This window comes from Xanthomonas sp. fls2-241-TYG-148 (assembly GCF_030208815.1).
GTDB lineage: Bacteria > Pseudomonadota > Gammaproteobacteria > Xanthomonadales > Xanthomonadaceae > Xanthomonas > Xanthomonas campestris.
This window is the reverse complement of the sequence record NZ_JARVTE010000010.1, coordinates 1-56,095: the sequence shown is the minus strand read 5'-3', so window position 1 is coordinate 56,095 and position 56,095 is coordinate 1. Positions and strand designations below refer to the sequence as shown.

The following is a 56,095-nucleotide window of genomic DNA, read 5'->3' as shown; positions in this document are numbered from 1 at the left end:
CACTGGTAGCCATCATGTTTGACGAAGGCCGCCTGCATCGGATGCAGCTTGTCGGGCGTACCGAGCCCTTCGATGGTGGTGACCTTGGCGCCCTGATGCATCACGGCCAGCGACAGGCAGGAATTCATGCGCTGCCCGTCGACGATGACGGTGCAGGCACCGCATTGGCCGTGGTCGCAGCCCTTCTTGGTGCCGGTCAGATGCAGATGCTCGCGCAGCGCATCCAGCAAGGTGGTGCGGTTGTCCAGCGTCAGCGTCACCGGCTTGCCGTTGACTTCAAAGGCCACCTCGCTGGATGCGTTGGCGGGTTCGGCGGCCTGGCGCTGCGACAGCGCGTTGGCGGCGCCTGCAGCCATGGACTGACTGGCAGCGACGCTGGCGGCAGACGCCGTGCCAGCGATCAACACCTCGCGTCGGGTCATCTTGATATCTCTCATGGCTGGCATCTCCAACAATGCTGGCTTATACAGTTCTTAAATAATGTGCAGCGCTGCCGGTCACAAGCGCGTGAGCGCGGCTGTGTGCGATGGCGGCAATGCAGTGGGTTGTCCCGATTCTAAGGCGCGGTTCTGCCGGCATTAGCTGCTGTAGCCGCATGCGTCTATGAAACACACTCATCACTGCCGCGCCCGAATTAGACGACCCCTTCACTCAGTGATGCGCCGAGCGTGCCGCATCGCCACCTCTGTCGAGATCGCTGACACCCTCTGCCGCCACGCCATACATCAGCAGTGCATTGGCATTGACGCGCCGCAGGCAGGTGTTGGACCCTGCCCGCGCGCGCCGCGCCAGGCTCAGAATTCCAGCACGATCTTGCCCAGGTGACCACCGGCGTGTTGCAACGCAAACGCCTCGGCGATGTCCTCCAGCGCAAACGAGCGATCGATCACCGGCCGCAACGGCAAGCCGTCCAGTGCCCGCACCAACTCCTGCTGATGCCGGCGGCTACCCACCACCAAGCCTTGCAGCCGTTGCTGGCGTCCCATCATCTCGGCGGTGGGCACCGGGCCCGCGGCGCCGGTGAGCACACCGATCAAGGCGATGTGCCCACCCACGCGCGCTGCCTTGATGGACTGCGCCAGCGTGCCCGGGCCGCCGACTTCCACCACGTGGTCCACACCGCGCCCGTTGGTGATCTCCAGCACCTGCGCTGCCCATTCGCTGTGCTGGCGATAGTTGATGCAGTGGTCGGCACCGAGCGTGCGCGCCGTCTCCAGCTTCTGGTCCGACGACGAGGTGACGATCACCGTGGCGCCCATCGCCTTGGCGAATTGCAGCGCAAAGATCGACACGCCGCCGGTGCCGAGCACCAGCACGGTGTCGCCGGCCTTGATCTGGCCATTGACCACCAGGGCGCGCCACGCCGTGACGCCGGCGGTGGTCAAGGTGGCAGCTTCGGCATGGCTATAGCCGCGCGGCGCATGCGTGAAAGCCTGCGCAGCCGCGACCACGGCCGAGCGTGCATAGCCGTCTACCCCGTCGCCAGGCGTGGTGGCAAAGCCGGCATGCAACGGCTCACCGTCCAGCCACTGCGGGAAGAACGTAGACACCACGTGGTCGCCCACGGCGAAATCACTGACCGCCTCGCCCACCGCCTCTACCACGCCAGCACCGTCGGACATCGGGATGCGGCCATCGGCGGTCGGCATCTGTCCGCTGACAATGCCCAGGTCATGAAAATTCAGCGAACTGGCATGCAGCCGCACGCGGATCTGGCCTGCTGCGGGCTGGCCGGGATCGGGCAACGCGACGGAGGTGAGTGACGCCAGGCCTGCTGGTTGCTGCAAACGAATGCCACGCATCGTGGTCTCCTCATACTGATGGGCCGCCCGGGATACCACGCGCACCGTTACGCGCATGCGGTCGCGTCTGCTGTGTGCACTTGCCACGCCGTGAACAATTGCAGCGGACCTGCGTGACGCAATACATCGCCAACGTCAGCAGGCAAGCGGGCTCCACCGCGACATCAGGCGCCGCGGCCGCGATGGGCCGAGCGGTCAGTCACAGATCCGGATTGCACGCGCGGCCTGCCTCGCCGGCATCGGGCGCCACCACGTACGCTGGCATGGCGGTTGCATCGGCTCTGCGTCCTGGACAAGGAAACACAGTGGTGTCGACAAGCAAGCAGTGGCGGCAACGTGCACAGCGCATCGCGCTGCATTTCGTGTTGACCGCATCGTGGATACTTCTGCTCGGTTCCGAATACTGGTCGATCCATGAGGAGCGCGTCAGCGCCTTGCAAGCCGCGCAGACGCAGTCATTGAACCTGGCCGATTCTCTGGCGCAGCACGCCAGCGACACCATGACCATCGCCGATGCGGTGTTGTCGGGGCTGGTTGCACGCCTGCAACAGGACCGCGGCTCGCCAAACGAACATGCGGCGATGCATGCGTTTCTGGTCAGTGAGGCCCGCCGCTCGGAGCGCCTGCATGGCATTTTTATCTACGCCGCCGATGGCCACTGGGTGAACTCGTCGCTGGGCAGCCTGCCGCGCACACACAACAATGCCGACCGCGCGTATTTCAAGTACCACCGCGACCATCGCGACGCTCTGGTGTTCGTCGGGCCGCCGGTGGAGAGCCGCTCGGACGGGCGCTGGGTGATCACATTGAGCCGCCGCCTCTCGACGCCGAGCGGCGAGTTCGATGGCGTGGCGCTGGTGACGCTGCGGCTGAAGTATTTCCAGGACTACTACAGCCGCTTCCAGGTTGGGGATCACGGCACCATCGGCCTGTTCAACGACGATGGCGTGGTGATCGTGCGGCGGCCGGAGCGCGACGACCAGACCGCCAGCTCGATCGCGGGCACGTCGCTGTACGTGACCATGCGCAACGAGCGCCGCGGCACGCTCACCTACCGCTCGCCGCTGGATGGGGTGCAACGCATCTCCAGTTTTGTGCCGGCCCGGCCCTACCCACTCACGGTGCTCACTGGCGTGGCAGTGGACGATGCGCTGGCCAATTGGCGCGCATCCGCACGCCAACGCATCATCATTGCCGTGCTCGGCTTCGTACTGCTGCTGGCGGTGGGCATCTGGCTGGACCTGCAGCTGCGCCGCATGCATCGCAATGAAGCGCGGCTCAGCTCGGAGGTCTGGGTGGACGCCTTGACCGGCATCGCCAACCGGCGCGCCTTCGACCACCGCCTGTCTGAGGCCTTGCAGGATGCCGTACACACGCAGGCGCCGCTGTCGGTGCTAATGATCGATGTCGACCACTTCAAGCTCTACAACGACACCTACGGGCACGTCAACGGCGATGCCTGCCTGCGCCTGATCGCGGGCGCGATTGCCGGCTGTGCCCGGCGCAGCGACGACATCGCCGCGCGCTACGGCGGCGAGGAATTCGGCATGATCCTGCCGCACACCGACGTCGCCGGCGCGCTGCGCCTGGCCGATGCCATTCGCACGGCGGTGGCGGAACTGGGGTTGATGCATCTGACCAGCCCGACCAGTGCACATGTGACCGTCAGCGTTGGCGCTGCCACCTTTGAACCGGGCGAAACACCGCTGACACCCGATGCGATCGTGCGCGACGCCGATGGAGCGTTGTATCGGGCCAAACAGGGCGGCCGGGACCGGACGTCTGCCTGAGCTGCCACGTTGTTTGGGGTGGTCGTCGTTTGCGCGCGGGTGGCGTGATGTTGGCCAGGGCTGTTTGAAAATCGCCAGAGAGATCGCTATGACTGCCCTTCGCTGTCAGCGTTGGCAAATCGCGGCGACTACGGCTGGAAGTCGATCACCGCAAGCGTGCCCTGCGCCGCAGAGGATTCCAGATGCAGGCGCCAACCGAAGCGTTCGCAGATGCGCCGGGTGAGGAACAGCCCCAGTCCCGCGCCACCGCCTTGCTTGACCGATTGCTTCAATGACGCGGTATAGCGTTGCGCCGCCAGCGCGGTATCAAAGCCGTCGCCGGAGTCGCGGATGCTCAACCGGTGCGCGTGCAGGCTCACCTCGATCTGCCCAACATAGGTGTGATCGGCCGCGTTGCGCAGCAGGTTGCCCACCGCAATGCGCACCATCGATTCCGGTGCGTGCAGCGTGAGTGGCTCCAGCGCGGTAACCACCACCTCCACCGGTTTTTCCGAAAGCAGATACAGGTGGTCCTGCACCAGTTCGGGCAGTAGCGCGTGCAGGATGGTCACCTGCTGCCGCTCGGCCGGGGTGGATTCGCGCGAGAGGTAGAGCAGCGCTTCCATGATGCGGGTGAGGTTGTCCACTGCCTCGTCGATTCGGTGCAACGGTCCCTGCGCCCGCTCCGGCAGCTGCTGCTTGTGCAGCACATCGGCTGCGCCGGAAATCACTGCCAAGGGCGTGCGGAACTCGTGACTGGCCTGATCCAGCAGACTGCGTTCGCGTTCGATCGCGCGCTCCACGCGTTCCAGATGCGCGTTGGCCTCGCGCGCGATGGTGTTGAGTTCGCTCTTGCCGTAGTCGGTGGGCAGCCGCTGCGCCGGCTGCAACGGATCCAGCCGGCGCATGCGCCTGGCGAGATCCTGCACCGGCCGCGCAAAGCCCAGGAACAGCCACCAGATCACCAGCCCGATCATCGCCAGGTTGCAGATAAAGAACAGCACGCTGAGCTGCACACTGCCATTTTGCTTGTCCTCCAGCGCGGTGATGTCGATGCTCATGATCAGCCGCCCTTGCGGTAGCGCGGTGACCAGCGCCGAATAGCTGCGATCGAGTCGCGTGCCATCGGCGTCGTTGGCGAACGGCCCCCAGTGCGGCCGAATGATGGACAGGAATTTTGCCGCGGTAGAGGGGTCGCCCTGCGTGTCCAGCTGGCCTTCGCCGTAGTAACCGGGTGCCAGCTCGGCGAAGAAGGGCGGCATGCTCGCCGGCAACGGCGCACCGTCGCGCAGCAGCCAGCCTTTCACCGGTCCAGTGCTGGGCAAGGCCTGCTGCAGGCGCTCGGGCGGCACGCGCGTGACGTTCTGCGTACTTGCGGTGAGCAGCTGCCGCCAGATCGGATCTTCGATCAGTTCCTGGCTCAAAAAGCCCTGCACCGACAACCCCAACGCCAGCACCGCGCACGACATCAGCAGGCTGGCGCTGATCAACCACTGCAGGCTGCGCAGGCGGCCGTCTCGACTCATTCGGCTGGCCCGCCCAGCCGATAACCGATGCCGGTGACGGTCTGCAGCAGCTTGTGCTCGCCGTCGTGATCCAACGCGCGCCGCAGCACATGCATATGCGAGCGCAACAGGTCGCCTTCGGGCACCGCATCGCCCCAGATCAGTTGCTCCAACCGGTCACGCCGCACCACACGCGGTGATTCCCGCATCAGCAGTTCCAGCACCGTGCGCAAGGTACCGGACAGCACTACCGCGCGGGTGCCGCGCGACACCGCCAGGCGGTCCAGGTCGTAGCGCAGGTCATGCACCTGCAGCACGTTGCCCGCAGCCGCGCTGGCGCGGGCACGGCTCACCATCACGCGCAGGCGGATTTCAAGTTCCGGCAACGCCACCGGCTTGACCAGGTAGTCGTCGGCACCGTTCTCGAAACCCAGCAGCTTGCCTTCCAGCTGGTCCTTGGCGGTGAGCATGATGATCGGCGTGCGGCAGGCGTGTTCTTCGCGCAACCTGCGCAGCACGCTCATGCCGTCCATGCGCGGCAACATCCAGTCCAGGATGATCGCGTCGTAGCGGTTGCTGATCGCCAGGTTCAAGCCCGACTGCCCGTCCGGCGCCGCATCCGGGCGGTGGCCGCAGGCTTCCAGGTAATCGAAGATATTGGCTGCCAGGGCGCGGTTGTCCTCGATGATGAGGACCTGCAGAACCTGCGCCTGGGCGACCGGATGCGTCATCGACATGGCAATTCTCGGGAATGGAAACATCATACGCAGCGCGCGGTCCATGGCCTGGGCCGATGCCCGCAGGCCGCACCACCAGCGCACCGCCCAATGGTGCCTGCGCTCAGCCATGCAGCAGCCATCGCAGCACACCAACCCCGGCAGCAAGCAGTGCAAGCATGGCGCCCAGCAGACTCAGATTGATCGTCCACTTGAGCAACGCATACAGCGGGCGGTGCTGCGCGCGCAGGCGCCTTCCGTAGGCCATTAGCGGTGCGACAGCCGCATACAACGCGCTCACCGGGCCGCGCCGGTCGCGCGCATCGTTGGGCGTTCGCGCCGCACGTGCCAGCTGCGTATAGACCAGGTTGAACCACCGCCCCGGCCAGCGCATTGGCCGCTCCACATCGCACATCAGGATCAGCCGCGGCGCATCGGTATCGTTACGCACGAAGTGCAGATAGGTCTCGTCGAACACGAACGCATCCCCGTCCTGCCAGGCACGGTTGCGTCCGTCCACGTTGATGAAGCACTGCGCCGCGTTGGGCGTGGCCAGGCCCAGGTGATAGCGCAGCGAGCAGCCCAACGGGTCCGCATGCGGCGTGAGCACCGAACGCGGCGGCAACAGGGCAAACATCGCCGCACGGATCTCCGGGTAGCCGGCCAACAGGTCCAGCGTGCGCGGGCAGCTGGCACGTGCGGAGGCATGCGGCGCGCCATACCAGCGCAGGTAGTAGCGACTCCACCCGTATTTGTAGAAGGTGCGGAAGCCCACATAGAACGCGGCCGGTGAGCCGTCGCGCCGCACCTCGTCGAAGCTGCCATCTCCCAGCAGGGCCATCGCTTCGTCGCGGATGCACTCCCAGTGCTGCGCCAAGGCCGGAAGCTTGCGATATAGCTCCAGCGGCACGAACGGCCCGCGCGCCGCCGTGCGGGTGAAGGCATACAGGATGACGTTCGGCAGCGCGAACACCGGCCAACTCTTGCGCAGGTACTGGCGCAGGCTGGCGTAGCGCGCCTGGCCGCGGAAGCGGTAGACGTAGGTCATCGCCGCAATCCAGCTGGCGATCACACACAGCAGCGTGGCGGCGATCATGTGCGGACCGTCCTGGCCGCGCGGCGGGCGGCGCCGGGCATCACTTGAGTGCGGCCCATCAGAAGCCCCGCGAGAACCCGATCAACACCGAGCCGACTCCGTCGCTATCCGGCGCGAGCAGCGGGCTGTCACTCAGCGCATCGGGCAACACGCTGTACTGCAGCCGGGTCAGGAACTGCCAGCGTTTGCCGATCGGCCGCATATAGGTCAGCCCCACTGTCGGCACGGTCGCCGCGCCCGGCTTGTAGTCCACGACGCCGCGCGCGACCTCGGCATCGAGCGTGCCGTAGTAATAGTTGGCCATGTCCTTGGACAGGTGACTGACACTGATGCTTGGTGTGAGTTGGCCACGGCCGACAGCGAAGGCGTAGCCGTAACGGGCGGTCAGTTCATAGCCTTCGCTGGTGCCGGTGACATCGGCCTTGGCAGTGAGTTCCAGTTCGCCGGCGGCACCACGCCACGCACCGACCAGGCCCATGTCCAGGCTGTCGTCGCGGTCGTCCAGCAGGGCACGGTCGATGCCATTGCGGGCCAGTTCGGCCACGCCCAGATCGTCCGCAGCCACGCCGTCCAGGCGCAGCGCCACGATAGCGTCCAGGCCGAAGCTCTCGCCCTGCACCAGATGCGCGCCGCCGGTGATGCCGCGTAAGAAGAAGCGCTCACCTTCGAACAGGATCAGCGGGATCGGATTGGTGCGCGTTCCCTCGCCGGCAAACGGGCTGTCCGACGCTACCACGCCCACGCCGATGCCCCAGCGATACGGGCCTTGCTCGGACAACGATGGGTCGGTCTGCGGGGTGGTCTGGGCGACGGCAATGGCGGGCAGTGCGAACAGCGCAGCGAACGCAAGGCGGGAGCAAGTCATGGGCGGGCGTCTCGAGGGGAAGGAGTGCCGCGCTGTCGTGGCCAACCGGATGGGCGCCTATCGCAGCGGTGCGGCGGCAGCGTGCCGCAGCGATGTCGGCCAAATGTCGTCGTGGCAGACAACGCCGCCGCTGCGCGCACACGACATGTCACCGACATCGGCCTGCCACGGTCAGTGCCGCCCCCTGGACGCCAGATGCCACCCGATGCCAGCGAACCTCGCGCCACCGCCCTGCCCCGACACCGCCATCCTTCAGCTGGCCGGCCTGCTCGTACCCGCGCACGAAGCCAGCCGCTGGTTCCATCACGACCCCATCGACGAACTCGGCGGCTGGACCGCCGCGCAGCTGAGCCGGATGCAGCGACAGCCGCAGGTCATCGCGTTCCTGCAGTCGGTGTTATGCGGCGAGCGCGGCTGAGGGACGCTGCGATCACTGCACTGCATCGGCGCTGCACTGCACTGCACTGAATTGCATCGGCAAGTATTGACGACGCAATGGCGAAGGCTCGCGCAGAAGTCACTCTGCCGCGTGCTCGCCACGCCGTTCCGCCAACGAAAAGGCCCGCGCAAGCGGGCCTTTCGAGTGTGCAAGCAACGATCGCCGGGATCAGAACGGGATATCGTCGTCCGCAAAATCATCCATCGGCGGCGCCGACTGCTGCTGGGCCGGCTGCTGACGACGCGGAGCATAGTCCTGGCCGCCGCCACCACCGTAACCACCTTGCCCGCCACCACCGCCGCCCTGCTGCTGACGCGGGGCCTGCGCGCGCTGCGGGCGATCGCCGCCCATGCCGCCACCGCCGCCGCCTTCACCACGGCCGCCCAACATCTGCATCTCGTTGGCGACGATGTCGGTGCTGTACTTTTCCACGCCGTCCTGACCGGTGTACTTGTCGTAGCGCAGTTCGCCTTCGACATACACCTGCGAGCCCTTGCGCAGGTACTCACCGGCGATCTCGCCCAATTTTCCAAAAAACACCACGCGATGCCACTCGGTGCGCTCCTGGTTATTGCCTTCGCGGTCCTTGCGCATGCTGGTGGTGGCCAGGCTCACGCGGGTGATCGCCATGCCGGCCTGGGTGTACTTGGTGTCGGGATCGTTGCCGAGGTTGCCGACGAGGATGACTTTGTTGATGCCGCGGGCCATAGGTGCTTCCGAGATGGTGCGCCGGCGCCGTGGGGCGCGAGGCGATGAATGTCTGTTCTGGGGGCCAATGTTACCGCACCTGCCTGCCACCGCACCTGACGCATTCCCTTGCCGGCAGGCCGGACAACCGCGCGTGGCGGGGTCGGGATCCTGCGCACCCGCAGCCGCGAAATGCCCGCCACAGCTGGTTCCGGGGCCACCGCGCAAGGGCTGGAACAGGCGCGGCGGGACGGATCTGGCCCGGGCACCTATAATCGGCCGACATCTCGATTTGCCTGCGCATGACCATCGCCCAAGACCTCCCCACCGTACTGGGCCTGCCCCAGATCCAGTCCCTCGCCGCGCCCGACATGGCGGCGGTCGATGCCTTGATCCGCCGCCGTCTGGCGTCGGACGTCGTGCTGATCAACCAGATTGCCGATCACATCATCTCCGCCGGCGGCAAACGCCTGCGCCCGATGCTGGTGATGCTGGCCGGCCACGCCGCGGGCGGCTCCGGCCCCGAACACCACCAGCTTGCGGCGATCATCGAGTTCATCCACACCTCCACGCTGCTGCACGACGACGTGGTGGACGAATCCGACCTGCGCCGCGGCCGCAGCACCGCCAATGCCCTGTGGGGCAACGCGCCCAGCGTGCTGGTAGGCGATTTCCTGTATTCGCGCAGCTTCCAGCTGATGGTCGAACTGGACCGCATGGAAGTGATGCAGATTCTGGCCGACACCACCAACCGCATCGCCGAAGGCGAAGTGCTGCAGCTCTTGCATGTACACAACCCCGACACCGATGAAGCCGCGTACCTGCGCGTGATCGAGCGCAAGACCGCGGTGCTGTTTGCCGCAGGCACGCGCCTGGGCGCACTGGCCTCGGGCGCGAATGCCGACGTGCAGCAGCGCCTGTACGACTACGGCATGCAGCTGGGCTTTGCGTTCCAGATCGCCGACGACGTGCTCGACTACGCCGCCGATGCCACCGACCTGGGCAAGAACCTGGGCGACGACCTGGCCGAGGGCAAGGCCACCCTGCCGCTGATCCACGCCATTGCGCATTCCGATGCCGCCACCCAGCAGCGCCTGCGGCAGATCGTCGAACAAGGCGATGCCGAGGCGATGCCGGAGGTCTTGTCGGCCATCCGCGCGACCGGCGGGCTCGATTACAGCCGCCAGCGCGCTGCCGAATACGCCGCCGCCGCCGAACAGGCCCTGGACGGCTTGCCGCCGAGCCCGGCAGTGGCCGCATTACGCGGCCTGGCGCGTTATGCGGTGGAACGGACGCACTGATCGCAGCACGCGGCGCTGGGCGAGTGTCCGGCGCCGCCACCGAGCAAGTGCCCTGCAAAGCGCTTGTGGTTGTCAGTCCGGCACCGCCCTGCAGGGCCGTCCTGCAGGCCACAACAGCTGACAACGATCAGCCAAACGACACGCGCCACTGTCTTTCGACAGTGACGCGCTGAAACACGGCCGCTGCAGCCGGCCACGTGGAAACGCTGGCGCGCAGGACATGCCGCACGCCAGCGCGCGCCTCACTTACCGAAACGTTCGTCGAAGAAGCCGTGCAGCATGCCGAACGCACGCTTGGCCGCACGCGCGTTGTACAGGCAGCCCGGCGGGCTGTTGGCATCGGCTTCGGCGAAGCAATGCACCGCTCCGCTGAAGTTCACAAACTGCCAGTCCGCGCCAGCGCCGTTCATTTCGGTTTCGAACGCGGCGATGTCGGCCTGGGTCACGCTCTTGTCATCGGCGCCGTTGAGCACCAGCACCGGCGTCTTCGCGGAGTTGGCGGCCGCCGGCGCGGGTGTGGAAATACCGCCATGCAGGCTGACCACGCCGGCCAGCTGCGCGCCCGCGCGCACCAGTTCCAGCACCGTGGTGCCGCCGAAACAGAAACCCACCGCACCGATGCGTGCTGCATCCAGCGGTGCGCTGCCGGCCTGCGCCTTGAGCACATCCACCGCCTTGAGGGCACGCGCCTGCAGCGTGGGCCGGTCATCGCGCAGCGTCTTGGCCTGCGCCCCTGCTTCGGTGTCGTTCTTGGGCCGGATGCCCTTGCCGTAGACGTCCGCCACCAGCACCACGTAGTCGTCGCCGGCCAGCTGCTTGGCCTTGGTCACCGCCGAGTCGTTGACCCCGCGCCAGTTGGGCACCATCACCAGGCCCGGGCGCTTGGCAGGGCCGGCATCGTCGTACACCAGCACGCCGCTGAAGCTGTCCTTGCCGATGGTCCATTCCAGCGGCTTGGCCTGCATCGCCGCCATGGCCGGACCGGCCATCAACGCCAGCAGGCCGGCCAGACCGGCGCGTTTCCATTTCGATTGCGTCTGCATGCACATGCTCCCGGGGATGTGCAGCGAGTCTAGGCGTTTGCGTGGTGCCTGGATGGTGACGGCGCGCGGCGCGTGGCCGGCCGCCATCCATTACGACAAAACAGAGCACAGGCTTGCAACCCGCTGCGCGTAACGCAATCGACAGCTTGGAACTACTGCACACCCAGGCCGGGAATCGCACTGATCGCCGCAGGATCGAACCCCGCAAGCTGCGCAAAGTGGCGGCCACGCGCCACGTAATCGCTGTACACGCCAAAGCTGGGCGCGCCGGGCGACAGCAGCACCACCCCACCCTGTGCACCGAGTGCGCTGCGTGCCAGCTGCATCGCATGCGCCAGGTCATCGGCGGCATGCAGGCCAAAGCCAGCGCTCTGCGCCAGTGGTGCCAGCAACGCATGGATGCGCGGGCCGTTGGCGCCCATGGTGACGATTTCCAACGGCGCCTGCTGCGCCATGTGCGCGGCGAAGTCCTGCCAGTCCAGCCCACGGTCGTGCCCACCCACCAGCAACGCCACGCGCTGCTGTGCGAAGCAGGCCAAGGCTGCCAGCGAGGCATGCGGTGTGGTGCTGATGGAATCGTTGACGTATGCGATGCCGTCCACACTGCCGAGCCACTGCAGCCGGTTGGGCAACGGACGAAAGGTCAGTGCCGCCGTCGCCAATGCCGCCGCATCCAGGCCCAGGGCCTCCACTGCCGCCAGCACGGCGCACAGGTTGCGCCGGTTGTGTTCCCCCGGCAGCGGCACGTTGGCGGTATCGAAAATCGCCTGCTGGCCGCGATAAACCACATCGCCACGCAGGTGCCAGCCGTCGGGATGATTGAACCAGCGCACCTCGCTCTCAGGCAGCTGCAGCTGCGCCAGATGCGGGTCTGCGGCATTGAGCAGCGCGATGCGCGGGCGGCCGCCAGTCACCAGCGCCAGCTTGTCGCGCACATACGCCGCTTCGCTGCCGTGCCAGTCCAGATGCTCGGGAAACAGGTTCAGCACCAGCGCCAACTCCGGACGTGCGCCACTGCGCCCCACCTCACCGGTCTGGTAGCTGGACAGCTCGATCGCCCAGTACGCAGGCGGCGGCTGTGGGGAGAGCACTTCCAGCAACGGCTGGCCGATATTGCCGACCAGCGCGGCGCGATGGCCGCCGGCGCGCAACAGATGCGCCAGCAGCGCGGTGGTGGTGCTCTTGCCCTTGGTGCCGGTCACGCAGATCGCGCCCGGCACGTAGCCGTCCGGCTGCGCGTGTTCGGCAAACCACAGCGCGGTACCGCCGATGAAGCGCGTGCCCTGCGCGGCGGCGGCGCGTGCTTCTTCACGGTACGGGCTGATGCCCGGTGACTTGATCACGACCTCGAACGCGGCCAGCGCCTGTGCGCTCGCTTCGGTCTGCACCTGCAACGCGGGGTCTGCCAATGCGGCAACGTCGCGTGCCTCTTCGGCATTACAAAAGACCGTCAGCGGCTGCGTAGGCAGCTGTTGGCGCAGCGCGCGATAGGCGGCGCGCCCTTCGCGCGCCCATCCCCACAACGCAACCGCCTTGCCCTCAAGCTGCGAAATTCGCACGCACGCGCTCCCACAGCGCCGAAGGAACGCGGTGCTCGCCATCGATGGCCATCAAGGGCTCCAACTGCAGTGCGTCCTGCTCCAGCTGCGGTTGGATCTCGCGGATAAACCGCTTCACCAGTGCGTCTTCCTTCCATTCCGCACGGGTGGCCAGCACCGCCATCGCGGCACGCGACTCTCGCCCCTCGCCCACGCATTCGAACGGCTTGTGGTCCTGGAATTCGAGCAACGCATCGTAGCCGCCGGCCTGGGCGGCATCGTCGAGCAGGTTGCGCCCGAAGATCTTGACCAGGCGCGTCTTCGGCATGAACGGTGCCAACGCGAGAAACACGAAATGGCATTTGGGGCACACCCCGCACCAGCGATGCACCGGCCGCTCGCCCATGATGTGGAAATTGCGGTTGCAGCTGGAAAAATGCGCGTCGTAATGATCGGTCTTGGCGAACTGGCGTGCCACCGCGAGCTCGGAGAGCGGCCGCAGCAGCGAGTAATAACGCAGGTCGGCGGCAACATGCTGCTGCACGTACTCACCAAAGGCTTTCTCGAACGCCCAACCCTTGGACCACTGGTGATTGACCTCGCCGGTGCCAGGAATCTGGCTGCCGTAGCTGGCCGAACGCTCGTTGGAAAACACCACCTGGTCCACGCCGGTGAGCAGCGCCGACAACACCAGGATGGCCGAATTCACCGCCGTCACCGGGATGTGCCCGTTCCAGGCACCCTGACGATTGAGCTCGAACAACTCCGGCGCCAGCACGCGGCCGATGTTGAGCACCGGTAGCCCGGTCCGCTCGGCGCAGGCGCGGATCAATTGCGAACCGCCGATCCAGCTGACGGTCTGATCCACCCCGGCCTGCCGCAGCGCTTCAATACTGACCAGCGAATCCTTGCCGCCGCCGATGGCCACCAGCGCATGCTCGCGCAGCCCTGCGGCCGGTGCCTGCTCAGCCGCCGGCGCCGTCACCGGGAAGTGGATCTTGCCGTGCAGGTTCAAGCCATTGCGGTAGGCGAATTCGCCCAGGCCGTGCAGATAAACGCTTTCCACCAGTGCGGCGGTCTTCGCATCGATGGCGTAGTCGTCGATCTGGATAGTCGGCGGCACCGCCGCCTTGTAGTAGCTGACACCGGCGATCAGGTGCAGCAGGCGCAAGGCCTGTTGCACGGCCGCCGCACGCGTGGCGTCCAGCACGAACGGGGCACCGGGCACCGCCACGGTCTCCACCAGTTCCGGCCCCTGGTCGAAGGCATACACCAGCGTCGCCACGCCGGTCTGCGCATCCAGCGCGCAGCGGACAAAGCGGAACGTGGACACCTGATGTTTGTCGAAAGCGCTCATACACACCCTGCAGGCACACGTGCGCGACGCAGATAACGCCGGCACAGGAAATATTCGATGATGGAAAACGGCACAGCGGCCCACAGCAGTGGCAGGCAACCAATGAGGAACACCAGCAGCAGTGCCTCCGAGCCAATGACTTCTGCGCTGCCAGTGACCGCCAACGCGACCACCAGATACAACAACAACAGCGGCGGATAGCTGAGTGCGTTCAATACCAGCGTGCGCAACGCCATGCCGCCGGCATGCTGCGCCGGCGCGCGATGCTGGCGCCAACGCTGCCAGCGCGCCGCACCCCATGCACCCACACCGGCAGCGACCAGCGCGGGCAGCGCCCACTTCAGGCTATCGGTCCACGGCATCGCCTGGCCGGCCATGTCGATGGCGGTGGACACCACCATCGACACACCACCGGCCAGCGTGCTCAGCGCGATGAACTCAGCCAGTGGCCGCATCGATCACCTCTTCGCGCGGCAACTCCCGCTGGTTGTAGGTGCTGGCCATGGAATACCCATACGCGCCGGCATCGGCGATCAGCATCACATCGCCCGGTGCGGTGGCCGCAGGCAGGCGGCGACGCTTGCCGAACACATCGGAGGATTCGCAGATCGGCCCCACCACATCGAAGCTGCCATCGGCAGGCGCACCGAGCTGGCTGAGGTTTTCGATGTCGTGCCAGGCGTCGTACAACGCCGGGCGGATCAGGCTGTTCATGCCGGCATCAAGGCCAACGCGATGGATGCCGTCCTTTTCGATCACCTGGGTCGCCTGGGCCAGCAACACGCCGGCCTCGGCCACCAGATAACGGCCAGGCTCGATCGCCAGGCGGAAGCCCGGATGCACGGCCTTGACCTCGGCTAGCCCCTTGGCCCACAGCTCCAGGTCGAACGGCTCGTCTTCGGCGCTGTAGGGAATCGGCAGCCCACCGCCGATGTCGATGGTCTCCACGGTGCCGATGCGGCGCGCGAAGCCGGCCAGTTCGTCGTACATCATCCGCCAGTGTTCGCCGGTCTCCACGCCGCTGCCCAGATGCGCATGCACGCCGGTGATGGTGACTTCCAGCGTGCGTGCCAACTCGACGAACTCATCCACGCGCGTCGACGACAGCCCGAACTTGGACGCCTTGCCACCGGTGTTGACCTTCTCGTGGTGGCCATCGCCGTGGCCCAGGTCGATGCGCAGCCACACGTTGCGGCCGCGGAACAACTCCGGCCAGCGCTTGAGCGCTTCGACGTTGTCCACGGTGACGGTCACGCCCAGCGCAAACGCGGCCTCGTATTCGCTACGCGGCGCGAAACTCGGCGTGAACAACACGCGGCGCGGCGACAGCTCCGGCAACGTGTCGAACACGCGGCGCAATTCGCCATGCGAGACGCATTCCAGGCCGAATCCAGCCTGTTCCAGCGCCATCAGGATGGCCGGATGCGAATTGGCCTTGATCGCGTAATAGCGCTGGTCCACTGCAGCAATCTGCGCCAGCGCCTGCGCACGCGCGCGCACCGTGGGCAGGTGATACACGTAACGCGGCGTGCCGGCCTTGGACAGCGTCAGCAGATGCGCGCGCTCGGCATGCCACCACGGCGTGGGCCGCGGCCGCACCGAACCGATGATTTCGCGCCAGCGTGGGCCGAACACCTCGCCTTCGCTGACCGGCATGGCGCCACTATCGATCAATTCCGTATGCAAAATCGGCAATAGGCCGTCGGCATCGGATTCGTCGATGACGAAGGTCAGGTTCAAGTCGTTGGACGACTGCGAAATCATGTGCACGCGCTCCTGCCCGAACGTGGCCCACACGTCGGACAGCTTGTGCAGCAGCGAGCGCATGCCGCGCCCGACCAGCGTGATCGCCGCGCACGGCACGATGATCTTGACCTTGCAGATCTGCGACAGGTCTGCCGACAACGCCGCCAGCACATCGGTGTTGACCAGGTTTTCGGACGGGTCCAGCGACACGGTGACGTTGGTTTCGGCCGAGCCGATCAGATCCACCGACAAGCCATGCTTCTTGAACAGCGTGAACACGTCGGCCAGGAAGCCGACTTGCTGCCACATGCCGATGCCTTCCATCGACACCAGCACGATGCCGTTGCGGCGGCTGATCGCCTTGACGCCGAGTACTGGTTCGGCGCTGCCATCGATGCTGGTGCCTGGCAGATCCGGGCGTTCGGTATCCAGGATCGCCATCGGCACGCCGGAGTCACGGCAGGGCTTGATCGAGCGCGGATGCAGCACCTTGGCGCCGGTGGTGGCGATTTCCTGCGCTTCGTAATAGTCCAGGCGGGTCAGCAGACGCGCGTCCGGTACTTCCTTCGGGTTGGCGCTGAACATGCCGGGCACGTCGGTCCAGATTTCCACGCGGCTGGCGCCGAGCAATGCACCGAAATACGCCGCCGAGGTGTCCGAGCCGCCACGGCCCAGGATCGCGGTGCCGCCATCGGCGTGCCGCGAGATAAAGCCCTGCGTGATCAGCAGCCGCGTGGGCTGCGCATCGAAACGCGCCCGCCATGCGGCATCGGATTGCCACTGGCACGACACCGACAGGCGCTTGGACCACTCGCTCTGGTTGGGCTGCGGCGGCAATGCCGACAACCACTCCCGCGCATCCAGCCAGCCCATGTCCAGGCCATTGGCATGCAGATAGGCCGCACCGATGGTGGAAGACAGCAATTCGCCCTGCCCCAGCACCTCGGCCTGCCAGTCGAGCGTGCGGCTGGCAGCGCGTGCATCGCCCACCAACGCGTGCAACGCGGCAAGCCGCGCACCCAGCACTGCGTCGGCATCGAGCTCGAGCTCGGCAAGGAATTCGCGATGCCGCAGTTCCAGTGCCGCCACACGCTGCGCGCTGTCGGCAGCACCATCGGCGATGGCAGTGAGCTCATTGGTGACGCCCGACAGCGCAGACACCACCACCAGCACGCGGCCGCCGGTTTCGTTCGCCCGTTTGCTCGCCAGTTTTCCAATCGTGTCCCAGCGATGACGACGCGACACCGAGGTGCCGCCGAACTTGAGGACGATCCAACGATCGGTAGAAAGGGAAGCTGACATTAGATGTGGGCGTTTAGGATGGGGGGAGTTGCCCGGTACGCCGGGCGGAACCTCCGATTCTACTGCCAATATCCCAGCCATGACCCCTCCTCGCGTCACAGCTGCGCTGCCAGGCACCATCGCGCCCATGCACCCCGCGCGCCTGCAACCATCGCTGTCTGCGCGCACTGTCCTTTCACTGTAACGGCCGCCCTGATGCGCACATTTCGCTACCTGCAACTGGATGTTTTCTCCAACCGCCCTGGCGCTGGCAACCCGCTGGGCGTGGTCGTCGATGCCGGCGCACTGTCAGCGCAACAGATGCAGCAGATTGCCGCCTGGCTGAACCTGTCGGAGACGGTGTTTTTCCTGCCGGTCAGCGCGCCGGGCGCGGATTACCACATCCGCATTTTCACCCCGCGCGCGGAGCTGCCGTTTGCCGGGCACCCCAGCGTGGGCGCTGCCTGGGTCGCCAGGACGCACGGCCTGGTGGGATACCGCCAGGACAACCGGCTGTACCAGCAATGCGCCGCCGGCGTGCTGCCGGTGGATGTGTTCGACCGTCACGACGTGGTGCTGGTGCGTCTGCGCGCACCGCGCGCGCAGTGCAGCGACACCGGCACGCAACACGCCGCTGCGCTGGCGCAGGTGGCCCAAGGGTTCGCCATGGGCGCGCAGGCGCCCGCCCTGTGGAACAACGGGCCCAGCTGGTGGTTGCTGGAGCTGGCCGACGAGGCCGCGGTGCGGACGGCCGTGCCCGACCTGGCCGCCATCGCCGCACTCACCGCCGCCAGCGGGGCGGTCGGGCTGGCCATCTACGCCGCCGCAGCCACCGATGCGGAAGATCTGGTGGTGCGTGCATTCTGCCCGGGCGACGGCATTCCCGAAGACCCGGTCACCGGCAGTGCCAATGCCTGCATCGCCGCGCGCCTGCTGGCCGAGGACAGGCTGCCGGGCAGGCAGGGTCGCTACGTCGCCAGCCAGGGCCGCGAGGTCGGCCGCGATGGCCGCGTGGAGGTGGAAGTCGACGCCGCCGGCGATGTATGGATCGGCGGCGCAACGCAGCAAGTGATCGAAGGCCGCATCGCTTGGTAAGCTGCCGCGCCCTGCTCGCGGACCCGCTCCCATGACCACGCGTCGATTCCTGCAACTGGATGTGTTCTCGGCCCGCCCCGGCAGCGGCAACACGTTGGCGGTGGTGCTCGACGCGGAAGGCCTGGACGATGCCGCGATGCAGGCCATTGCGCGCTGGACCAAGTTGCCGGAAACCACCTTCGTGTTTCCGGCCCCCGACGCCGCCAGCAGTTATCGCCTGCGCATGTTTTCGCCGCAAAAAGAGGTGCCGTTCGCCGGCCACCCCAGTGTTGGCACCGCACATGCAGTGCTCGACGCCGGCCTGGCCGCGCCGCGCGACGGCGTGCTGGTGCAGGACGGCATCGCCGGGCAATTGCCGCTGCGCGTGGAGCAGATCGCCGGCCACCGCAGCATCGCCATCCGCACGCCGCGCGCGCGCGTCACCGAACAGGTGCAGGCCGACGACCCACGCCTGAGCGACAGCCTGCGCGGCTGGCCGCTGGGTGCCTTGCCGCCAGCCCTGATGGACGGCGGGCGTACCTGGTGGGTGGTGGAACTGGCCAGCGAAGCCGCCTTGCGCAGCCTGGACCCGGACTGGAACGCGATTGCGGCATCGGCCGAATCCACCGGCAGCATGGGCGTGTTCGCCTACGCGCGTGCAGCGGCAACCGGCGCTTACGACCTGGCGGTGCGCGCCTTCGTCGGCAATGGCCGCCGTTTCGAAGACGCGGCCTCTGGCGCCGCCAACGCCGTGCTTGCGGCCTGGCTGGATAGCAAGGATGCCTTGCCCGGCACCGACGGCCGCTACGTGGTCAGCCAGGGCCGCGAAATCGGCTTCGACGCGCTGCTCGAGCTGCGCATCGAGGCCAACGGCGAGGTCTGGTCGGGTGGACAGGTGCAGACGGTGATTCGCGGCACGCTGGATTGGGAGTGATTGGACTTCCCTTGCCCATCACCGGCACGGGAGACGGGATAGCTGACCGTGATCGGTCATTGGAACATCGAACCTAAGCAACGCCAGGGCCGGATAGTGCGGCAGCTCTGACGCTGAAGCCTTCGCGTCCGGCGCGCACCGCGCGCGAGATAAAAAAACGCTGCGGTCTCCCGCAGCGTTTTGTCTATTCGAAACCCCAGGACCAGCAACCACCACATCGTAGGAGCGCGCTTGCGCGCGAGGGCGTTACCGGGAAGGCCTCATCGCGCGCAAGCGCGCTCCTACACGGCCTGATGTTGTTCTAGACACCACTCCAAAAAACATCTGCACTACCCGCGCGTGCCATGCAGCCACCGCTGCATCCGCACTCCGGATGCAGCGCCCACCATCGACACTCAGTCGGGGCGCACATCCACGCGCACCCGGATACGGTCACCGGGGTTGTAGTCGCTACGGGTGTGGTACATCCGGCCACCGTATTCGTAGGTCACGTCATAGCCGTCGACACGGTCGCGCTCACGGCGGTAGGACACCGGCTCGCAGACGCTGACATTGCCCTGGTAAGAGCGGTGATTGGCTTCGTAGATCGAGCGCCCCGCGGCAACGCCGGCCATGGTGCCGACCGCAGTGCCGACCAGGCGCCCATTGCCGCCACCGACCTGGCTGCCCAGCACTGCACCGGCGATCCCGCCGATCACGCTGGCAACACCGCGGTTAGAAGGATTGGCCCCGCCATAACCACCGTCGTTGCGGTAGTAGCCGTCGTTGCTGGTGTAGTACCCGTCGGACGGGCGGTTGTAGCAGCGCTCGCTGGTGCGCTCGGTGTACGCGTCCGAGACGATGATCGGATCCACGCGTACCACGCGGGCGTATTCGTAGCGCCCATCCTCGTAGCCGCCGCGGCCATTGTCGCGGTAGCCATTGTCGTACCGCTGCGCCGTCGCGTTGCCCGCAACAGCCAGACCCATCACCAGCGCACCAAGCAGAAGAGTTTTCATTGCGGCAGCTTCACAGGGAGGACACGCTGCCGATCCTCGGCTTGCTGCAGTGAAACCGCCCTGAACCGAACGGCCCGCGCAAAGCCCTATTCAGCAAGCCGCCAGCTGCGCACATCGACGCCTTGCGCCGATGCACGCAGCCAGCGCCGCGGTCAGCTGGAAAACTCGGTTTCCAGGCTGATCGGCACAGCGCTCAGCGCCTTGGACACCGGGCAATTCTTCTTGGCGGTGTCGGCCAGCTCGCGGAACTTGGCTTCATCGATGCCCGGCACCACAGCCTTGAGCTTCAACCGGATCTGCGACAGCTGCGGGCCGCCTTCCATCGACAGATCGACATCGGCGCGGGTGTCCAGCGAGGTCGGTGGAAAGCCGGCTTCGGTCAACTGCGCGGACAGCGCCATGGTGAAGCAGCCGGCATGCGCGGCGGCAATCAACTCTTCGGGGTTGGTGCCCTTTTCGTCGCCGAAGCGGCTGCTGAAGGCATACCGGGTGTTGTCCATCAGCCCACTCTGCGGGGTGCTGAGCTGGCCCTTGCCGGTCTTGAGGTCGCCTTCCCAGTGTGCGGTGGCGTGACGCGAAATGCCCATTGCGGTCTCCTGCGATTGAAAGGGACCGTTACCTTAGGCGAGCGGGTGTTATGGCGTTGAGAGGTGGAATTGGGAATTGGGAATCGGGAATCGGGAATCGGGAATCGGGAATCGGGAATCGTAAGAGCGTGCGGCGTTGCGGGGGCGTTGTCACGCTGGACGAATGGGGGTTGTTCGGATGTAGGGACTGGCCATGCTGCGGGTTTGCTTGGCGCGGACGCGGCCAAGTACGAAACAAAACGGGCGTCGCGATGATTGTCGCGACGCCCGTGATAAGGCTGTCCTTTTGCATTCACTACAATCGCGCTGTCACGCAATTGCAGCAGCGCATGCGGGCCATCAGCCCAGCAGGGTTTCCAGGACCGCCATGCGTACGGCCACGCCGTTGGCCACCTGGCGCAGCACGCAGGACTGCGCGCCATCGGCCACCTCGTCGGTGATCTCCACGCCGCGATTGATCGGGCCCGGATGCAGCACTGCCGCGTCGCGTCCCGCGCGTGCCAGGCGCTCGCGGGTCAGGCCGTAGTCGGCGTGGTACTGCTCCAGCGATGGCACCAGGCCTTCTTCCATGCGCTCGCGCTGCAGGCGCAGCATCATCAGCGCATCGACGCCTTCCAGCATTGCGTCGAAGTCCTCGCCGACCACGCAGCCGTCCAGCATGTCGTCGTCGGGCAGCAGGCTGGCCGGGCCGCACACGCGGATCTCGCCGGCACCCAGCGTGCGCAAGGCGTGCAGGTCCGAGCGCGCCACACGCGAGTGCTTCACGTCACCGACGATCACCACCTTGAGCTTGGAGAAATCCGTGCCCTTGACCTGACGCAGGGTGAGCATGTCCAGCAGGCCCTGGGTGGGATGCGCACTGCGCCCATCACCGGCATTGATCAGGGCGGTGCCCTCGCCGGCGGCTTCGGCCAGTCGCTCCACCGCGCCATCTTCGGGATGACGCACCACGAAGCCGCGCACGCCCATCGCCTCGAGATTCTTCAAGGTATCGCGTGCAGTTTCGCCCTTGCGGGTGGACGAGGTGGACGCGTCGAAATTGAGCACGTCTGCGCCCAGCCGCTGCGCGGCCAGGTGGAACGAACTGCGGGTGCGCGTGGAGGGTTCGAAGAACAGCGTGCACACCGCGGTGCCCGCGAGCACGCTGCGCTTGCCCACGCGCCCCACCGCCGCATCGCGGATCTGGCCGGCGCGATCGAGCAGCTGCAGCAAGGTGGCGCGCGGCAGTCCTTCCAGGGTGAGCAGGTGGCGCAGGCGTCCGTCCGAATCGAGTTGCATGGTGGTCATCGCAGGTCGGGAGAATCAGGGAAGAAGAGTGGCTTGCTCGGGCGCAGACAACCAGCGCTCGACGATCACCGCCGCGGCCATCGCGTCCAGCGCGTCGGCATCGCGGCGGCGCTTGCGCCCATCGGCGCGCTCGCGCGCAAAGCGCTGCGCAGCCTCAACCGAGCTGGAGCGCTCATCGATCAGCACCACCGGCAGCGCATAGCGCTCGCGCAGTTCGCGTGCGAAGGCGTGCGCGCGCTTGCGTGCGGGCTGGTCCTTGTCGTCCAGGGTGAGCGGGTCGCCGACCACCAGGCCGGCGGGGCGCCATTCCTTGTGCACACGATCCAGCGCCACCCAATCGGGGCCGTTGGCATGCACGTTGATCACAGCCACGGCGCGGGCACCCGCGCCAAGCGCGGTTCCCACGGCCACGCCGATCCGGCGCGACCCCACGTCGAAACCCAGCACCGTCGCGTCGGGGCGGATCGCGCCCGCCTCAGGCATGCCCGGAGTAATCCGTGAGCCGGAACAGATCCACGCCGATGCGGCCGGCGGCGGTCTGCCAGCGGTCTTCCAGCGCGGTATCGAACAGCACGTTGGCGTCCGAGGGCGCGGTGAGCCAGCTGTTTTCGCCGAGCTCGAATTCCAGCTGCCCGGCGCCCCAGCCCGCACATCCCAGCGCCACCAGCGCATTGCGCGGGCCGTCGCCGGCCGCCATGGCCTCGAGGATGTCGCGCGAGGTGGTCAGGTAGACGCCCTGGCCCACTTCCAGGCTGGAATCCCACGCGCGCGCGTCGTCGTGAATGACGAAACCGCGTTCGGGGTGCACCGGCCCGCCGCTGAGCACCGGTTGCTCGCGCAGGCGCTCGTCGCTGGTGTCGATCCCCATCTGCGACAGCACTTCGCCCAGGGTGTACTCGGACGGGCGGTTGACCAGCACACCCATGGCGCCGTTCTCGTCGTGCTGACAGATCAGCGCGACGCTGCGCGAAAAGGTGGGGTCGGACAGCGCCGGAAGCGCAATCAGCAGTTGGTTGGCCAGAGGCGTGGGCAAAACAGACATGCGGCCATTCTAGCGGTTCGTTTCGAACCGCGCTGGGGCGCTGCCATACTGAGCGCTTGCCTCAGCCATGGACTGCCGATGCTGCCCACATCTGCGCTGCACCCCGCCTCCGACGATCTGCCCCTGCCCCGCCAGACCCGCGCGTTCATCGTGCTGGTGGCCCTGCTGCAAGGCGGCCTGCTGTATCTGGCCGAATGGGGCGCAGACCACGGCGTGGCGCCGTTCGCTGCGCTGGGTGGGCGCGTGTGCTGGTACACCCTGGTGCTCACCGTTCCCAGCATGCTGCTGTTGAGCGTGCAGACCCTGCAGGACCGTCGCCTGTGGCAGCAGTTGGCCGTGGTGGCGGCCGTGTTCGCCGCACTTGCCGGCTGGGCGGCGTGGAGCGCGACCGGCGCACCCGGCCTGGAAAGCAACAAGGTGCTGACCCCGTTCGGCCTGAGCGTGGCGGCCGCGCTGTTGATCGCCCTGCCCTGGCTGCAGTTCCGTCAGCACCATGGCAGCTGGCGTGCCAGCTATCACGCGCTGTTCGAACACGCCTGGCAGAACACGCTCACGCTTGCGTTGGCACTGGTGTTCGTCGGCGTGTGCTGGGGCGTGCTGACGTTATGGGCCGAGTTGTTCGCATTGGTGAAGATCGACCTCTTCCGCACGCTGTTTCGCGAGGATGCCTTCATCTACCTGGCCACCGGCACGATGGCTGGCCTGGGCATCCTGATCGGGCGCACCCGCCAGCGTGCGGTGCAGGTGATGCGGCAGATCGTGTTCGCCCTGTGCACCGGCCTGGTGCCCTTGCTGGCCAGTATCGCGCTGCTGTTCATCCTCACCCTGCCGCTGACCGGCCTGCAGCCGCTGTGGCAGACCCGCGCGGCGGCGGCGATCCTGCTGTGCATGGTGTTCGGGCTGGTGCTGTTCACCAATGCGGTGTATCAGGATGGCGCGACGCCGCCTGCGTATCCGGGCTGGTTGCGGCGCGTTGTCGAGGCCGGGCTGCTCACACTGCCGCTGTATGCAGGCCTGGCGCTTTACGCGGTGGGCCTGCGCATTGCCCAGTATGGCTGGACCGGCGAACGCTTCTGGGGCATGGTGCTGGCCGCGGTGGCCAGCGCCTATGCAGTGGGATACGCCATTGCAGTGCTGCGGCCACGCCCGGGGCAGTGGCTGGCGCCGCTGGCGCGCAGCAACAAGATGCTGTCGTGGGCGGTCGTCGCCCTGCTGCTGTTGGTCAATACGCCTGTGCTGGATCCGTATCGGATTGTGGTGGCCAGCCAGCTGCAGCAGTTGGCACAGCGCGGCGGCACTGCAAACCCGGATCTGCTGCAGGACGATCTGGAATTCCTGCGGTTTGCCAACGGCCGCCGTGGTTATCACGCGGTGCAAGCGCTGCGGGACACCCCCGTCTTTGCCAACGATGCCAAGCGCAGCCGGCAGCTCACTCTATTGCTCGCGCGGACGCAACGTTGGCAGGAACCGCAGTCGGATGACGCACTGCGACGCACGCGCATGCACGACGTGGCCGAGCTGCAGGCACACCTGCTGCTCGCCGCAGGCAGCAGCAGCCCGGACCCAACCTGGTGGAGCGCCCTGGCGCAGGGCAGCTTGCACAACGACAGCTGCCTGCAACGCGATGCCGACTGCGTGATCACCCGCCGCGACCTGGATCAGGACGGCCAGGACGAGGTGATGCTGTGCGATCTTTCAGGGAAGTTTGGTGTCACTTGCACGCTGTACACCCGCGATGCGCAGGGCTGGTATCGAGTGGACACATTGAACAGCTTCCCGCAGCGCAGCCAGCAACAAGAAGCCCTGCGTGAGGCCGTGCGCCAAGGCAAACTCGCCACGCTGCCACGCCGTTGGCCGGACCTGCTGTTTCCCGGCGGTAAACCGATGCGCATCAACTCATCCGCCAACGCACGCAAAACAACGGAGACCCCATGAGCGGTTATTGCAGCATCGCGCCCGGCCACCCGGTGCATGGCCACTATCACGACCACGAATACGGCTTCCCGCAGCGCGACGAACGCGAACTGTTCGAACGCCTGGTGCTGGAGATCAACCAGGCCGGCCTGAGTTGGGAAACCATCCTGCGCAAGCGCGGCAACTTCCAGCGTGCCTATGACGGGTTCGGCGTAGACACCGTGGCCGCGTACGGCGAGGCGGAGATTGCCAGGCTGATGCAGGATGCCGGCATCATTCGCAATCGCCTGAAGGTGCTGGCTGCCATCCACAACGCGCAGGTGATCCAGCGCCTGCGCGCAACGCACGGCAGCTTTGCCAACTGGCTGGATGCACAACATCCCCTCGACAAGCCGGCCTGGGTGAAAGTGTTCAAGAAGACCTTCCGTTTTACTGGCGGCGAAATCACCGGCGAATTCCTGATGAGCCTTGGCTACCTGCGCGGCGCGCACCATCCCGACTGCCCGGTATTTGCGGACATTCAGGCACTGTCGCCGCCGTGGATGCGCAGCGCGTGAGCGACACCCTGCGTGCCGCGTGCGAGGCGCCTGTACTCAGCGCTGCGATCACACCGCATCGCACATTTCGCATGCGGCGCTTGCTGGGCATTGCCGGGTTGCTGATTGCCTCCGCCGCGGCAGTGCCGCAGGCAGACGCGCACAAGGTGCCCAGGCTTTCGCTGACGCAGGTGCTGGACCAGTTGCGCCGCGACATCGCCGCCGTGCCGGCCAGCGACCCCATGCCGATCGATACCGTGATGAAGCGCTATGCCGATACCCGCGCGCAAAGCTTCGACATCGCAAGCCCGGATCCGGAGGAAGACCCATCCGAGGCGGTGCCGCCCACGCAGCCGGCCGACGTCACCGATGCCGAGTGGCACGCGCTGCAGGCCTACCGCGCGCACACCACCAGCGAAGCAGACGATATCTCCGAGAACCGTAGCCACCACTACACCCTGATCGACCTGGACGAGGATGGCCAACGCGACCTGCTGGATGACGCCTATGTCGGCGGCACTGGTTTGTTTACGCAGATCACGGTGCTGCAAGGCCATACCGATGGCTTCCGCGCCGCCACCGCCACGCCCACAGGTACGCCAGCGGATAGAGAAGCGGACGCTGGATTCAGCATCAGCGGTCGCGGCGGCGACCAGGCGCTGTACTGGCTACGCATCGACGGACGCAGCTACGCGGCCTACCGCGACGGCGACTATTTCCAGGACACGCTGACTCTCTCGCGCCCATTGTCGCCGCTGCCCGCCGAACGCCGCCCAACCAAGGCACTGCAGATCCGCTATCGCTACCAGCACACGCTGGCGGCGCCGCGAAAGGATGCTGCCGAGCGCTTGCCCGAGGAACGCCAAGCGGACGACTGGCTGGCGCAACACCCGGCGTTGCGTGCTGCGGTAGACACCCAGTTGCAGCACCTGCGCCTGGATGCGCAAGGTCGGCAGCGTTCGCCTGATCCGAATGCAGGCTGCCCGACTCCCGCCGAAAGCAGCGACCCCGAGCTGGAGGCGCAATGGCCATGGCATGACGCCGGGCATTACACGTTCGACTTTGTCGCCAATCTTCGCGTGCGCCATGGCAGCGACTGCTACAGCGCCAGCGTGGTGGCGTTCCGCAGCAGCTTTCAAAGCGCCAATACCGAGTGCTGCGTGCTGTGGCTCTACGACGCGCCCGGCAACCAGGTTGCGAACCTGCCGCTGCTGTCAAAGCGCACGCGCAGCGGCATTGCGCTGATCACGGCAGTGCCTGTGGATGCCTCGCAAGACTGACCGCACGTAGCGAGCCGCCAGCCAGACAGTGATGGCACCACAGTCGGGTGCTGGGTGCGCGCTCTATGCCCACTCCACGCACCGGCTGCGCCCGCCTCGCAGCGGCGCGATTGTTTCGAGAATGCCGCCTCGCTTATCCACTCGCACGCACCGGCGCACCAGATGACGCGGCCTTGCCACAGCATCCACGACCACTGCACACCCGCCGCGGCATGGTCGGCACATGAGCATCCGCATCGGCATTTCGGGCTGGCGTTATGCACGCTGGCGCGGCACGTTCTACCCGACCGGGCTGGCCCAGCGGCGCGAGTTGGCCTATGCCGGGCGCTGTTTTCCCAGCGTGGAAATCAACGGCTCGTTCTATTCGCTGCAACGCCCGGAGAGCTACCAGAGCTGGCATGACGAGACGCCGGACGACTTCGTCTTCGCAGTCAAAGGCCCGCGGTTTGTCACGCATATGAAGCGGCTGCGCGATTGCGAACAGGCGCTAGCCAACTTCTTTGCATCCGGCGTGCTGCGGCTGGGCCCGAAGCTGGGGCCGATCCTGTGGCAATTACCGCTAAGCCTGCGCTTCGATGACGCGGTGCTGGATGCATTTCTCTCCAGCCTGCCGCGCGATACCGAGGCAGCACTCGCCCTGGCGCGCAAACGCGATACCACTTTGATGCATGGGCGTACGGCCTTGAGCGTCGATCGCAAGCGCCCGCTACGGCATGCGCTGGAAATGCGCCACCCCAGCTTCTGCGACCCGTCCTGCATGAAGCTGCTGCGAAAGCACAAGGTGGGCGTGGTGGTGGCCGATACCGCGGGCAAATTTCCGTATCTCGAAGATGTCACCGCTGACTTCGTCTACCTGCGGCTGCACGGCGACGCGCAGCTGTATGCCAGCGGCTATAGCGACCACGCCCTGGACCGCTGGGGCGAGCGGATTGCGACCTGGGCCGCAGGCGGTGAGCCCTCCGATGCCCAGCGTGTCGGGCCGCGCGCCAGCAAGCGCGCACGGCGCGACGTGTACTGCTACTTCGACAACGACATGAAGGTGCACGCACCGTTCGATGCGCGCGGCCTGATGCAGCGTTTGGACCTGCCCACCGACTGCCCGGCGCGCGAGGAGGTCGTGTAAGTCCGCTACGCGCTCACACGCCCATGTAGCGGTGCGGCCGGTGGTTGAACATCAGCACCAGGCTCAGCATCAACGCGCCAATGGCCGAATACAGCACCTTGTCCGGCGTCAGCACGAAGAACGCGACCAGCATCAGCATCGCGTCGAAACTCATCTGCACCTTGCCCGCGCTCCAGCCCCGCTCGCGCTGCAGATACACCGCCAAGATGCCGATGCCGCCGAGGCTGCCGCGGTGGCGAATGAAGAACAGAATGCCCAGCCCGGCCAGCGCGCCGCCCACCACTGCCGCAAACAACGTGCTCATGCGCGCGTAGTCGGCCCAACGTGGCAGCAGGTCGGTCAAGACCCCGCAGGCGCCCACCGCGGCGAAGGTTTTCAGGGTGAATTCCCAGCCCATGCGGCGCACGCTCAACCAATAGAACGGCAGGTTGACCAGCACAAAGACCAAGCCGAAATTCCAGTGCAGCGCGTAGTGCAGCAGGAACGCCACCCCGGCCATGCCACCGATCATCAGGCCGCCCTTGGCAAAGATCGCCAGGCCCAGCGAGGCCACCAATGTGGCCAGCACCATGCCTTGCGCATCTTCGGCCACCGAGTGGTGATAGGCGTGGTCATCGGCGCTGGTACCAGCCGAATCCGGCGGCGGCGTCAGCGGGCCGGAGGTGAACACGGCGCCGTCTTCGGGCAACGGCTCTTGCTCCGGACGGAGATCGGAATCGGGAAGGCTCACGGGTCTGGGAACTGCGGTGGGGTGCGGATATTAGACACTATCGGCCACCCTGGTTACATCTGAAACGTCAGCCGTGCATCGCTGCTGGATGTACGGCTGCACTGGCTTGGCGCCGCACTGCACTCAATCGCCAGCGCTGGCTGCGAAGCGCGACGCGCCCAGACCGACCGCAGCGCGTCGTTGGTACGCGCAGCGTTGGTCGCAACGCCGCCGCATCATGGAGCGCGGCCGTGCGCCTCACCGAACCTCGGCAATCTCCACGCCATCCAGCCCCTGCGACAGCGTCTTGGCATCGCCGCCTTGCGAGAGCTTGATGCGCAGGCGCACCTCGTTCTGCGAGTCGGCGTAGCGCAGCGCGTCTTCGTAGCTGATCTCGCCCGCCTGGTACAGCTCGAACAGGCTCTGATCGAAGGTGCGCATGCCCAGGTTGGTGGACTCCTTCATGATCTCCTTGAGCTTGTGGATCTCGCCGTCGCGGATGTAGTCCTGCACCAGCGGCGTGCCGAGCATGATCTCCATCGCCACGCGGCGTCCGCGGCCATCCGGGGTCGGGATCAACTGCTGCGCTACTACACCCTTGAGGTTGAGCGACAGGTCCATCAGCAGCTGGTTGCGGCGATCTTCCGGGAAGAAGTTGATGATGCGGTCCATCGCCTGGTTGGCGTTGTTGGCATGCAACGTGCACAGCACCAGGTGGCCGGTTTCGGCGAAGGCGATGGCATGGTCCATGCCTTCGCGGGTCCGCACTTCGCCGATCATGATCACGTCCGGCGCCTGACGCAGGGTGTTTTTCAACGCATTTTCCCAGCTATCGGTATCGATGCCGACTTCGCGCTGGGTGATGATGCAGCCCTCGTGCTTGTGCACGAATTCGATCGGGTCCTCGATGGTGATGATGTGCCCGGTGGAATTCTGGTTGCGGTAGCCGATCATCGCCGCCAGCGAGGTCGACTTGCCGGTCCCGGTGGCGCCGACAAAGATGATGATGCCGCGCTTGGTCATCGCCAGTGTCTTGATCACCGGCGGCAGGCTCAGCTCCTCGACGGTGGGAATGCGCGTCTCGATCCGACGCAGCACCATGCCCACCTGGTTGCGCTGATAGAAGCAGCTCACACGGAACCGCCCCACCCCGGACACGCCGATGGCGAAGTTGCACTCGTGGGTCTTTTCGAATTCCTCGCGCTGCGAGGGCGTCATCACGTTCAACACCAGGTCGCGACTCTGCTGCGCGGTCAGCGGCGTCTGAGTGATCGGGCTGATCTTGCCATGCACCTTGATCGCCGGCGGCATGCCAGAGGTGATGAACAAATCCGACGCCTTCTGGTGCGCCATCAGCTTGAGGAAGGAGGTGAAGTCGATGGTGCTCATGGCGTGCTCCTCGGGAGCAGGGATTCGGGAGTGGAGATTCGGGATTCGCAAGAACGGGGTCCGGCCCGGGAGCCGCCGTAACGAATCCCGAATCCCGAATCCCACATCCCGGCTACTCGAATATCCGCTTGTCCTTGGCGTACTCGCGCGCCTGGTTGCGCGTGATCAGGCTGCGCTTGACCAGGTCCTGCAGATGCTGGTCCAGCGTCTGCATGCCGTATTGCTGGCCGGTCTGGATCGAGGAATACATCTGCGCCACCTTGTCCTCGCGGATCAGGTTGCGGATGGCCGGGGTGCCGACCATGATTTCCCACGCTGCGGTACGCCCGCCGCCCACTTTCTTGAGCAATGCCTGCGAAATCACCGCACGCAGCGATTCGGACAGCATCGAGCGCACCATCGGCTTTTCGCCGGCCGGGAACACGTCGATGATGCGGTCGATGGTCTTGGCCGCCGAGCTGGTGTGCAGGGTGCCGAACACCAGATGGCCGGTTTCCGCAGCGGTCAGTGCCAGGCGGATGGTTTCCAGATCGCGCAACTCGCCGACCAGGATGATGTCCGGGTCTTCGCGCAAGGCCGAACGCAGCGCCTCGTTGAAGCCGTGCGTGTCGCGGTGCACTTCGCGCTGATTGATCAGGCACTTCTGCGAGGTGTGCACGAATTCGATCGGATCCTCGACGGTGAGGATGTGGCCGTATTCGTTCTTGTTGATGTAGTCGATCATGCCGGCAAGCGTGGTCGACTTGCCCGACCCGGTCGGGCCGGTCACCAGGATCAGGCCCTGCGGCTGGTCGATCAACTGGCGGAAGATCGGCGGGCAGCCCAGGTCTTCCAGCGTCAGCACTTCAGACGGAATGGTACGGAACACCGCACCGGCGCCACGGTTCTGATTGAACGCATTGACGCGGAAACGCGCCAGCGACGGAATCTCGAACGAGAAGTCGACCTCGAGGAATTCCTCGTAATCGCGGCGCTGCTTGTCCGACATGATGTCGTAGACCAGCGCATGCACTTGCTTATGGTCCAAGGCCGGAATATTGATGCGGCGGACATCGCCATCGACACGGATCATCGGCGGCAAGCCTGCAGACAGGTGCAGGTCCGATGCCTTGTTCTTGACAGAAAACGCCAATAGTTCAGCGATATCCATGCGCTGCTTTTCCCCTAGGCTGCGATTGGAAGATACTCCCCGACCGGCAGTATAGCGTTCTGGCAGCGCCCTGGAAGCGCGCCGTGCCTCGGTTCAGCCCGCCAGCATGAATGCCGATGGCCGGCGTTTCCGATGGCCGGGGCGGCGGTACCGTGCGCCGCAGCGCGCCTTTATCCACGCAACTCGCCACAAGGACGATCCGCCACGCCCGGCGCGCACCGGCACAACTGGAAGGAAAGGCACGGGCGCGGCACTATGGCCGCCTTGTTTACCCGTTGGCTGACCTGTGCCCGTTTCCTCGTTGCACCAGATGCTGGCCGCCATCCAGGCGGCAACCCCTCCCAACGCCGGGCCCGCGCGCCTGCTGGCGGTGTCCAAGACCCAGCCGGCCGACGCCGTGGCGGCGTTAGCAGCGCAGGGCCAGCAGGCCTTCGGCGAGAACTATGTGCAGGAAGCGGCCGCCAAGATCGCGCAGCTTCAAGCACTGCAGCTGGAGTGGCACCTGATCGGGCACCTGCAATCCAATAAGGCCGACATGGCCAGCCAGTGTTTCGATTGGGTGCAGACCGTGGACCGCGCCAAGCTGATCGCACTGCTCGCCCGGCATCGCCCGGACGGCCGCGCACCCTTGAACGTGCTGATCCAGGTCAATATCGACGATGAGGACAGCAAGCACGGCTGCGCGCCCGAGGCAATCGACGCCCTGGCCGCGGAGATTGCCACCCACCCCCAACTGCAGCTGCGCGGATTGATGGCGATTCCCGCGCCGTTTCCCGACGCCACGCGCCGGCACCAGGCATTCGCGCGCATGCAGGCCTTGTTCGCGACACTGCGCAGCCAGTATCCGCAGGCAGATACCTTGTCGATGGGCATGAGCGCGGATTTCGCCGATGCCATTGCGGCCGGCGCCACCATGGTGCGCGTGGGCACGGCGCTATTTGGCCAGCGCAACGCGCCACCGGCCGTCTGACACATCGGCCGTTTCCTTCCTCCTTCTTGATGGTGCTGCAATGACCCAGCCTTCCTCCTCCACAGCTGTGGCTGCACACGGCGATGTTCCGGTGGTTGCCTTTGTCGGTGGCGGCAACATGGCGCGCAGCCTGATCGCCGGGCTGCTGCGCCAGGGCGCGCCAGCCAGCGCCATCCGCGTCGCCGAGCCGGTCGCCGAATTGCGCCAGGCACTGTCCGCCGACTTCGGCGTGCAGGTGTTCGACGACGCGCGCAGCGCCGTGGAGGGCGCCGCACTCTGGGTACTGGCGGTCAAGCCGCAGGTCATGCCCACCGTGTGCACGCAGCTGGCCGATCTCGCGCAGCAACAGCACCCGCTGCTGCTGTCGATCGCCGCGGGCATCACCGCAACGCAACTGGAGCGCTGGTGCGGCGGCACGGCGGCGGTGGTGCGCGCCATGCCCAACACGCCGGCCCTGCTCGGCGCCGGCGTGACCGGCCTGTCTGCCAATGCACGCGTCAGCGCGGCGCAGCGCGCGCAGGCAACCCGGCTGCTGGAAAGCGCTGGCGTCACCGTCTGGCTCGACGACGAGGCGCAGATGGATGCGGTCACCGCGGTGTCCGGCAGCGGCCCGGCCTATGTCTTTCTGCTGGCCGAAGCGATGGAGGCCGCGGCGCGCGCGCAAGGCCTGCCCGCCGAGACCGCCCGCACGCTGGTGCTGCACACCCTGCTCGGCGCAGCACGCATGCTGACCGAATCCGGCGAAGCACCGGAGGTGTTGCGCCGGCGCGTGACCTCCCCCAACGGCACCACGCAGGCCGCGATCGAGGCATTCCAGGCCGGCGGTTTCGAAGCGTTGACCGCCACCGCGATTGCCGCGGCGACCGAACGCGGCCGCAGCTTGTCGGCAGCCAACGACTGATCCGCGGGAGCGATGCGTCGTCGCTGGCTGGATCGCTCGCTTGCCTGGAAACGCGCTATTCGGCGCAGCGCTGTCCGAATGCGAAATGATGCGAGCCCCGGCTTCATCGAATGCGCTTCGTTTGGCGCCTGCAATCGATTGGCAGGGACACGCACGCCATTCTTCGCCACATTGGAATGGGCCCTTTGCTCGACCACGGTGCCCAGGCTCAGTCGAGGCATGCCTCGCTAAGCGAATGCATTGATCGACATGCGCCTGTGCAGCAGCTGCCCAGATTGCGCCAATCCGCGATCCATGCCGCATCACCTCGATCTGCTGCTGTGCGTCAGACCGCGCGCAGCATCCCTCGCCAAGCGAACCCAGAGCGCTTTTTTCTCGTGTTTTTTGGCGTCCAGTGAACGAATGCCCGTGCCAAGTCGGTCTTTTCGTGTTGTTTCATCGATTCCCTATTGGCGGCGCGCGGCAGTTGCCCTACATTTCGCGTTGCCGACTGGGTCGGCAGACCCAAACACCACCAACGAATACGGAACACATAACTCATGGCAAAAACCGCCGCTAAGAAGGCTGCCCCCAAGAAGGCAGTGAAAAAGGTCGCCGCCTCCAAGACCGCAAAGCCGGCCAAGGCCGCTAGCAAGACCGCCGCGCCGAAGCCGATCAAGGAAGCCCTGAGCAAGACCGGCCTGGTCGCGCACATCGCCGAAACCACCCAGCTGGCTCCGAAGGACGTCCGCGCCGTGCTGGCGTCGCTGGAAGCCACCGCGCACGCGTCGCTGAGCAAGAAGGGCGTCGGCTCATTCGTCCTGCCGGGCATGCTGAAGATCACCTCGGTCAACGTGCCGGCCAAGCCGAAGCGCAAGGGCATCAACCCGTTCACCAAGGAAGAGCAGGTGTTTGCTGCCAAGCCTGCGACCTGCAAGCTGAAGGTCCGTGCGATGAAGCGTCTGAAGGACGCCGCGCTGTAATCGCGCTGCATCCGGTTTGATCGAGACGGCCTTAGGGCCGTCTTTTTTTTGCGCGTCTGCCGCGTCTTCTTCGCCTGCTGACAGGCACACCACATCGCACTCATCGCCGCTGCCCTACCCTGGCGGTGAGTTCGCAACCAAGAGTACCCGTGACCGCGCCACAGCCCACCCGCAGCCCAGCCAGACGCGTGCGCCACCTGCTGGTATCGATCGCGATGCTGTGCGCGCTGGGTGTCGCCGCGCGCTGGGCCTGGCTGTCACCGATGGCCGAACGCCTGCGCACCAGCTGGGAGTTATCGCAAATGCCAGCACCCACGCAGTTGCACATCCCGGTAGACGGCGTGCGTGGTCGCCAGATTGCCGACACCTTCGGCGCCCCACGCGGACGCGACCGCAGCCATGCCGGTGTCGATATCTTCGCGCCGCGCGGCACAGCGGTGGTGGCCGCCACTCGTGGCGTGGTCAGTTCCATTCGCGACACAGGGTTGGGTGGCAAACAAGTGTGGGTGCTCGGCCCGGCGATGGAACGGCACTACTACGCGCACCTGGACGACTGGGCGCCCGGACTGGCAGTCGGCGATGTGGTCGAGCCCGGCACTGCATTGGGCATGGTCGGCACCACCGGCAACGCCCGTGGCACGCCGCCGCACCTGCACTACGGGATCTATGGGCGCAACGGTGCGTACGATCCGCTGCCACTGCTCCGGCAACCCGCGCCACAGCAGGCACCCTGAGCGCACTGGAACACTGCGTCATGGCCCGGCCTATCGAGACCCTGCGCGTGCGCGCCTATGGTGGAGCCAGCCCCACAGTGACGCGACCTTCCATGTCCCGCAAACGCTACCGCATTACGGTCACGCCCATCGAAAAGGACGGCAGCCCCTGCCATGACCGCTGCACGATCGAATTTGAACAGCGTTCGCGTGCCGACTGGATGCGGCTGTTCGAAGAGTTGCACCTGCGCCGCGACCTGAGCAGTGACGAGTGCGCCGCGCTCACCGTCGGGTCGCAATTGCTCGAGGACCTGGCGGCGCGCCCACGCGCGCGGCCCAGCAATGCCCTGGACGCGCTACAGCCGAAATTGCAGCTATTGCTGGAGCGCCTGCAACGCGTGCATCCCGCTGCCGGGCGCTGATCCGCGCGGCGCCAACTGCCGCTACACTGCGCCGATCGTGACGGGGAGCGGCGATGCGCCAACTGATCAGTGTCTTTTCGCTACTGCTGCTGGCCGGCTGTAGCTGCCAACGCACGCCCGAACCACGAGCCGCCAACAGCTCGCCTGCATCGGCGACTGTCGCCACAACTGCGGCATCGCCCGCGGCCAGCGAGCACCCCGGCGCTGCATCGACCGCCACCGATTCCAAACAGGCGCTTGCAAGTGCGAACTACGCGCAAGCAAGCGCAACCGTGCATCGTTACCTGGGCGCACTGCCCGGTGCTGCACGTGCCGATGCGGATGCCCTGTGGACGGGCGGCCATCCCGCTCCCGTGCCGGACGATGCAGTGCTGCGCAACATCGGGCAGATCATCAGCCTGCGCATCAACAACGATCCGCCAATCGCGCTGGACCAACAGCACCCGCCGCGCTTGATCGAAGTGCCGGTGCAGCTGACCGTGCGCACCACGACCGGCACCGAACGCCTGGTCGGTGCTTACCGTCTGCAACCACGCGTTGGCAGCGACACCTGGGAAATCTATTCGGCCACCCTGCAGCCTGTGCTGCGTTAGAGCCGCCGTCCACACAACTGCACGTTCGCAGGCAGAGGTGGCGGATACGCGAGATCCGCAGTCGACGCCCGTAAACACCGAAGCGCATTCGCTGCGAGCACCCCAACCACTGCGGCACGCAGTGTCGTACTCATCCCGCCACGCCGCAGCACGCTAACCCGTGGTTCACCGGCGCTGGCTAAGGTGATGCCATCCACCGCCGGAGTTGCCCGATGAAACTGCGTTTAGTTGCCGGATCCCTGCTTGCCCTCGCCCTGGCGATGCCACTGTCCGCAGCGTGGGCGGCGCCTCAGATCCAGGGGCGACAGATCAGCGTGCAGGCCGCCGACGTGCAGCAGTACCTGGGCGGGCGCTTCCCGCAGACTCACGATGCGCTGGGTGGCCTGATCGAAATGACGGTCAGCAACCCGGCGCTGTCGTTGCCACCTGGCGACCGTTTGAAGATGGCGTTCGACCTTGCATTGGCCACGGCCGGCGGCGCGCCGGCGCCGGTGGGCAACGTCACCTTGAGCAGCGCGCTGCGTTACGACACGGCAAAGCAGGGGTTTTATCTCGACCAGCCAACGGTCGATGATTTCCGCCCCGCCAACGCCGGTGCCAAGTTGGACAGCAGCACGCGCCAGCTGCTCAACGCGTGGTTGGCCGACTACGCACGCAAGGAGCCGATCTACAAGATCGATCCCGCCATTGCGGCCGTGATGGGCAATGTGCAGGTGGAGTCGGTGGCGATCCAGAACGGCCGGCTGGCGGTGAACTTCAACCAGGATATCGAGCAGCTGGTGCCGGCCGGCGCCATGCCAGGCAAGTAACCGATCGGCGCTGCGAGCACACCGCGCATCTGCCAACGTGAAACTAAAAAAGCCCGGCGCAGCGATGCACCGGGCTCTTTTTTATAGCTGCTGCGTGACCTCAGGCAGCCAGTGCCTTGGCAACCGCATCGGTGAATGCAGGAATATCGTCCGGCTTGCGGCTGGTGATCAGCTGGCCATCCACCACCACCTCGGCATCCTCCCAGCGGCCGCCCGCGTTGCTCAGATCGGTCTTGACCGACGGCCACGACGTCACCTTGCGGTCGCGCACCAGCCCACTTTCCACCAGCAACCACGGCCCGTGGCAAATTGCAGCCACCGGCTTGCCGTTGGCCGCAACGCTACGGATGAAATCGATCGCCTGCGTGTTGGTGCGCAGATTGTCCGGGTTGATCACACCGCCCGGCAGCACGAGCGCGTCGTAGCGGTCGGGCTTGGCCTGCGCAAGTGGCGTATCCACGGGCACGCTGTCGCCCCAGCCGGTGTGGTTCCAGCCACGGATCTGTGCATCGTCGCCGGGCGCGATCACTTCGACGGTGGCGCCCCAGGACTCAAGCAAGCGCTTGGGCTCCTGCAACTCGGATTGTTCGAAGCCACTGGTCGCGAGCACGGCAACGGTCTTGCCGGAGAGCGAATGGGTCATGAGGAACTCCTCAATCTGCAAAGGAGCATGCACCCTAGGAATGCGCGTGTTGCGCATCCGTGAACCGATGTGCGCGCCGCGTCATGCCGACCGCAGCGCGCCGTCGCTCAGCGCTTGGGCTGCAACATGGTGCCGGTGCAATTCTTCGAACCGCAGCGGCATTCCCAGATCTTCTTCAAGCGCGGCGTGTGTCGCTCGCCCAGGGTAATGCCGTAGTTATAGGTCAGCTCCTGGCCCGGCTTGATCGCACGCTTGGCTTCGATGAAGACCTTGTCCTTGCTGCGGTCGTCGCCTTCTGCCTCTTCGATCACTGCTTCGCAATTGGGATTGCAGCTGTGGTTGATCCAACGCGCGATGTTGCCTTCGTAGTTGGCGTCGAGCACGTAGTCATCGCTCAGCGTAAACAGAAAGGTGTGCCCGCTTTCCACATCGCCGGTGTCGTCGGCATCCACTTCGGCATGCGTCCGCAGGCGCCCCTTGTACTGGATGATGCGTTCGCCCTTGCTGAGCGCAGCGACGGCGAACACGCCATTGCCATGGATACGTGACTTGCGGGCGGCAACTTTGCGCGACATGAAAGGGTCCGGTGATGGGGCCGCTCATTGTGACCGCAGCGCGCCCACGCGCCAAGCACAAGCGCACCTGCCACCGCAACGGGCTGGCCTTTCCGGCGGCTGAACCGCGCGGTTGGACTGAGCGGAGCAAAAGAGTACAATTTCGGTCCGCTTTAGGGATTCACCGTCTTCGCATGTTGCGCGTCACCAAATTGACCGATTACGCCACCGTCGTCTTGACGGTGCTGGCTGCACGGAGCGACCAGGTGCTCAGCGCGAGCGAACTGGCCGAACAGGCCGGCCTGGAAGCACCCACCGTCAGCAAGATCCTCAAGCCGTTGTCGCAGGCTGGCCTGGTGGAAGGATTGCGCGGCGTGCATGGCGGCTACCGGCTTGCACGTGCGGCCAGCGCGATCACCCTGGTGGAGATCGTCGAAGCCATGGAAGGACCGCTGGCCATCACCGAATGCAGCCAGGACCACAGTCAATGCGGGATCGCCCACCAATGCGGTGTGCGCTCCAACTGGCGCCTGATCAACGATGTGGTGGGCGATGCCCTGCGTCGCGTGACACTGGCGCAGATGCTGCACCCCCTCTCCCTCCCTGGCGACAACCGTCGGCGTTCCATCGCCGCGCGCGTCGCGACCACCTGACCCAGTAGGCAGCCGATGGCCACCGAACTTGCCCCCCCGCAGAATGCGCAGATCCTCGAACGGTTGGGCCGACGTTATGACGCCGGTTTCATCACCGAGATCGAATCCGATTCGCTCCCGCCTGGTCTGGACGAAGACATCATCCGTGCACTGTCGGCCAAGAAAGAAGAGCCGGAATGGATGACCGACTGGCGCCTGGAGGCCTACCGCCACTGGCTGAAAATGCCGATGCCGGAGTGGGCCAAGCTGAAGATCGCGCCGATCGATTTCCAGGCGTTGAGCTATTACTCCGCGCCCAAGGGCCCGAAGTACGCCTCGCTGGATGACGTGCCCAAGGAGCTGCTCGACACCTACGACAAGCTCGGCGTGCCGCTGCACGAGCGCGCGCGGTTGGCCGGCGTTGCGGTGGATGCAGTGTTCGATTCAGTCTCGGTCGGAACGACCTTCCGCAAGGAACTGGCCGAAAAGGGCGTGATCTTCTGCTCGATGTCCGAGGCGATCAAGGAACATCCGGAGATCGTCAAGCAGTACCTCGGCAGCGTGGTGCCGGTGGGCGACAACTATTTTGCCGCGCTGAACTCGGCCGTATTTTCCGATGGCAGCTTCGTGTTCATTCCCAAGGGCGTGCGTTGCCCGATGGAACTGAGCACCTACTTCCGCATCAACGCCGGCCACACCGGCCAGTTCGAGCGCACCTTGATCGTGTGCGAAGACAAGGCCTACGTGTCGTATCTGGAAGGCTGCACCGCGCCAATGCGCGATGAGAACCAGCTGCATGCGGCCGTGGTGGAACTGGTGACGCTGGAAGATGCGGAGATCAAGTATTCGACCGTGCAGAACTGGTATCCGGGCGATGAAGAAGGCCGCGGCGGCATCTACAACTTCGTCACCAAGCGTGCCGAATGCCGTGGCAACCGCAGCAAGGTGACCTGGACCCAGGTCGAAACCGGCTCGGCGATCACCTGGAAGTATCCGTCGTGTGTGCTGCTCGGCGACGATTCGGTGGGCGAGTTCCACTCGGTAGCCCTCACCCACCATCGTCAGCAGGCCGATACCGGCACCAAGATGATCCACATCGGCAAGCGCACCAAGAGCAAGATCGTTAGCAAGGGCATCAGCGCCGGCCGCGGCCAGAACACCTACCGTGGCCTGGTCAAGGTGGACCGCAACGCCGATGGCGCGCGCAATTACACCCAGTGCGATTCGCTGTTGATCGGCAAGCAGTGCGGCGCCCACACCTTTCCCTATATCGAGGTGAAGAATCCCGGCGCCACAGTCGAGCACGAAGCCACCACCTCCAAGATCAGCGACGACCAGCTGTTCTACTGCCGCGCACGCGGCATCAGCCAGGAAGACGCGGTGTCGTTGATCGTGGATGGGTTCTGCAAGCAGGTATTCCGCGAACTGCCGATGGAATTTGCGGTAGAAGCCAAGAAACTGCTCGAAGTCTCGCTGGAAGGCTCGGTGGGATGATCCGGCGGCGGCCCTGGCCTTCGGTAATGGCGGCCGTGGCAAGCCTGCTGCTGTCGGCGCTGACGACATACGCCTGGAACGAGCGATATTGGCGCTGGCGCGACTGCTTCAACGCCGAGGGCCGCTGCTACGACAGCCAGGCCGGTGTCATGGTGGCCCAGTCCGGTGTCATCTGGGGCGGGTTGTCCGTGCTGTTCCTGGTGGTGTTCGCTGCGGCTTGCGCGCATTTGTTGTACCTGCGCAGCACGGCGCGCGTACTCGGTGGCGCAGCACCGGGCCGCTAATGAGTTGACTGTTGGCTGCAGCGGATGTCACGCGCGGCTTCGTATTTCCCTCTTACTCAAGACGATTACCGCAATGTTGAAGATCGAAAATCTCCACGCCAGCATCGCCGGCAAAGACATCCTCAAGGGCCTGTCGCTGGACATCCAGCCCGGCCAGGTGCACGCCATCATGGGGCCCAACGGCGCCGGCAAATCGACCCTGGGCAACGTGCTCGCCGGTCGCGACGGCTACGCAGTCACTGCCGGCACCGTGCAGTTCGAAGGCGCCGACCTGCTCGACCTGCAGCCGGAAGAACGCGCTGCGGCCGGCCTGTTCCTGGCGTTCCAGTACCCGGTGGAAATCCCCGGCGTGAACAACACCTACTTCCTGCGTGCCGCGCTCAATGCGCAGCGCAAGGCACGTGGCGAAGAAGAGCTGGATTCCATGCAGTTCCTCAAGCTGGTGCGGCAGAAGCTGGCGGTGCTGCATCTGAAGGACGAGCTGCTGCACCGTGGCGTCAACGAAGGGTTCTCCGGCGGCGAAAAGAAGCGCAACGAGATCTTCCAGCTGGCCGTACTCGAGCCGAAGTTGGCGATCCTGGACGAAACCGACTCCGGCCTGGATATCGACGCACTCAAGAGCGTGGCCGACGGCGTCAATGCGCTGCGCTCGACCGAGCGTTCGTTCCTGGTGATCACCCATTACCAGCGCCTGCTCGACTACATCAAGCCGGACGTGGTGCATGTGCTGTCCGATGGGCGCATCGTGCAGAGTGGCGGCCCGGAGCTGGCGCTGGAGCTGGAAAAGCACGGCTATCACTTCCTGAAGGACCGTGTGGTGCCGGAGGCCGCCGCCTGATGAGTGCCTTGTTGGAATCCCTTGCCAGCGGGTTTAGCGGCAACGCTGAACGGCGCGCCGAACTCGACGCGGCCTTGCAGACCGGCCTGCCCGGCCCGCGCGCCGAAGCCTGGAAATACACCTCGCTGCGCCAGCTGGAACGCCGCAGCTTCCAGCCTGCACCGTTGGTGCCGGCGCTGATCGATGCCGCGGTGCTGGATGAGATCCCCACCCCGCGCCTGGTGTTCGTCAATGGCCGTGCGTCGGATGCGCTGAGCGAGCTGTCCGAACTTCCGGCAGGCGTGCAGGTGCAGACGCTGTCGTCCGCACTGGCTGCCGATGAATCAGCGCAGCAGCTGCTCGGCCGCCGCTTCGAGCGCAGCGATGAAATCTTCGCGCGTCTGAATGCCGCGCTGGCCGACGAAGGCGCGCTCGTGCGCGTGGACGCAGGCGTCAAGGTGGCGCTGCCGCTGCAGCTGGTGTTTGTCAGCGTTGCCGGCGAGCACGACCTGGCCTGGCACCACCGCCATCTGATCGAATTGCGTGCCGACGCCGCGCTCGGCGTGGTCGAGCACCACCTGCATGTGGGCGATGCAGCGCATCTGGACAACAGCGTGATGCATGTCCATCTGGCCCAGGACGCTGTGCTTTCGCACGCACGCGTGCAGGCCGATGGCGCACGCGCCACCGCGTTCGCGCGGACCGATGCGGTGCTGGCGCGCAATGCGCAATACCAGCGTGTGGATCTGGAGCTGGGCGCGGGCCTGTCGCGGCACGAACTCAATGCGCGGCTGGAAGGCGACAATGCACGGCTCACCGCCAATGGCGTACTGCTCGGCAATGGCCGCCGGCATGTGGATACCCGCCTGGGCATCGAGCACATCGCACGCGACACCGCCTGCGAGCTGGTCTGGCGCGGCGTCGGCGCCGACCGCAGCCGCGTGGTGTTCCATGGCGGCATCCATATCCGCCAGGGCGCCGACGGCACCGATGCACGTTTGTCGAACAAGAACCTGCTGCTCTCGGACAATGCCGAAATCGACACCCAGCCGGTGCTGGTGATCGACGCGGACGAGGTGCAGGCCGCGCACGGTGCCACCGTGGGTCAGCTCGACGACAACGCGCTGTTCTACCTGCGCTCGCGCGGGTTGCCGCAGCAGCAGGCGCAGCGCTTGCTCAGCGCCGCGTTCTGCCATGAGCCGCTGCGCGCGCTGCCGTCGTCGTTGCGCGACTTGCTGGCCGTGCAGCTGGACCGCGCCCTGAATTCGGCGGGCGTGGCATGAACGCCTCCGTCGCCGCCACTCCGGCACCGGACTGGGAGCGCGTACGCTCCGACTTCCCGCTGCTGATGCGGCAGGTGCACGGCAAGCCGCTGATCTATTTCGACAACGCCAACACCGGGCAGAAGCCGCTGCAGGTGATCGCTGCCACCGACGAGTTCTATCGCCGGCAGAACGCCAACGTCAGCCGCGCGGTGCATGCACTGGGCACCGAAGCCACCGACGCGTTCGAAGGCGCACGCAGCAAGCTGGCGCGTTTTCTCAACGTGCGCGCCGACGAGCTGGTGCTGTGCAGCGGCACCACGTTCGCGATCAATCTGGTGGCCTATTCCTGGGCGCTGCCGCGCCTGGGGGCGGGCGATGTGATCCTGGTGTCGCGCATGGAGCACCACGCCAATATCGTGCCGTGGCAGTTGGTCGCCCAGCGCACCGGCGCCACCATCCGCGTGGCCGAGATCACGCCTGAGGGCGCGCTGGATCTGGATGCACTGCGCAAGGCGATGACCCCCGAGGTCAAGCTGCTGGCCGTCACCCACGTGTCCAACGTGCTAGGCACGGTGAACCCGGTGCGCGAGATCTGCCGCGAGGCACGCAAGCGCGGCATCGTTACCGTGGTGGACGGCTCGCAAGCCGCACCGCACCGCCGCGTCGACGTGGCCGGCATCGGCTGCGATTTCTACGCCATCACCGGCCACAAGATGTGCGGCCCCACCGGCACCGGCGCATTGTGGGCGCGCCGCGAACATCTGCAGGCCATGCCGCCGTTCTTGGGCGGCGGCGAGATGATCAAGGAAGTGAGCTTCGAAGGCACCGTGTTCAACGACGGCCCGCACAAGTTCGAAGCCGGCACGCCGAATATCGCCGGTTTCATCGGCCTGGGCGCGGCGGTGGACTATCTGGACGCGGTCGGCCTGGCGCACGTGGAAGCGCGCGAGACCGAGCTGCTCGCGCACTTCACCGAAGAACTGCAACGCATCGACGGCCTGCGCATCTTCGGCACCACGCCGGACAAGGCGGCGGTGGTGTCGTTCCTGATCGAAGGCGCACACGCGCACGATCTGGCCACCCTGCTCGACCTGGAAGGCGTGGCCATCCGCTCCGGCCAGCACTGCGCCCACCCACTGCTGCAGTACTACGGCGTAGCCGCCACCTGCCGTGCCTCGCTGGCGTTCTACAACACGCATGACGAGATCGAACGCTTTGTTGCCGCGTTGGTGAAGGTGCGTCAGCTTTTGGGCTGATTGAATGCGGGAATCGGGAATGGAGAATCGAACAAGCGGCTCTCCCACATGCTGTTGCTGGTCGACAGAGGCGAAGTAGCTCATTGAGCGGCGCAACGCTTTTCCCGATTCCCGATTCCCGATTCCCGATTCCCGATAAACTGTTTCACATGCAGACCACCACCTTCCGCACCGCAACCGTCGACGATATCGATGCCATCGTCGCGCTCGTCACCTCCGCCTATCGCGGCGACAGCAGCCGCGTCGGCTGGACCACCGAAGCCGACATCCTGGACGGTGCGCGCATCGACCCGGCGGTGTTGCGGCAGGACATCCTGCGCGACCGCAGCCTGGTGCTACTGGTGGAACAGGACGGCGCCCTGGTGGCCTGCGCGCATGTTGCCGACGAAGACGGCGCCGGTTACTTCGGCATGTTCTCGGTCAGCCCCACCCTGCAGGGCGGCGGTATCGGCAAGACCGTGCTCGCCGAGGCCGAACGTATCGCCGCCACCGAGTGGGCCTTGCCGCTGATGCGCATGACCGTGATCGATGTGCGCAACGAACTCATCGCCTTCTACGAACGCCGCGGGTATCGCCGCACCGGCGTGTCCAAGCCTTTCCCCTATGGCGACGAGCGATTCGGCGTGCCGTTGCGTCAGGACCTGCGCTTTGAAGTGCTGGAGAAGCCGCTCGGCGAGGCCGCGTTGTGAGCGACAACTGGACCTTTGTCTGCGCCAGCGGCGAGTTGCTGCCGGGCGAGCTGAAGACCGTGTGGGATGAAGTGACCGATGCGCCGATCGTGGTGTTCAACCTCGACGGCGCGCTGTACGCGCTGGAAGACCGCTGCAGCCACGAAGATTACGAACTCTCGCCCGGCACCTTCGACGCGGCCGCCGGCACCATCGAGTGCCTGCTGCACAGCGCGCGCTTCGATATCCGCGATGGGCGTCCTCTGTGCGCCCCGGCCTATTCCGCAGTGCCCAAGTTCCCGGTGAAGCAGGAACACGGCGGTATCTGGACCCGCGACGACCGCTGAGCGCAGTGCCCAGCCGCCACTGTCAGCGCACCGCAAGGCCTCAATCTTTCAGCCGTATGCCATCCATCGGCAAAGATTGCAAAGAAGAATGATTTGCATTTAAGATCGCAGCCCTTCAGGCCTTCTTAACAACTGGCCTTCCTGCGATCCCATGCGCCTGCCCCTGTCCATGCCGTTTTCTTCCTGGTGTTCGTCCGCCCTGTGCCGTCTGGCGCAGCGCTGCCGCGTGCACGGACGCCGGGCCTGGCAGCAGGCGGCATCGGGCTGACAGGCGCGCATTCCCTTCCCGCATCCGCCGAGCCATCGCCAGGCCGAAGCATCGCTTCCCTTTTCGAGACGTCCCATGACTCCCAGGATTTCCCCGCTCACTTCGGCCGTGTTGCTGACGCTGTCCGCTCCTGCCTTCGCCCAGCCTGGCGACGCGCCGGCACCTCCGGGCGCAGTGGATCTGGATGCGATCCGGGTGCAGCAGGAGCGTGCGCAGAAGCCGTCCTCGCCCAAGTACACCGAGGCGCTGCGCGACACCCCGCAGACCATCACCGTGGTCACCAAGCAGACCATGGACCAGCAGAACCTGCTGTCGCTGCGTGATGTGCTCAGCACCTTGCCCGGCATCACCTTTGGCGCGGGCGAAGGCGGCGGCGGGTATGGCGACAGCATCAACCTGCGCGGCTTTACCGCCAGCAGCGACATCACCACCGACGGCGTGCGCGACAGCGCGCAGTACAGCCGCAGCGACACCTTCAACCTGGAAGCGGTGGAGCTGATCAACGGCGCCAACTCGGCGATGTCCGGTGCCGGCTCGGTGGGCGGCAACATCAACCTGGTGACTAAGACCGCCGGCCAGGGCGACTTCACCAACGTGCTGATTGGCGGCGGCAGCGACCGCTACGGCCGCCTCACCGTCGACAGCAACTACGACTTCGAAAACGGCACCGCGGTGCGGATGAACGCCATGGGTCACACCCAAGACGTGCCGGGCCGCGATGAGGAATTCCGTCATCGCTGGGGCTTTGCGCCGTCGGTGGCGTTCGGTCTGGGCTCGGACACGCGCTTCACGCTGAGCTACCTGCACCAGCACGACAACAACCTGCCGCAGTACGGCGTGCCGTTCGCGCTCAGCCCGTTCAACGATGGCCCGCTGCCGGGCGTGGACCGCGAAACCTATTACGGCTATCGCAATGTGTCGCGTCAGGAGATCGACGTGGACATGCTGACCGGCGTGCTGGAAATGGACTTCGACGACAACGTCAAACTGCGCAGCCTGGCGCGTGTGCAGCGCGTGGACCAGACCACCACGGCCACCGCGCCGGAAGGCACCTGGTGCCTGCCCAACAACACCAACGCCTACACCGGCCGCGCCTGCGTCGGCCAGCCGCCGTCCACCTGGAACCCGAACAGCGGCCCGCGCGGGCTGGTGCGCGAGACCGAAAACTTCATCGCCCACAGCCAGACCGACCTGACCGCCACCCTGCACACCGGCGCCATCGAGCACCGCGTGGTCGCCGGCGTGGCCTTCAGCAAGGAAGATTTCGAACTCGACAGCGGCAGCATCTTCCGCAATGCCGACGGCTCCACCACCGGCATCACCTACCCGCTGCAGACCTTCGACAACCCGTACAACATCTGGACCGGCCCGCAGAACTATTTCCGCACCGGACGCAGCAAGGGCAGCCTGACCAATCAGGCGGTGTACCTGTTCGACACGCTGCAGTTCAACGAGCAATGGATGCTCAACCTGGGCGGCCGTTACGAACACAACGAAGGCGACAGCACCACCTACACCGTCAACGCCACCGGCGGCGTGACCGGCGTGACTCCGGGGTTCCCGGCAGGCAGCGAGGAGGATCTGTTCTCCTACCGCGCCGGCCTGGTGTTCAAGCCGGTCGACAACGCCAGCCTGTATCTGTCCTACGCCAACAGCAAGACCCCGTCGAAGGCGTCGGTCAATGGCTCGTGCACGCCGATCGCCACTGCCACCGCCGGCGCCAACTGCAATGTGGAGCCGGAAAGCGCGGTCAATATCGAACTCGGCGGCAAGTGGGACGTGTTGAACGAGCGTCTGGCACTGACGGCGGCGGTGTTCCGCAACGAGCGCGAAAACTACAAGGTCAACAGCGGCGACCCGCTGATTCCCGAGCAGGTGCTGGACGGCAAGGCGCGCGTGGATGGCATTGCGCTGGGCGCGGCCGGCTACCTGACCGAGCGCTGGTCGATCTTCGCCAATTACACCTTCCTGGACAGCGAAGTGCTGCAAAGCGTCTCCAACCGCACCGCCAGCCTCACCGGCGACCCGATTGCCGGACGCGAACTGGTGCAGACCCCGCGCAACGCCGGCAATCTCTGGACCACCTATCAGCTCAACCAGTGGACCTTCGGGTACGGCGTCAATTACCAGGGCAGCTTCTATCCGAACAACACCTCGACCGCGGTCTACCGCAAGACCGACGCATACTGGGTGCACCGTGCGATGGTCGGCCTGCGCGTCAACGACTGGCTCAGCCTGCAGTTGAACGTCAATAACCTGTTCGACAAGGAGTACTACACCAGCATCCGCAACAATCTCACCGTCAACGCCGCGGGCACCGTCACCGCCGGCAGCGGCTGGGCGTTGCCGGGTGATGGTCGCTCGGCGGTGTTGAACGCGACCTTCAGCTTCTGATCCATCAACGCGCCGTCCGCAGTCCGCGGACGGCGTGGAGACCACTGCATGTTGTTGCCCATTCCCGACGTCCTGACGCCCGCCCAGCTGAGCCAGCTGCGTGAGCGTTTGGACGCGGCCGACTGGGCCGATGGCCGCATCACCGCCGGCCATCAGTCCGCGCAGGCCAAGGACAACGTGCAGTTGCCCGAAGACAGCCCGATCGCACGCGAGGCCAGTGCGCTGGTGCTCGACGCGCTGTCGCGCAGCAGTACGTTCTTTTCCGCCGCGCTGCCGCGCCGGATCTATCCACCGCTGTTCAATCGCTACAGCGGCGGGCAGTCGTTCGGCTACCACGTCGACAATGCGGTGCGTTACGACCGCAGCCGTGGCGGCGCCGATCCGGTGCGCACCGACGTCTCCGCCACGCTGTTCCTCAGCGACCCGGACAGCTACGACGGCGGCGAGCTGGTGATCGAAGACACCTACGGCACGCAGTCGGTGAAATTGCCGGCCGGAAATCTGGTGATCTACCCCGGCACCAGCCTGCACAAGGTGCTGCCGGTGACGCGTGGCACGCGCATGGCGTCGTTCTTCTGGATCCAAAGCATGCTGCGCGATGATGCACAGCGCCGCCTGCTGTTCGAGCTGGATGTCTCGATTCGCAGGCTTACGCAAGACACTCCCGGCCACCCTTCGCTGATCCAGCTCACCGGCGTGTATCACAACCTGCTGCGGCAATGGGCCGATGTCTGAGCCGGTGCTGGACACCGCGCAGGTGATCGCCGCACTGCGCACGCAGCCCGCGCAGGCGGTGGCGTTGCTGCGCAAGGCGGCCGATCGCCAGGACGTGGCCGCACAGCTGCTGCTCGCACAACTCTACGCAGAAGGGCGCGGCGTCGCGGCCGATCCGATCCAGGCGATGCTGTGGTACGAAGTGGCCGCCAATGCCGGGCATCCGGAAGCGATGAACCAGCTTGGGCGCTGCCACGAACTGGGCTTCGGCACGCCCTGCAATCTGGAACTGGCGGCGCTGTGGTTTCGCCGCGCCGCCGCGCATGGCCTGGACTGGGGCATGTACAACCTGGCGCACCTGTACGCCTCCGGCCGCGGCGTCGCGCAGGACCACACCCAGGCGTTGGCGCTGTATCGCCGCGCTGCCGAACACGGGCACGCCAAGTCGATGAACTTTGTGGCGCGCTATCTGGAGCAAGGCCTGGCCGGCGCTGCAGATCCGCTCGCCGCCCGCAACTGGTACCGCCGCTCCGCCGAGGCCGGCGATTTCCGCGGGCAGGCCGGTTTTGCGACGGTGTTGGCCGACGACGGCGACATCGATCAGGCCGAAGCCTGGATGCGCCGCGCCATCGCCGGCGGGCATGCCGGGTTCCTGCGCCAACTCACCCCGCTGCTGGCCGCCGCTCCACACCCACGCCTGCGCGCATTGCTGAGCGAAGTGCTTGCGCGGCAGTCGCCTGCGCCGCCCGTTGCCACCACGGCGGCGGCCTGACCCACATGGCGCCCGCCTCCTCCACCGATCAGCTCGGCGCCGCGCAACAACGGCGCGGCTTCTGGCTGCGCATGCTGCACCAGTGGCACTGGATCAGTTCGGCGGTGTGCCTGATCGGCATGCTGCTGTTTACCGTCACCGGCCTCACCTTGAATCACGCCGCGCGCATCGAAGCCACTCCTTCGACCGAGCACCGCACGCTCACGCTGCCTACCGCGCTGCTACGGACCCTGGGCACGCGCCAGGAAGGCAATGCGCCACTGCCGCCGCGCGTCGCACAGTGGCTGGGCCGCGAACTGGACATCAGCGTCGGCACGCGCGAGGGCGAATGGTCGCCGGAGGAAATCTATCTCGCACTGCCGCGCCCCGGTGGCGATGCCTGGCTGAGCCTGGACCGCAGCACCGGCGCGGTGGAATACGAACGCACCGGGCGCGGCGTGATCGCCTACCTCAACGATCTGCACAAGGGCCGCAACGCCGGGCCAGCCTGGGGCTGGTTTATCGACGTGTTCGCCATCGCCTGCCTGGTGTTTTGCATCACCGGCCTGTTTTTACTGCACCTGCACGCGCGTCAGCGGCGCATGACCTGGCCGCTGGTCGGCCTGGGTTTGCTGATTCCGCTGTTGCTTGCCCTGTTGCTGATCCACTGACCCCATCGCCTCCGGAGACGACCATGCGCGCCACCTTGACCATCGCCCTGAGCGGCCTGCTCGCCATGCCGGCGTATGCGGCCACGCTCGATATCAACGTCGAGATCCCCAAGCTCAATGTCGCCGAATACCACCGCCCGTACGTGGCGATCTGGGTCGAAGGCGCCGACCAGAAGGCCGCTGCCAACCTGGCGGTCTGGTACCAGTCCAAGGACACCGCCGAAGGCCATGGCACCAAGTGGCTGCCAGACCTGCGCCAGTGGTGGCGCAAGAGCGGGCGCACCCTGGAGGTGCCGGTCGACGGCGTCACCGGCCCGACCCGCCCCGCCGGCGCGCACGCGTTGTCGTTCACCGACACCAAGGGTGCGCTGAAGTCGCTGCCGCCCGGCCAATACACGCTGGTGGTGGAGGCCGCGCGTGAAGTGGGCGGCCGCGAGCTGGTCAAAGTGCCTTTCACCTGGCCGGCCACTGCTGCACAGACGGCCAAGGCCAGCGGCAGCAGCGAACTGGGCACGGTCAGCCTGGTCGCCAAGCCGTGACCGTGCGCTGCGCGCGGTCGCTTGCACGCGCTGAGTGCGATGCGAGTCCCCCGCACGCACGGCGTTATTCGATCCTCCACGCATCCACGCGGCGCAGCTGTGCGCTGACCAGACACGCGACTACCGCCCTCATCTTCTGCAAGGAGTTGCCATGAAACGTTCTCTCGTCCTGATCGCCCTGCTCGCCGCACTGCCGGTCACCGCCCTCGCGCACAAGGCCTGGTTGCTGCCCTCGCAGACCGTCCTCGCTGGCGAAGCGCCGTGGATCACCGTCGATGCCGCGGTGTCCAACGACCTGTTCTACTTCAACCACGTGCCGCTGCGGCTGGACAACCTGACCATCACCGCGCCCGATGGCAGCGCGCTCAAGCCGGAGAACCCTGCCACCGGCAAGTACCGCAGCGTGTTCGATCTGCAGCTCACCCAGCCCGGCACCTACAAGCTCAGCATCACCAACGCCGGCCTGTTCGCCAGCTGGAAGGAAGACGGCAAGCCCAAGCGCTGGCGCGGCAACGAAACCAGCTTCGCCACCGAAGTGCCGAAGAACGCGCAGGAGCTGCAGGTCTCCCAGTCGCTCAATCGCGTGGAAACCTTCGTAACCCGCGGCGCGCCCACAACGACCGTGTTCAAGCCCAGCGGCAAGGGCATCGAGCTGATTCCGGTGACCCACCCCAACGACCTGGTCGCTGGTGAAGCCGCGCAGTTCACCCTGCAACTGGATGGCAAACCGGCGGCCGGCCTGGAGATCGAAATCGTGCGTGGCGGTACCCGCTACCGCGATGCGCAGAACGAGATCAAGCTCAAGACCGACGCCAAGGGCGGCTTCAGCGTGACTTGGCAGGAGCCGGGCATGTACTGGCTGGAAACCACCACTGAAGACACCAAAACCTCGCTGCCGCAGGCCAAGCAGCGCCGCCTGGGCTATGTCGCCACGTTGGAAGTGTTGCCGCAGTAATCACCGCACGCGCGCCACTGCATTGATCCGATGACCAATGCAGTGGCGCTGTTGAGGCGGTACATGCCATCGGCGTGTACGGTCTGCCGCGTACGCAGCGCACGCGGCACCACCGGCGCATCCTCTGCTGCCTCAAAGACACGCCGCGTGATGCAAACGGCACGTTTGCGCGTCACCCTGGCTGCCTCAAGGCAGCGCTTGCTCGACCGGTCCACACATGCACCCAGTTTCTTCCGCAGATGACGCCGTTGCCACGCTGGGCGGCCGCAGCATGGGCACCACCTGGAGCGTGAAGCTGGTGGCGCCGCGCGGCCGCGACCTGCATCCGTTGCATGCGGTGATCCAGGGTGCGCTCGATCGCGTGGTCGCGCAGATGAGCACCTGGGACGCAGACTCGGACATCACCCGCTTCAACCGTGCCGCCGCCGGCACCTGGCAGCGGTTGCCGGACGCGTTCCAGCGCGTGCTGACCACGGCGCTGGAGATTGCGCGTGCCAGCGATGGCGCGTTCGATCCAACCGTCGGCCCGATGGTCGACCTGTGGGGCTTCGGTGCCGCCGGTGGGCCGCGCAAGGTGCCCAGTGCCGACCAGATCGCCCTGGCCCGGCAGCGCTGTGGCTGGCAGCACCTGCAACTGGACGCAGACCGCGCGCTGCAACCCGGCGCGCTTGCATTGGATTTGTCGGGCATCGCCAAGGGCTTCGGTGTGGATTGCGTGCAGCGCGCGTTGGCGCAGGCGGGCATCGCCAGCGCGTTGATCGATGTTGGCGGCGAGCTGTTTGGATACGGCCGCAAACCCGATGGCAGCGCATGGCGTGTCCTGGTGGAATCAGCGCCCGACGAAGACGCAGGCACCGCACTGCCCGCGCGCGTGCTGGCATTGGATGGCCTGGCCGTGGCCACCTCCGGTGACCGCTGGCACCGCTTCGAGGCCGGCGGCGTACGTTACGCGCATACCTTCGACCCACGCCTGGGCGCGCCGGTTGCGCATGCAGCGGCTGCGGTCACCGTGCTGGCGCACGATGCGATGCATGCCGATGCCTGGGCAACCGCAATGACCGTGCTCGGTGTTGACGCGGGCCTGGCTTATGCGACGAACGCAGGGCTGGCGGTGCGCTTTCTGCAGCGCCGTGGCGCGGATTTGCAGGAATCCATGAGCCCGGCGTTTGAAACGCATCTGGCCGCCACATGAGCCTCGCCTCCCCACGCGTGTGGCTTGGCAACGGCGTCATCCTGCTGGCCTTGGCGGTACTGGCCGCCTGGTTGGGCAGCCTGCATGCGGGCCCGTGGTGGAGCGCCCCCGCCCCACACCGTTGGCACTGGGCGGGCCTCAGCCTGGCGGCTTACGCCATCGTCTGTTTCGGCCTGTGGCTGCGCGGGCGTCCACGCGTTGCGGCTGCGCGCGGCGATGACAGCAACCTGCTGATCGCCTGGGCGAGCCAGACCGGGTTCGCGCGCGAATTGGCCGAACGCAGCGCCACGGCCCTGCAGCAGGCCGGCGTCGGTGCGCATGCATTGCCGCTGGACGCATTGGATGCCAATCAACTGTCGCGCGTGCCGCGCCTGCTCTGCATCGTCAGCACCACCGGCGAAGGCGATGCACCCGATCACGTACAAGCAGCCGAGCGCACTTGGCTGGCCGGCAGCGATACCGATCTGGCCGCGCTGCGTTACGCGGTCCTGGCGCTGGGCGACCGCCGTTACGCGCAGTTCTGCGCATTTGGGCGGCGCCTGGATGCACGCTTGCAGGCGCAAGGTGCAACCCCCTTGTTCGCACGCATCGAGGTCGACAACGCCGAGCCGCAGTCCCTGCAGCAGTGGCAGCAACGGCTGGCTGAACTGGCACCGGCACTGGCGACGCAAGCGGATTGGAGTGTGCCCAGTTATGCCGACTGGCAGCTGCAGCAGCGCGTGCATGTCAATCCGGGCAGCGCGGGCGCCGCGGTGTATCGCTTGCGCCTGATCCCGTGCGACGGTCATTTGCCGCAGTGGAGCGCGGGCGATATCGCCGAAATCCGCCCGCAGCATTCGCCACAGGTGGTGGAAGCCTGGCTGCAGCGGCATCGGCTGGACGGCACCCGCCAGGTGCAGGGGCGTTCGTTGCACGCCTGGCTCAGCGGCGCGACCCTACCTGACGACGGCCCCGACATCACTTCGCTGGATACATGGGTACACGCACTGGCAGCGCTGCCACACCGCGACTACTCGCTGGCCTCGCTCCCCGACGAAGGCCATGCCGAACTGCTGATCCGCCAACACCTGCATGCCGATGGCACGCCCGGCCTGGGAAGCGGCTGGCTTTGCCAGGCGGCTCCAATCGGCGCGCGCATCGCGCTACGCGTGCGCACCAATCCCGGCTTCCACCCGCCCGCCTCCGCGCAACCGATGCTGCTGATCGGCAATGGCACCGGGATCGCCGGCTTGCGTGCGCACCTGCGCGCGCGCATCGCCGCCGGTGCGCACCACAACTGGCTACTGTTCGGCGAACGCAACGCAGCCTACGACACGCTCTATGGCGATGAACTCGAACACTGGCAGCGCGACGGCTGGATCGAACGACTGGACCGCATCTATTCCCGCGACAGCGGCCAGCCGCATCGCTACGTTCAACACGCCTTGGCCGCCGCGGCGGCGGACGTGCGCGCATGGGTGGCGCAAGGCGCCTGCGTGTACGTCTGCGGCAGCCTGCGCGGCATGGCTCCGGAGGTCGATGCCGCCCTCGACAGCATTCTGGGAACCGACCTGAAACAGGCACTACTCAGCAGCGGGCGGTATCGTCGCGACGTGTACTGATGGTCGTTATTCCAAGCGAAACTCAACTGCTGTGAACGGATAGGTTGCGCTTCACTTGTTAGCTGCAACGCAGCGGCTTGCATGGATCTGCACGTGCAACGGCCCTGTGAAGCTGCGCCTGCGCCTGCGCCTGCATCTGCATCTGCATCTGCATCTGCATCTGCATCTGAGAGTCCACCACCTCAGCCAGCCGGGCTCACCCGGATCGCCAGCAGTTCGCCGCCGCCATCCAGCACGAAGCGGCTGCGCGTTTGCGCCGACAACCACGCGGTGTCACCGGTCAGCAACGGCGGCAACCCGCTATCGCGGCCAAAATTGGCCTGCCCGGCAAGCAGATGGATCGCCCAGGCACTGCCGGGGTCGGCAAAGAACAGCATCGTGCCCACCAGCGGGCGGTGCAGCAGCTCGGTCTGCAACACAGAGCGCCGCCACATCAGGTTGAAGTCCTGCGTCGGCCCGTCGCTCAGCACCGCGGTGACCGCCTCCTCGCCCGCGAACCGCAGCCGCTGATGCGGCGGCAGCAAGCTGTGCTGCCGCCCGTCGCCAAACTGCAGCTGCATGCCATTGCCACGCAGCAACACCAGCTCGCGGTCGATCCCGGGAAACGCGGAGAACGCCGCGTCCTGTTCGATCTCGGCAATCGAAAGCCGCAGCGCCCAGGCATCGTCGGGCTCTCCCAACCGCAGGATCTCGCGTGTCCAGCCCAACTGGTTACGCCACCGCTCACGGCGGTACTCGGTGGCCGGGATCACCCGGCTGCTCAGGTCTGTCAGCTGCATCGGCGCATTGTGCCCGAAGCGCTAGAGTGTGGTCCCGGCTCCGTGCACGTTTGCCGTTTGCCGTTTGCCGTTTGCCGTTTGCCGTTTGCGCCGGCATTCAACATGCCATGCGAAATCTGCACGACCGCCGCAGCTTCATGAAAAACCGTGTGGGCCGCCGACAACCCGTTGATCTACACAGCCAAAGCGGACTTCGTCGGCACCCACACCGTCACCCACTCGGTCACCGATGCAAGATGACGGCCAGTGCGAGCATCACCCTGGTGGTGTCGAAGAACCCGCCCCGCGACAATGCGATGAGTATTGTTGTCGGTGCGTCGGCCTCTGTCGGAAGCGTCCAGGGCGGTGGCTACATCGTCGTCAACCTGGGAGCGTCCAGCCAGCCGGTGATCGACTGGACGGCCACGGCCGGAACGTACCCGACGGGACTGGGGAACACTGGATGGGCCGCGCTACTGGGCGGCACGGTGTCGGGGATCGATCTGCTGGTTGCACAGACAGGTTTGGTGGTGCGGCGCGACTGAGCGATGGCCGCCGCCCCCGACGGGCGGCGGCCATTGAAATCGTTATAGGGGGCAAGATGTCCCAAGAACCGGAGAACGCTGCATGCAAGCCCGTCGATTGATCGTTATTGCCACCCTGACCCTGGGGCTATTTATGAACCACCCATCCGCCGCGCAAAGTCAAATACCCAGCGATGTGCCTCATACCGGCATGTCGCTGCAGGCTTTGGAACGCGCCTACATCGAATCCTATGAGCAATCCGGATTCCGGTTGGCTAGCCGCCATGAGCAGTCGAATTCCGTCGGTTCCTTGACGATCGATCTCGTTTTCCAATTAAAGAGTGCGCCGAAGGGACCAGACGCGCCTGGCACCACGCTGACAATCTTGAGCGATCGGCCGCCCGGATGCGGATGCGCCCTGGTCAGGCAAAGCTTGAGAGGATTCGACGCCGATAGCCCAGATCCGAAGGCATACATGCGGGGACAAGATGTTGTTTTCAAAGCCGATGCGGCCGCGTTAGCAAAAGTAAAGCAGCGTTTGGGGGTCAGCTTGCCCGCAATCGATATGGCACCCCCAGACGCACACAAGAGCACTGCATGGCCGCTAGCCGAATGATTTTGATTTCCACCTGCCCAAGAGGTTGCTCATCCACGGCCCATCGCAACGCGGAGTCAAATATCTGGAGAAATGCCTCATACCGGCATGTAGCCGCAGGCGCTGGAACGTCTCTACGTCGAATCTTATGAAAGTTCCGGATTCCGTCTAACCACCCGCCGCATGGAGTGGCATCCAGTCGGCTACTGGGCGATCCTCCTCGCATTCAAGTGGAAGAATGGACCGCAGGGGCCCGACGCGCCTGGCATCACGTTGCTGATGCGGGGCGAGGCAGCGACTGGATGCGCCTGCCGCATGACTAGGCTAGGCATCAGGGGGCTATATCAAGAAAGCCGCAATCAGGCGATATTCTTGCGGGGAATGGATATTGGCGCCAAAGCCGATGCGGCTGCGTCGGCAAAGGTACGGGAACGATTGGGCGTGAGCTTGCCGGACGTACATCTACCTCCACACTGACGCTACTGCTTCTGAGACACGTGCCGTCCCTCGGCAGCGATGGAAATAGGTGGACTGCAGGTGACAAAGGCTTAGAGCGGCTAACAACATGTAGCGACCGGACTGTACGGGGGTACATGCCGATTCCGAGCACCGGCCGCGCCCGCCTGGCGGCTGCG

The 56,095-nt window shown here is 65.9% G+C and carries 57 protein-coding genes (1 of these 57 cut by a window edge); 34 read left to right on the top strand and 23 right to left on the bottom strand.

All coding sequences use genetic code 11. From position 1 onward, the window contains the following. Together paoA and QRM60_RS12340 are read right to left on the bottom strand one after the other, a co-directional pair. Positions 1-446 carry the 5' portion of an aldehyde dehydrogenase iron-sulfur subunit PaoA gene (gene paoA, locus QRM60_RS12345; protein WP_256328572.1) on the bottom strand. 214 nt of this gene lie to the left of the window's left edge, so 446 of the gene's 660 nt are visible here — the first part of the coding sequence; its start codon is at positions 444-446; its stop codon lies off the left edge, out of view. A 348-nt stretch (positions 447-794) separates the two neighbouring features. Further along, the gene (locus tag QRM60_RS12340) at positions 795-1,802 is read right to left on the bottom strand and encodes an NAD(P)-dependent alcohol dehydrogenase (protein ID WP_285446289.1); all 1,008 of its coding nucleotides are present in this window, start codon (positions 1,800-1,802) and stop codon (positions 795-797) included. Positions 1,803-2,107: 305 nt separating this feature from the next. Here QRM60_RS12340 and QRM60_RS12335 point away from each other — a divergent pair, with 305 nt between their 5' ends. Beyond that, positions 2,108-3,592: a sensor domain-containing diguanylate cyclase gene (locus QRM60_RS12335; protein ID WP_285446288.1), complete on the top strand. Its 1,485-nt coding sequence runs from the start codon at positions 2,108-2,110 to the stop codon at positions 3,590-3,592. A gap of 128 nt (positions 3,593-3,720) precedes the next feature. Here the strand turns inward: QRM60_RS12335 and QRM60_RS12330 are convergent, their stop codons facing one another. The 4 genes from QRM60_RS12330 to QRM60_RS12315 all read right to left on the bottom strand — a co-directional run bounded on the left by QRM60_RS12330 (position 3,721) and on the right by QRM60_RS12315 (position 7,753). Further along, positions 3,721-5,097: a HAMP domain-containing sensor histidine kinase gene (locus QRM60_RS12330; protein ID WP_115573304.1), complete on the bottom strand. Its 1,377-nt coding sequence runs from the start codon at positions 5,095-5,097 to the stop codon at positions 3,721-3,723. Then, positions 5,094-5,777, bottom strand: coding sequence for a response regulator transcription factor (locus tag QRM60_RS12325; protein ID WP_285446294.1), 684 nt, complete (start codon positions 5,775-5,777; stop codon positions 5,094-5,096). Before QRM60_RS12325 ends, QRM60_RS12330 begins: the two co-directional genes overlap by 4 nt. A 139-nt stretch (positions 5,778-5,916) precedes the next feature. Continuing rightward, the gene (locus QRM60_RS12320; protein ID WP_285446287.1) at positions 5,917-6,888 is read right to left on the bottom strand and encodes an aspartyl/asparaginyl beta-hydroxylase domain-containing protein; all 972 of its coding nucleotides are present in this window, start codon (positions 6,886-6,888) and stop codon (positions 5,917-5,919) included. Positions 6,889-6,946: 58 nt separating this feature from the next. Beyond that, positions 6,947-7,753: a MipA/OmpV family protein gene (locus QRM60_RS12315; RefSeq protein ID WP_228431671.1), complete on the bottom strand. Its 807-nt coding sequence runs from the start codon at positions 7,751-7,753 to the stop codon at positions 6,947-6,949. Between QRM60_RS12315 and QRM60_RS12310 the strand changes: the two genes are divergently transcribed. Then, complete coding sequence (locus QRM60_RS12310) at positions 7,752-8,171, top strand: hypothetical protein (RefSeq protein ID WP_285446286.1); 420 nt, start codon at positions 7,752-7,754, stop codon at positions 8,169-8,171. The genes QRM60_RS12315 and QRM60_RS12310 overlap by 2 nt on opposite strands. Before the next feature lie 189 nt (positions 8,172-8,360). Here QRM60_RS12310 and ssb read toward each other — a convergent pair whose 3' ends face one another. Beyond that, positions 8,361-8,900 carry a single-stranded DNA-binding protein gene (gene ssb, locus QRM60_RS12305; RefSeq protein ID WP_285446285.1) on the bottom strand — a complete coding sequence of 180 codons (540 nt, stop codon included), beginning with the start codon at positions 8,898-8,900 and terminating at the stop codon, positions 8,361-8,363. 281 nt (positions 8,901-9,181) lie between these two features. On the opposite strand from ssb, the gene QRM60_RS12300 reads away from it, so the two are divergent. Continuing rightward, on the top strand, positions 9,182-10,180 hold the full coding sequence (locus tag QRM60_RS12300) for a polyprenyl synthetase family protein (protein WP_042598138.1): 999 nt from the start codon (positions 9,182-9,184) through the stop codon (positions 10,178-10,180). A gap of 242 nt (positions 10,181-10,422) precedes the next feature. Here the strand turns inward: QRM60_RS12300 and QRM60_RS12295 are convergent, their stop codons facing one another. From QRM60_RS12295 to QRM60_RS12275, 5 genes are all read right to left on the bottom strand, one after another. After that, positions 10,423-11,223, bottom strand: coding sequence for a dienelactone hydrolase family protein (locus QRM60_RS12295; RefSeq protein WP_043877734.1), 801 nt, complete (start codon positions 11,221-11,223; stop codon positions 10,423-10,425). A gap of 152 nt (positions 11,224-11,375) precedes the next feature. After that, positions 11,376-12,782, bottom strand: a complete 1,407-nt coding sequence (murD, locus tag QRM60_RS12290) for a UDP-N-acetylmuramoyl-L-alanine--D-glutamate ligase (RefSeq protein WP_115530806.1) — start codon at positions 12,780-12,782, stop codon at positions 11,376-11,378. After that, a complete protein-coding gene (murL, locus tag QRM60_RS12285) occupies positions 12,763-14,118 on the bottom strand; it encodes a UDP-N-acetyl-alpha-D-muramoyl-L-alanyl-L-glutamate epimerase (protein WP_042598135.1) in 1,356 nt (451 codons plus the stop codon). The genes murD and murL overlap by 20 nt, the downstream gene beginning before the upstream one ends. Next, positions 14,115-14,573, bottom strand: a complete 459-nt coding sequence (locus QRM60_RS12280) for a hypothetical protein (protein WP_042598134.1) — start codon at positions 14,571-14,573, stop codon at positions 14,115-14,117. Before QRM60_RS12280 ends, murL begins: the two co-directional genes overlap by 4 nt. Then, on the bottom strand, positions 14,557-17,166 hold the full coding sequence (locus QRM60_RS12275; RefSeq protein ID WP_115006077.1) for a bifunctional aspartate kinase/diaminopimelate decarboxylase: 2,610 nt from the start codon (positions 17,164-17,166) through the stop codon (positions 14,557-14,559). Before QRM60_RS12275 ends, QRM60_RS12280 begins: the two co-directional genes overlap by 17 nt. A gap of 195 nt (positions 17,167-17,361) precedes the next feature. On the opposite strand from QRM60_RS12275, the gene QRM60_RS12270 reads away from it, so the two are divergent. Continuing rightward, a complete protein-coding gene (locus tag QRM60_RS12270; RefSeq protein ID WP_115573309.1) occupies positions 17,362-18,240 on the top strand; it encodes a PhzF family phenazine biosynthesis protein in 879 nt (292 codons plus the stop codon). 31 nt (positions 18,241-18,271) lie between these two features. Continuing rightward, positions 18,272-19,153: a PhzF family phenazine biosynthesis protein gene (locus QRM60_RS12265; RefSeq protein WP_115556451.1), complete on the top strand. Its 882-nt coding sequence runs from the start codon at positions 18,272-18,274 to the stop codon at positions 19,151-19,153. A 395-nt stretch (positions 19,154-19,548) separates the two neighbouring features. Here QRM60_RS12265 and QRM60_RS12260 read toward each other — a convergent pair whose 3' ends face one another. The 5 genes from QRM60_RS12260 to QRM60_RS12240 all read right to left on the bottom strand — a co-directional run bounded on the left by QRM60_RS12260 (position 19,549) and on the right by QRM60_RS12240 (position 23,067). Further along, the gene (locus QRM60_RS12260; RefSeq protein WP_012437811.1) at positions 19,549-20,151 is read right to left on the bottom strand and encodes a glycine zipper 2TM domain-containing protein; all 603 of its coding nucleotides are present in this window, start codon (positions 20,149-20,151) and stop codon (positions 19,549-19,551) included. A gap of 152 nt (positions 20,152-20,303) precedes the next feature. After that, positions 20,304-20,738, bottom strand: coding sequence for an OsmC family protein (locus QRM60_RS12255; RefSeq protein ID WP_014508429.1), 435 nt, complete (start codon positions 20,736-20,738; stop codon positions 20,304-20,306). 339 nt (positions 20,739-21,077) lie between these two features. Continuing rightward, positions 21,078-22,025, bottom strand: a complete 948-nt coding sequence (locus QRM60_RS12250) for an aspartate carbamoyltransferase catalytic subunit (RefSeq protein WP_285446284.1) — start codon at positions 22,023-22,025, stop codon at positions 21,078-21,080. Between the two features lie 15 nt (positions 22,026-22,040). Next, complete coding sequence (ruvX, locus tag QRM60_RS12245; protein ID WP_012437809.1) at positions 22,041-22,508, bottom strand: Holliday junction resolvase RuvX; 468 nt, start codon at positions 22,506-22,508, stop codon at positions 22,041-22,043. Then, positions 22,501-23,067, bottom strand: a complete 567-nt coding sequence (locus QRM60_RS12240) for a YqgE/AlgH family protein (RefSeq protein WP_011037878.1) — start codon at positions 23,065-23,067, stop codon at positions 22,501-22,503. Before QRM60_RS12240 ends, ruvX begins: the two co-directional genes overlap by 8 nt. 78 nt (positions 23,068-23,145) lie before the next feature. Between QRM60_RS12240 and QRM60_RS12235 the strand changes: the two genes are divergently transcribed. The 4 genes from QRM60_RS12235 to QRM60_RS12220 all read left to right on the top strand — a co-directional run bounded on the left by QRM60_RS12235 (position 23,146) and on the right by QRM60_RS12220 (position 27,920). Continuing rightward, the gene (locus tag QRM60_RS12235) at positions 23,146-25,002 is read left to right on the top strand and encodes a DUF4153 domain-containing protein (RefSeq protein ID WP_285446283.1); all 1,857 of its coding nucleotides are present in this window, start codon (positions 23,146-23,148) and stop codon (positions 25,000-25,002) included. Further along, a complete protein-coding gene (locus tag QRM60_RS12230; RefSeq protein ID WP_115556453.1) occupies positions 24,999-25,538 on the top strand; it encodes a DNA-3-methyladenine glycosylase I in 540 nt (179 codons plus the stop codon). Before QRM60_RS12235 ends, QRM60_RS12230 begins: the two co-directional genes overlap by 4 nt. Then, the gene (locus tag QRM60_RS12225) at positions 25,535-26,797 is read left to right on the top strand and encodes a hypothetical protein (protein WP_285446282.1); all 1,263 of its coding nucleotides are present in this window, start codon (positions 25,535-25,537) and stop codon (positions 26,795-26,797) included. The genes QRM60_RS12230 and QRM60_RS12225 overlap by 4 nt, the downstream gene beginning before the upstream one ends. Positions 26,798-27,020: 223 nt before the next feature. Then, positions 27,021-27,920 carry a DUF72 domain-containing protein gene (locus QRM60_RS12220; RefSeq protein WP_115556454.1) on the top strand — a complete coding sequence of 300 codons (900 nt, stop codon included), beginning with the start codon at positions 27,021-27,023 and terminating at the stop codon, positions 27,918-27,920. A gap of 13 nt (positions 27,921-27,933) precedes the next feature. On the opposite strand, the gene QRM60_RS12215 is transcribed toward QRM60_RS12220, so the two are convergent. The 3 genes from QRM60_RS12215 to QRM60_RS12205 form a co-directional block, all read right to left on the bottom strand. Next, positions 27,934-28,608: a YitT family protein gene (locus QRM60_RS12215; protein WP_042598126.1), complete on the bottom strand. Its 675-nt coding sequence runs from the start codon at positions 28,606-28,608 to the stop codon at positions 27,934-27,936. A gap of 279 nt (positions 28,609-28,887) precedes the next feature. Beyond that, positions 28,888-30,018, bottom strand: coding sequence for a PilT/PilU family type 4a pilus ATPase (locus QRM60_RS12210; protein WP_005990431.1), 1,131 nt, complete (start codon positions 30,016-30,018; stop codon positions 28,888-28,890). Positions 30,019-30,130: 112 nt separating this feature from the next. Continuing rightward, positions 30,131-31,168, bottom strand: a complete 1,038-nt coding sequence (locus tag QRM60_RS12205; protein WP_003489919.1) for a type IV pilus twitching motility protein PilT — start codon at positions 31,166-31,168, stop codon at positions 30,131-30,133. A 286-nt stretch (positions 31,169-31,454) separates the two neighbouring features. Here QRM60_RS12205 and QRM60_RS12200 point away from each other — a divergent pair, with 286 nt between their 5' ends. The 7 genes from QRM60_RS12200 to QRM60_RS12170 all read left to right on the top strand — a co-directional run bounded on the left by QRM60_RS12200 (position 31,455) and on the right by QRM60_RS12170 (position 36,538). After that, positions 31,455-32,138 carry a YggS family pyridoxal phosphate-dependent enzyme gene (locus tag QRM60_RS12200; protein ID WP_285446281.1) on the top strand — a complete coding sequence of 228 codons (684 nt, stop codon included), beginning with the start codon at positions 31,455-31,457 and terminating at the stop codon, positions 32,136-32,138. A 40-nt stretch (positions 32,139-32,178) separates the two neighbouring features. Further along, positions 32,179-33,039 carry a pyrroline-5-carboxylate reductase gene (proC, locus tag QRM60_RS12195; RefSeq protein ID WP_285446280.1) on the top strand — a complete coding sequence of 287 codons (861 nt, stop codon included), beginning with the start codon at positions 32,179-32,181 and terminating at the stop codon, positions 33,037-33,039. 539 nt (positions 33,040-33,578) lie between these two features. Then, positions 33,579-34,001 (top strand): HU family DNA-binding protein, encoded by a 423-nt coding sequence (locus QRM60_RS12190; protein ID WP_103700764.1) that lies wholly within the window; start codon positions 33,579-33,581, stop codon positions 33,999-34,001. Positions 34,002-34,150: 149 nt separating this feature from the next. After that, positions 34,151-34,735 (top strand): M23 family metallopeptidase, encoded by a 585-nt coding sequence (locus QRM60_RS12185; RefSeq protein WP_238595476.1) that lies wholly within the window; start codon positions 34,151-34,153, stop codon positions 34,733-34,735. 92 nt (positions 34,736-34,827) lie between these two features. Then, positions 34,828-35,136 carry a DUF3861 domain-containing protein gene (locus tag QRM60_RS12180; RefSeq protein ID WP_161960898.1) on the top strand — a complete coding sequence of 103 codons (309 nt, stop codon included), beginning with the start codon at positions 34,828-34,830 and terminating at the stop codon, positions 35,134-35,136. Positions 35,137-35,408: 272 nt separating this feature from the next. After that, complete coding sequence (locus QRM60_RS12175) at positions 35,409-35,729, top strand: hypothetical protein (RefSeq protein WP_193387345.1); 321 nt, start codon at positions 35,409-35,411, stop codon at positions 35,727-35,729. Between the two features lie 212 nt (positions 35,730-35,941). After that, positions 35,942-36,538, top strand: coding sequence for a DUF1439 domain-containing protein (locus QRM60_RS12170; protein ID WP_070690340.1), 597 nt, complete (start codon positions 35,942-35,944; stop codon positions 36,536-36,538). 100 nt (positions 36,539-36,638) lie between these two features. On the opposite strand, the gene QRM60_RS12165 is transcribed toward QRM60_RS12170, so the two are convergent. Together QRM60_RS12165 and QRM60_RS12160 are read right to left on the bottom strand one after the other, a co-directional pair. Further along, a complete protein-coding gene (locus QRM60_RS12165; RefSeq protein ID WP_285446279.1) occupies positions 36,639-37,181 on the bottom strand; it encodes a type 1 glutamine amidotransferase domain-containing protein in 543 nt (180 codons plus the stop codon). A 107-nt stretch (positions 37,182-37,288) separates the two neighbouring features. Further along, positions 37,289-37,756 (bottom strand): SET domain-containing protein-lysine N-methyltransferase, encoded by a 468-nt coding sequence (locus QRM60_RS12160; protein ID WP_016944109.1) that lies wholly within the window; start codon positions 37,754-37,756, stop codon positions 37,289-37,291. 173 nt (positions 37,757-37,929) lie between these two features. Between QRM60_RS12160 and QRM60_RS12155 the strand changes: the two genes are divergently transcribed. The 16 genes from QRM60_RS12155 to QRM60_RS12080 all read left to right on the top strand — a co-directional run bounded on the left by QRM60_RS12155 (position 37,930) and on the right by QRM60_RS12080 (position 53,583). After that, a complete protein-coding gene (locus QRM60_RS12155; RefSeq protein WP_011037893.1) occupies positions 37,930-38,388 on the top strand; it encodes an SUF system Fe-S cluster assembly regulator in 459 nt (152 codons plus the stop codon). Between the two features lie 15 nt (positions 38,389-38,403). Next, the gene (sufB, locus tag QRM60_RS12150; RefSeq protein WP_285446278.1) at positions 38,404-39,861 is read left to right on the top strand and encodes a Fe-S cluster assembly protein SufB; all 1,458 of its coding nucleotides are present in this window, start codon (positions 38,404-38,406) and stop codon (positions 39,859-39,861) included. Positions 39,862-39,896: 35 nt separating this feature from the next. After that, a complete protein-coding gene (locus tag QRM60_RS12145) occupies positions 39,897-40,145 on the top strand; it encodes a hypothetical protein (protein WP_153066178.1) in 249 nt (82 codons plus the stop codon). Positions 40,146-40,218: 73 nt separating this feature from the next. Then, the gene (gene sufC, locus QRM60_RS12140) at positions 40,219-40,983 is read left to right on the top strand and encodes a Fe-S cluster assembly ATPase SufC (RefSeq protein ID WP_116923639.1); all 765 of its coding nucleotides are present in this window, start codon (positions 40,219-40,221) and stop codon (positions 40,981-40,983) included. After that, positions 40,983-42,245 (top strand): Fe-S cluster assembly protein SufD, encoded by a 1,263-nt coding sequence (gene sufD, locus QRM60_RS12135; RefSeq protein ID WP_285446277.1) that lies wholly within the window; start codon positions 40,983-40,985, stop codon positions 42,243-42,245. The genes sufC and sufD overlap by 1 nt, the downstream gene beginning before the upstream one ends. After that, positions 42,242-43,483 (top strand): cysteine desulfurase, encoded by a 1,242-nt coding sequence (locus QRM60_RS12130; RefSeq protein WP_285446276.1) that lies wholly within the window; start codon positions 42,242-42,244, stop codon positions 43,481-43,483. Before sufD ends, QRM60_RS12130 begins: the two co-directional genes overlap by 4 nt. Before the next feature lie 149 nt (positions 43,484-43,632). Further along, on the top strand, positions 43,633-44,172 hold the full coding sequence (locus tag QRM60_RS12125; protein WP_011037898.1) for a GNAT family N-acetyltransferase: 540 nt from the start codon (positions 43,633-43,635) through the stop codon (positions 44,170-44,172). Next, positions 44,169-44,498, top strand: a complete 330-nt coding sequence (locus QRM60_RS12120; protein WP_040940932.1) for a non-heme iron oxygenase ferredoxin subunit — start codon at positions 44,169-44,171, stop codon at positions 44,496-44,498. Before QRM60_RS12125 ends, QRM60_RS12120 begins: the two co-directional genes overlap by 4 nt. Positions 44,499-44,841: 343 nt before the next feature. Then, positions 44,842-47,160 (top strand): TonB-dependent siderophore receptor, encoded by a 2,319-nt coding sequence (locus tag QRM60_RS12115; RefSeq protein WP_285446275.1) that lies wholly within the window; start codon positions 44,842-44,844, stop codon positions 47,158-47,160. A 48-nt stretch (positions 47,161-47,208) separates the two neighbouring features. After that, the gene (locus QRM60_RS12110) at positions 47,209-47,895 is read left to right on the top strand and encodes a Fe2+-dependent dioxygenase (protein WP_285446274.1); all 687 of its coding nucleotides are present in this window, start codon (positions 47,209-47,211) and stop codon (positions 47,893-47,895) included. Next, complete coding sequence (locus QRM60_RS12105) at positions 47,888-48,646, top strand: tetratricopeptide repeat protein (RefSeq protein WP_285446273.1); 759 nt, start codon at positions 47,888-47,890, stop codon at positions 48,644-48,646. Before QRM60_RS12110 ends, QRM60_RS12105 begins: the two co-directional genes overlap by 8 nt. A gap of 5 nt (positions 48,647-48,651) precedes the next feature. Continuing rightward, complete coding sequence (locus tag QRM60_RS12100) at positions 48,652-49,296, top strand: PepSY-associated TM helix domain-containing protein (protein WP_228431647.1); 645 nt, start codon at positions 48,652-48,654, stop codon at positions 49,294-49,296. 23 nt (positions 49,297-49,319) lie between these two features. Then, on the top strand, positions 49,320-49,835 hold the full coding sequence (locus tag QRM60_RS12095) for a DUF2271 domain-containing protein (protein WP_042598109.1): 516 nt from the start codon (positions 49,320-49,322) through the stop codon (positions 49,833-49,835). A 151-nt stretch (positions 49,836-49,986) separates the two neighbouring features. Further along, positions 49,987-50,790 carry a DUF4198 domain-containing protein gene (locus QRM60_RS12090; RefSeq protein ID WP_042598107.1) on the top strand — a complete coding sequence of 268 codons (804 nt, stop codon included), beginning with the start codon at positions 49,987-49,989 and terminating at the stop codon, positions 50,788-50,790. 217 nt (positions 50,791-51,007) lie between these two features. Then, on the top strand, positions 51,008-51,982 hold the full coding sequence (locus QRM60_RS12085) for an FAD:protein FMN transferase (protein WP_285446272.1): 975 nt from the start codon (positions 51,008-51,010) through the stop codon (positions 51,980-51,982). After that, positions 51,979-53,583: a sulfite reductase subunit alpha gene (locus QRM60_RS12080; RefSeq protein ID WP_285446271.1), complete on the top strand. Its 1,605-nt coding sequence runs from the start codon at positions 51,979-51,981 to the stop codon at positions 53,581-53,583. Before QRM60_RS12085 ends, QRM60_RS12080 begins: the two co-directional genes overlap by 4 nt. 182 nt (positions 53,584-53,765) lie before the next feature. Here the strand turns inward: QRM60_RS12080 and QRM60_RS12075 are convergent, their stop codons facing one another. After that, a complete protein-coding gene (locus QRM60_RS12075) occupies positions 53,766-54,362 on the bottom strand; it encodes a HutD family protein (protein WP_285446270.1) in 597 nt (198 codons plus the stop codon). Between the two features lie 236 nt (positions 54,363-54,598). On the opposite strand from QRM60_RS12075, the gene QRM60_RS12070 reads away from it, so the two are divergent. Both QRM60_RS12070 and QRM60_RS12065 read left to right on the top strand, forming a co-directional pair. Further along, a complete protein-coding gene (locus QRM60_RS12070) occupies positions 54,599-54,886 on the top strand; it encodes a hypothetical protein (protein WP_115006114.1) in 288 nt (95 codons plus the stop codon). Between the two features lie 82 nt (positions 54,887-54,968). Next, positions 54,969-55,481, top strand: coding sequence for a hypothetical protein (locus QRM60_RS12065; protein ID WP_228418912.1), 513 nt, complete (start codon positions 54,969-54,971; stop codon positions 55,479-55,481). The last annotated feature ends 614 nt before the right edge of the window (positions 55,482-56,095 follow it).

Bases quoted from the DNA above. Each gene is read 5' to 3' on its own strand.
- QRM60_RS12340 (WP_285446289.1), bottom strand. From the start codon at position 1,802: ATGCGTGGCATTCGTTTGCAGCAACCAGCAGGCCTGGCGTCACTCACC.
- QRM60_RS12330 (WP_115573304.1), bottom strand. From the start codon at position 5,097: ATGAGTCGAGACGGCCGCCTGCGCAGCCTGCAGTGGTTGATCAGCGCC.
- QRM60_RS12320 (WP_285446287.1), bottom strand. From the start codon at position 6,888: ATGATCGCCGCCACGCTGCTGTGTGTGATCGCCAGCTGGATTGCGGCG.
- QRM60_RS12310 (WP_285446286.1), top strand. From the start codon at position 7,752: ATGGGCGGGCGTCTCGAGGGGAAGGAGTGCCGCGCTGTCGTGGCCAAC.
- QRM60_RS12315 (WP_228431671.1), bottom strand. From the start codon at position 7,753: ATGACTTGCTCCCGCCTTGCGTTCGCTGCGCTGTTCGCACTGCCCGCC.
- ssb (WP_285446285.1), bottom strand. From the start codon at position 8,900: ATGGCCCGCGGCATCAACAAAGTCATCCTCGTCGGCAACCTCGGCAAC.
- QRM60_RS12300 (WP_042598138.1), top strand. From the start codon at position 9,182: ATGACCATCGCCCAAGACCTCCCCACCGTACTGGGCCTGCCCCAGATC.
- QRM60_RS12295 (WP_043877734.1), bottom strand. From the start codon at position 11,223: ATGCAGACGCAATCGAAATGGAAACGCGCCGGTCTGGCCGGCCTGCTG.
- murL (WP_042598135.1), bottom strand. From the start codon at position 14,118: ATGAGCGCTTTCGACAAACATCAGGTGTCCACGTTCCGCTTTGTCCGC.
- QRM60_RS12280 (WP_042598134.1), bottom strand. From the start codon at position 14,573: ATGCGGCCACTGGCTGAGTTCATCGCGCTGAGCACGCTGGCCGGTGGT.
- QRM60_RS12275 (WP_115006077.1), bottom strand. From the start codon at position 17,166: ATGTCAGCTTCCCTTTCTACCGATCGTTGGATCGTCCTCAAGTTCGGC.
- QRM60_RS12270 (WP_115573309.1), top strand. From the start codon at position 17,362: ATGCGCACATTTCGCTACCTGCAACTGGATGTTTTCTCCAACCGCCCT.
- QRM60_RS12265 (WP_115556451.1), top strand. From the start codon at position 18,272: ATGACCACGCGTCGATTCCTGCAACTGGATGTGTTCTCGGCCCGCCCC.
- QRM60_RS12260 (WP_012437811.1), bottom strand. From the start codon at position 20,151: ATGAAAACTCTTCTGCTTGGTGCGCTGGTGATGGGTCTGGCTGTTGCG.
- QRM60_RS12255 (WP_014508429.1), bottom strand. From the start codon at position 20,738: ATGGGCATTTCGCGTCACGCCACCGCACACTGGGAAGGCGACCTCAAG.
- QRM60_RS12250 (WP_285446284.1), bottom strand. From the start codon at position 22,025: ATGACCACCATGCAACTCGATTCGGACGGACGCCTGCGCCACCTGCTC.
- ruvX (WP_012437809.1), bottom strand. From the start codon at position 22,508: ATGCCTGAGGCGGGCGCGATCCGCCCCGACGCGACGGTGCTGGGTTTC.
- QRM60_RS12240 (WP_011037878.1), bottom strand. From the start codon at position 23,067: ATGTCTGTTTTGCCCACGCCTCTGGCCAACCAACTGCTGATTGCGCTT.
- QRM60_RS12235 (WP_285446283.1), top strand. From the start codon at position 23,146: ATGCTGCCCACATCTGCGCTGCACCCCGCCTCCGACGATCTGCCCCTG.
- QRM60_RS12230 (WP_115556453.1), top strand. From the start codon at position 24,999: ATGAGCGGTTATTGCAGCATCGCGCCCGGCCACCCGGTGCATGGCCAC.
- QRM60_RS12220 (WP_115556454.1), top strand. From the start codon at position 27,021: ATGAGCATCCGCATCGGCATTTCGGGCTGGCGTTATGCACGCTGGCGC.
- QRM60_RS12210 (WP_005990431.1), bottom strand. From the start codon at position 30,018: ATGAGCACCATCGACTTCACCTCCTTCCTCAAGCTGATGGCGCACCAG.
- QRM60_RS12205 (WP_003489919.1), bottom strand. From the start codon at position 31,168: ATGGATATCGCTGAACTATTGGCGTTTTCTGTCAAGAACAAGGCATCG.
- proC (WP_285446280.1), top strand. From the start codon at position 32,179: ATGACCCAGCCTTCCTCCTCCACAGCTGTGGCTGCACACGGCGATGTT.
- QRM60_RS12190 (WP_103700764.1), top strand. From the start codon at position 33,579: ATGGCAAAAACCGCCGCTAAGAAGGCTGCCCCCAAGAAGGCAGTGAAA.
- QRM60_RS12180 (WP_161960898.1), top strand. From the start codon at position 34,828: ATGTCCCGCAAACGCTACCGCATTACGGTCACGCCCATCGAAAAGGAC.
- QRM60_RS12170 (WP_070690340.1), top strand. From the start codon at position 35,942: ATGAAACTGCGTTTAGTTGCCGGATCCCTGCTTGCCCTCGCCCTGGCG.
- QRM60_RS12165 (WP_285446279.1), bottom strand. From the start codon at position 37,181: ATGACCCATTCGCTCTCCGGCAAGACCGTTGCCGTGCTCGCGACCAGT.
- QRM60_RS12160 (WP_016944109.1), bottom strand. From the start codon at position 37,756: ATGTCGCGCAAAGTTGCCGCCCGCAAGTCACGTATCCATGGCAATGGC.
- QRM60_RS12155 (WP_011037893.1), top strand. From the start codon at position 37,930: ATGTTGCGCGTCACCAAATTGACCGATTACGCCACCGTCGTCTTGACG.
- sufB (WP_285446278.1), top strand. From the start codon at position 38,404: ATGGCCACCGAACTTGCCCCCCCGCAGAATGCGCAGATCCTCGAACGG.
- sufC (WP_116923639.1), top strand. From the start codon at position 40,219: ATGTTGAAGATCGAAAATCTCCACGCCAGCATCGCCGGCAAAGACATC.
- sufD (WP_285446277.1), top strand. From the start codon at position 40,983: ATGAGTGCCTTGTTGGAATCCCTTGCCAGCGGGTTTAGCGGCAACGCT.
- QRM60_RS12130 (WP_285446276.1), top strand. From the start codon at position 42,242: ATGAACGCCTCCGTCGCCGCCACTCCGGCACCGGACTGGGAGCGCGTA.
- QRM60_RS12125 (WP_011037898.1), top strand. From the start codon at position 43,633: ATGCAGACCACCACCTTCCGCACCGCAACCGTCGACGATATCGATGCC.
- QRM60_RS12115 (WP_285446275.1), top strand. From the start codon at position 44,842: ATGACTCCCAGGATTTCCCCGCTCACTTCGGCCGTGTTGCTGACGCTG.
- QRM60_RS12110 (WP_285446274.1), top strand. From the start codon at position 47,209: ATGTTGTTGCCCATTCCCGACGTCCTGACGCCCGCCCAGCTGAGCCAG.
- QRM60_RS12105 (WP_285446273.1), top strand. From the start codon at position 47,888: ATGTCTGAGCCGGTGCTGGACACCGCGCAGGTGATCGCCGCACTGCGC.
- QRM60_RS12100 (WP_228431647.1), top strand. From the start codon at position 48,652: ATGGCGCCCGCCTCCTCCACCGATCAGCTCGGCGCCGCGCAACAACGG.
- QRM60_RS12095 (WP_042598109.1), top strand. From the start codon at position 49,320: ATGCGCGCCACCTTGACCATCGCCCTGAGCGGCCTGCTCGCCATGCCG.
- QRM60_RS12090 (WP_042598107.1), top strand. From the start codon at position 49,987: ATGAAACGTTCTCTCGTCCTGATCGCCCTGCTCGCCGCACTGCCGGTC.
- QRM60_RS12085 (WP_285446272.1), top strand. From the start codon at position 51,008: ATGCACCCAGTTTCTTCCGCAGATGACGCCGTTGCCACGCTGGGCGGC.
- QRM60_RS12080 (WP_285446271.1), top strand. From the start codon at position 51,979: ATGAGCCTCGCCTCCCCACGCGTGTGGCTTGGCAACGGCGTCATCCTG.
- QRM60_RS12075 (WP_285446270.1), bottom strand. From the start codon at position 54,362: ATGCAGCTGACAGACCTGAGCAGCCGGGTGATCCCGGCCACCGAGTAC.
- QRM60_RS12070 (WP_115006114.1), top strand. From the start codon at position 54,599: ATGACGGCCAGTGCGAGCATCACCCTGGTGGTGTCGAAGAACCCGCCC.
- QRM60_RS12065 (WP_228418912.1), top strand. From the start codon at position 54,969: ATGCAAGCCCGTCGATTGATCGTTATTGCCACCCTGACCCTGGGGCTA.